The organism is Gordonia sp. SGD-V-85 (assembly GCF_001456905.1).
Classification (GTDB): domain Bacteria; phylum Actinomycetota; class Actinomycetes; order Mycobacteriales; family Mycobacteriaceae; genus Gordonia; species Gordonia hongkongensis.
Genome location: NZ_LNQO01000003.1, coordinates 173,014 through 230,684, shown reverse-complemented (window position 1 = coordinate 230,684; position 57,671 = coordinate 173,014). Strand labels below are relative to the sequence as shown.

At 68.4% G+C, this 57,671-nt stretch carries 51 protein-coding genes and 1 pseudogene (2 of these 52 only partly in view); 23 read left to right on the top strand and 29 right to left on the bottom strand.

Features of this window, described 5'->3' with window-relative positions; genetic code table 11:
* Positions 1 to 482, bottom strand: partial view of a ZIP family metal transporter gene (locus tag AS181_RS04950; protein WP_058250476.1) — the 5' portion only. The gene continues 205 nt to the left of window position 1, outside the view; 482 of the gene's 687 nt are visible here — the first part of the coding sequence; the start codon lies at positions 480 to 482; the stop codon falls past the left edge of the window.
* Positions 483 to 1,032: 550 nt separating this feature from the next.
* On the opposite strand from AS181_RS04950, the gene AS181_RS04945 reads away from it, so the two are divergent.
* The 13 genes from AS181_RS04945 (at position 1,033) to AS181_RS04885 (ending at position 12,405) form a co-directional block, all read left to right on the top strand.
* On the top strand, positions 1,033 to 1,557 hold the full coding sequence (locus tag AS181_RS04945) for an MSMEG_0572/Sll0783 family nitrogen starvation response protein (RefSeq protein WP_004019804.1): 525 nt from the start codon (positions 1,033 to 1,035) through the stop codon (positions 1,555 to 1,557).
* 38 nt (positions 1,558 to 1,595) lie between these two features.
* Positions 1,596 to 2,507 carry a carbon-nitrogen hydrolase family protein gene (locus AS181_RS04940; protein WP_058250475.1) on the top strand — a complete coding sequence of 304 codons (912 nt, stop codon included), beginning with the start codon at positions 1,596 to 1,598 and terminating at the stop codon, positions 2,505 to 2,507.
* Positions 2,500 to 2,925: an MSMEG_0570 family nitrogen starvation response protein gene (locus AS181_RS04935; RefSeq protein ID WP_058250474.1), complete on the top strand. Its 426-nt coding sequence runs from the start codon at positions 2,500 to 2,502 to the stop codon at positions 2,923 to 2,925. The genes AS181_RS04940 and AS181_RS04935 overlap by 8 nt, the downstream gene beginning before the upstream one ends.
* Entirely contained in the window at positions 2,922 to 4,193 is a 1,272-nt protein-coding gene (locus tag AS181_RS04930) for an MSMEG_0569 family flavin-dependent oxidoreductase (RefSeq protein WP_058250473.1), read from the top strand. The genes AS181_RS04935 and AS181_RS04930 overlap by 4 nt, the downstream gene beginning before the upstream one ends.
* Positions 4,194 to 4,367: 174 nt before the next feature.
* Positions 4,368 to 5,423, top strand: a complete 1,056-nt coding sequence (locus tag AS181_RS04925) for an MSMEG_0568 family radical SAM protein (protein WP_058250472.1) — start codon at positions 4,368 to 4,370, stop codon at positions 5,421 to 5,423.
* A gap of 1 nt (position 5,424) precedes the next feature.
* A complete protein-coding gene (locus AS181_RS04920) occupies positions 5,425 to 6,855 on the top strand; it encodes an MSMEG_0567/sll0787 family protein (protein ID WP_175404273.1) in 1,431 nt (476 codons plus the stop codon).
* A 49-nt stretch (positions 6,856 to 6,904) separates the two neighbouring features.
* Complete coding sequence (locus AS181_RS04915) at positions 6,905 to 7,753, top strand: carbon-nitrogen hydrolase family protein (RefSeq protein WP_058250470.1); 849 nt, start codon at positions 6,905 to 6,907, stop codon at positions 7,751 to 7,753.
* On the top strand, positions 7,750 to 8,886 hold the full coding sequence (locus AS181_RS04910; protein ID WP_058250469.1) for an MSMEG_0565 family glycosyltransferase: 1,137 nt from the start codon (positions 7,750 to 7,752) through the stop codon (positions 8,884 to 8,886). Before AS181_RS04915 ends, AS181_RS04910 begins: the two co-directional genes overlap by 4 nt.
* Positions 8,883 to 9,884 (top strand): DMT family transporter, encoded by a 1,002-nt coding sequence (locus AS181_RS04905; RefSeq protein WP_058250468.1) that lies wholly within the window; start codon positions 8,883 to 8,885, stop codon positions 9,882 to 9,884. The genes AS181_RS04910 and AS181_RS04905 overlap by 4 nt, the downstream gene beginning before the upstream one ends.
* Complete coding sequence (locus tag AS181_RS04900; RefSeq protein WP_058250467.1) at positions 9,850 to 10,272, top strand: nuclear transport factor 2 family protein; 423 nt, start codon at positions 9,850 to 9,852, stop codon at positions 10,270 to 10,272. Before AS181_RS04905 ends, AS181_RS04900 begins: the two co-directional genes overlap by 35 nt.
* Positions 10,269 to 11,303 carry an LLM class F420-dependent oxidoreductase gene (locus tag AS181_RS04895; protein ID WP_058250466.1) on the top strand — a complete coding sequence of 345 codons (1,035 nt, stop codon included), beginning with the start codon at positions 10,269 to 10,271 and terminating at the stop codon, positions 11,301 to 11,303. Before AS181_RS04900 ends, AS181_RS04895 begins: the two co-directional genes overlap by 4 nt.
* On the top strand, positions 11,303 to 11,767 hold the full coding sequence (locus AS181_RS04890; RefSeq protein ID WP_058250465.1) for an SRPBCC family protein: 465 nt from the start codon (positions 11,303 to 11,305) through the stop codon (positions 11,765 to 11,767). The genes AS181_RS04895 and AS181_RS04890 overlap by 1 nt, the downstream gene beginning before the upstream one ends.
* 29 nt (positions 11,768 to 11,796) lie before the next feature.
* Complete coding sequence (locus tag AS181_RS04885; protein ID WP_058250464.1) at positions 11,797 to 12,405, top strand: FKBP-type peptidyl-prolyl cis-trans isomerase; 609 nt, start codon at positions 11,797 to 11,799, stop codon at positions 12,403 to 12,405.
* A gap of 557 nt (positions 12,406 to 12,962) precedes the next feature.
* On the opposite strand, the gene AS181_RS04880 is transcribed toward AS181_RS04885, so the two are convergent.
* The 4 genes from AS181_RS04880 to AS181_RS04865 form a co-directional block, all read right to left on the bottom strand.
* Positions 12,963 to 14,378, bottom strand: coding sequence for a cytochrome P450 (locus AS181_RS04880; protein WP_175404272.1), 1,416 nt, complete (start codon positions 14,376 to 14,378; stop codon positions 12,963 to 12,965).
* A 100-nt stretch (positions 14,379 to 14,478) separates the two neighbouring features.
* Positions 14,479 to 15,753 (bottom strand): glycosyltransferase 87 family protein, encoded by a 1,275-nt coding sequence (locus AS181_RS04875; protein WP_058250463.1) that lies wholly within the window; start codon positions 15,751 to 15,753, stop codon positions 14,479 to 14,481.
* Positions 15,754 to 15,962: 209 nt separating this feature from the next.
* Entirely contained in the window at positions 15,963 to 16,412 is a 450-nt protein-coding gene (locus AS181_RS04870) for a globin domain-containing protein (RefSeq protein ID WP_058250592.1), read from the bottom strand.
* Positions 16,413 to 16,546: 134 nt separating this feature from the next.
* Entirely contained in the window at positions 16,547 to 17,818 is a 1,272-nt protein-coding gene (locus tag AS181_RS04865; protein WP_058250462.1) for a reverse transcriptase family protein, read from the bottom strand.
* Between the two features lie 324 nt (positions 17,819 to 18,142).
* Between AS181_RS04865 and AS181_RS04860 the strand changes: the two genes are divergently transcribed.
* Positions 18,143 to 18,634, top strand: coding sequence for a GNAT family N-acetyltransferase (locus AS181_RS04860; RefSeq protein WP_231742266.1), 492 nt, complete (start codon positions 18,143 to 18,145; stop codon positions 18,632 to 18,634).
* A 427-nt stretch (positions 18,635 to 19,061) separates the two neighbouring features.
* Here the strand turns inward: AS181_RS04860 and AS181_RS04855 are convergent, their stop codons facing one another.
* The 5 genes from AS181_RS04855 to AS181_RS04830 form a co-directional block, all read right to left on the bottom strand.
* The gene (locus AS181_RS04855; protein ID WP_058250460.1) at positions 19,062 to 21,470 is read right to left on the bottom strand and encodes an ATP-binding cassette domain-containing protein; all 2,409 of its coding nucleotides are present in this window, start codon (positions 21,468 to 21,470) and stop codon (positions 19,062 to 19,064) included.
* A gap of 206 nt (positions 21,471 to 21,676) precedes the next feature.
* Positions 21,677 to 22,087 carry a VOC family protein gene (locus AS181_RS04845; RefSeq protein ID WP_058250458.1) on the bottom strand — a complete coding sequence of 137 codons (411 nt, stop codon included), beginning with the start codon at positions 22,085 to 22,087 and terminating at the stop codon, positions 21,677 to 21,679.
* A gap of 19 nt (positions 22,088 to 22,106) precedes the next feature.
* Positions 22,107 to 22,538, bottom strand: coding sequence for a helix-turn-helix transcriptional regulator (locus AS181_RS04840; RefSeq protein WP_058250457.1), 432 nt, complete (start codon positions 22,536 to 22,538; stop codon positions 22,107 to 22,109).
* A gap of 18 nt (positions 22,539 to 22,556) precedes the next feature.
* A complete protein-coding gene (locus AS181_RS04835) occupies positions 22,557 to 24,236 on the bottom strand; it encodes a phospho-sugar mutase (RefSeq protein ID WP_058250456.1) in 1,680 nt (559 codons plus the stop codon).
* Positions 24,233 to 25,462 carry a glucose-1-phosphate adenylyltransferase family protein gene (locus AS181_RS04830; RefSeq protein WP_058250455.1) on the bottom strand — a complete coding sequence of 410 codons (1,230 nt, stop codon included), beginning with the start codon at positions 25,460 to 25,462 and terminating at the stop codon, positions 24,233 to 24,235. The genes AS181_RS04835 and AS181_RS04830 overlap by 4 nt, the downstream gene beginning before the upstream one ends.
* A 28-nt stretch (positions 25,463 to 25,490) precedes the next feature.
* On the opposite strand from AS181_RS04830, the gene AS181_RS04825 reads away from it, so the two are divergent.
* On the top strand, positions 25,491 to 26,723 hold the full coding sequence (locus AS181_RS04825; protein ID WP_082652864.1) for an NAD(P)/FAD-dependent oxidoreductase: 1,233 nt from the start codon (positions 25,491 to 25,493) through the stop codon (positions 26,721 to 26,723).
* A 19-nt stretch (positions 26,724 to 26,742) separates the two neighbouring features.
* On the opposite strand, the gene AS181_RS04820 is transcribed toward AS181_RS04825, so the two are convergent.
* From AS181_RS04820 to AS181_RS04795, 6 genes are all read right to left on the bottom strand, one after another.
* A complete protein-coding gene (locus AS181_RS04820; protein ID WP_058250453.1) occupies positions 26,743 to 27,750 on the bottom strand; it encodes an oxygenase MpaB family protein in 1,008 nt (335 codons plus the stop codon).
* 99 nt (positions 27,751 to 27,849) lie between these two features.
* Positions 27,850 to 28,596, bottom strand: coding sequence for a VOC family protein (locus AS181_RS04815; protein ID WP_058250452.1), 747 nt, complete (start codon positions 28,594 to 28,596; stop codon positions 27,850 to 27,852).
* Entirely contained in the window at positions 28,593 to 28,916 is a 324-nt protein-coding gene (locus AS181_RS04810; RefSeq protein ID WP_058250451.1) for a hypothetical protein, read from the bottom strand. The genes AS181_RS04815 and AS181_RS04810 overlap by 4 nt, the downstream gene beginning before the upstream one ends.
* 36 nt (positions 28,917 to 28,952) lie before the next feature.
* Entirely contained in the window at positions 28,953 to 29,174 is a 222-nt protein-coding gene (locus tag AS181_RS04805; RefSeq protein ID WP_058250591.1) for a DUF3263 domain-containing protein, read from the bottom strand.
* 200 nt (positions 29,175 to 29,374) lie between these two features.
* Entirely contained in the window at positions 29,375 to 30,511 is a 1,137-nt protein-coding gene (locus AS181_RS04800; RefSeq protein WP_058250450.1) for a DUF475 domain-containing protein, read from the bottom strand.
* On the bottom strand, positions 30,508 to 30,789 hold the full coding sequence (locus tag AS181_RS04795) for a hypothetical protein (RefSeq protein ID WP_058250449.1): 282 nt from the start codon (positions 30,787 to 30,789) through the stop codon (positions 30,508 to 30,510). The genes AS181_RS04800 and AS181_RS04795 overlap by 4 nt, the downstream gene beginning before the upstream one ends.
* A gap of 391 nt (positions 30,790 to 31,180) precedes the next feature.
* Between AS181_RS04795 and AS181_RS04790 the strand changes: the two genes are divergently transcribed.
* Positions 31,181 to 31,525, top strand: coding sequence for an RNA polymerase-binding protein RbpA (locus tag AS181_RS04790; protein ID WP_058250448.1), 345 nt, complete (start codon positions 31,181 to 31,183; stop codon positions 31,523 to 31,525).
* Between the two features lie 78 nt (positions 31,526 to 31,603).
* Here AS181_RS04790 and AS181_RS04785 read toward each other — a convergent pair whose 3' ends face one another.
* From AS181_RS04785 to cobN, 5 genes are all read right to left on the bottom strand, one after another.
* The gene (locus AS181_RS04785) at positions 31,604 to 32,422 is read right to left on the bottom strand and encodes a polyprenol monophosphomannose synthase (RefSeq protein WP_058250447.1); all 819 of its coding nucleotides are present in this window, start codon (positions 32,420 to 32,422) and stop codon (positions 31,604 to 31,606) included.
* The gene (gene lnt, locus AS181_RS04780; RefSeq protein ID WP_442902775.1) at positions 32,406 to 34,016 is read right to left on the bottom strand and encodes an apolipoprotein N-acyltransferase; all 1,611 of its coding nucleotides are present in this window, start codon (positions 34,014 to 34,016) and stop codon (positions 32,406 to 32,408) included. Before lnt ends, AS181_RS04785 begins: the two co-directional genes overlap by 17 nt.
* A gap of 80 nt (positions 34,017 to 34,096) precedes the next feature.
* The gene (locus AS181_RS04775) at positions 34,097 to 35,731 is read right to left on the bottom strand and encodes an amidohydrolase (protein ID WP_058250445.1); all 1,635 of its coding nucleotides are present in this window, start codon (positions 35,729 to 35,731) and stop codon (positions 34,097 to 34,099) included.
* A 108-nt stretch (positions 35,732 to 35,839) separates the two neighbouring features.
* Positions 35,840 to 36,349 carry an FxsA family protein gene (locus AS181_RS04770; RefSeq protein WP_058250590.1) on the bottom strand — a complete coding sequence of 170 codons (510 nt, stop codon included), beginning with the start codon at positions 36,347 to 36,349 and terminating at the stop codon, positions 35,840 to 35,842.
* Positions 36,350 to 36,550: 201 nt separating this feature from the next.
* On the bottom strand, positions 36,551 to 40,288 hold the full coding sequence (gene cobN / locus AS181_RS04765) for a cobaltochelatase subunit CobN (protein ID WP_058250444.1): 3,738 nt from the start codon (positions 40,286 to 40,288) through the stop codon (positions 36,551 to 36,553).
* A 209-nt stretch (positions 40,289 to 40,497) separates the two neighbouring features.
* On the opposite strand from cobN, the gene cobG reads away from it, so the two are divergent.
* The 3 genes from cobG to AS181_RS04750 are packed head-to-tail and all read left to right on the top strand — an operon-like array spanning position 40,498 to position 43,905.
* A complete protein-coding gene (gene cobG, locus AS181_RS04760) occupies positions 40,498 to 41,658 on the top strand; it encodes a precorrin-3B synthase (RefSeq protein WP_058250443.1) in 1,161 nt (386 codons plus the stop codon).
* Between the two features lie 13 nt (positions 41,659 to 41,671).
* Positions 41,672 to 42,295: a precorrin-8X methylmutase gene (locus tag AS181_RS04755; RefSeq protein ID WP_058250442.1), complete on the top strand. Its 624-nt coding sequence runs from the start codon at positions 41,672 to 41,674 to the stop codon at positions 42,293 to 42,295.
* Between the two features lie 11 nt (positions 42,296 to 42,306).
* Positions 42,307 to 43,905, top strand: coding sequence for a precorrin-2 C(20)-methyltransferase (locus AS181_RS04750; RefSeq protein ID WP_058250441.1), 1,599 nt, complete (start codon positions 42,307 to 42,309; stop codon positions 43,903 to 43,905).
* On the opposite strand, the gene AS181_RS04745 is transcribed toward AS181_RS04750, so the two are convergent.
* The 4 genes from AS181_RS04745 to AS181_RS04730 are packed head-to-tail and all read right to left on the bottom strand — an operon-like array spanning position 43,858 to position 47,472.
* A complete protein-coding gene (locus tag AS181_RS04745) occupies positions 43,858 to 44,622 on the bottom strand; it encodes a cobalt-precorrin-6A reductase (RefSeq protein WP_058250440.1) in 765 nt (254 codons plus the stop codon). The genes AS181_RS04750 and AS181_RS04745 overlap by 48 nt on opposite strands.
* The gene (gene cobM, locus AS181_RS04740; RefSeq protein ID WP_058250589.1) at positions 44,619 to 45,395 is read right to left on the bottom strand and encodes a precorrin-4 C(11)-methyltransferase; all 777 of its coding nucleotides are present in this window, start codon (positions 45,393 to 45,395) and stop codon (positions 44,619 to 44,621) included. The genes AS181_RS04745 and cobM overlap by 4 nt, the downstream gene beginning before the upstream one ends.
* The gene (locus AS181_RS04735; protein WP_058250588.1) at positions 45,392 to 46,678 is read right to left on the bottom strand and encodes a bifunctional cobalt-precorrin-7 (C(5))-methyltransferase/cobalt-precorrin-6B (C(15))-methyltransferase; all 1,287 of its coding nucleotides are present in this window, start codon (positions 46,676 to 46,678) and stop codon (positions 45,392 to 45,394) included. The genes cobM and AS181_RS04735 overlap by 4 nt, the downstream gene beginning before the upstream one ends.
* Positions 46,675 to 47,472, bottom strand: a complete 798-nt coding sequence (locus tag AS181_RS04730) for an SDR family NAD(P)-dependent oxidoreductase (RefSeq protein ID WP_082652863.1) — start codon at positions 47,470 to 47,472, stop codon at positions 46,675 to 46,677. The genes AS181_RS04735 and AS181_RS04730 overlap by 4 nt, the downstream gene beginning before the upstream one ends.
* A gap of 63 nt (positions 47,473 to 47,535) precedes the next feature.
* On the opposite strand from AS181_RS04730, the gene AS181_RS04725 reads away from it, so the two are divergent.
* The 3 genes and pseudogenes from AS181_RS04725 (at position 47,536) to AS181_RS04720 (ending at position 50,488) form a co-directional block, all read left to right on the top strand.
* Complete coding sequence (locus AS181_RS04725) at positions 47,536 to 47,937, top strand: PPOX class F420-dependent oxidoreductase (RefSeq protein ID WP_058250439.1); 402 nt, start codon at positions 47,536 to 47,538, stop codon at positions 47,935 to 47,937.
* Between the two features lie 289 nt (positions 47,938 to 48,226).
* Positions 48,227 to 48,732 (top strand): annotated as a pseudogene (locus AS181_RS25745) (hypothetical protein); the annotation flags it as partial.
* A 148-nt stretch (positions 48,733 to 48,880) separates the two neighbouring features.
* On the top strand, positions 48,881 to 50,488 hold the full coding sequence (locus AS181_RS04720; protein WP_058250586.1) for an HNH endonuclease signature motif containing protein: 1,608 nt from the start codon (positions 48,881 to 48,883) through the stop codon (positions 50,486 to 50,488).
* Between the two features lie 178 nt (positions 50,489 to 50,666).
* Here the strand turns inward: AS181_RS04720 and AS181_RS04715 are convergent, their stop codons facing one another.
* Positions 50,667 to 51,833, bottom strand: coding sequence for a M24 family metallopeptidase (locus tag AS181_RS04715; RefSeq protein ID WP_082652862.1), 1,167 nt, complete (start codon positions 51,831 to 51,833; stop codon positions 50,667 to 50,669).
* 54 nt (positions 51,834 to 51,887) lie between these two features.
* On the opposite strand from AS181_RS04715, the gene AS181_RS04710 reads away from it, so the two are divergent.
* A complete protein-coding gene (locus AS181_RS04710) occupies positions 51,888 to 52,844 on the top strand; it encodes a 5'-3' exonuclease (protein WP_058250584.1) in 957 nt (318 codons plus the stop codon).
* A gap of 93 nt (positions 52,845 to 52,937) precedes the next feature.
* Here the strand turns inward: AS181_RS04710 and AS181_RS04705 are convergent, their stop codons facing one another.
* From AS181_RS04705 to tatC, 3 genes are all read right to left on the bottom strand, one after another.
* Complete coding sequence (locus AS181_RS04705) at positions 52,938 to 53,855, bottom strand: DUF4333 domain-containing protein (protein WP_058250438.1); 918 nt, start codon at positions 53,853 to 53,855, stop codon at positions 52,938 to 52,940.
* 211 nt (positions 53,856 to 54,066) lie between these two features.
* Complete coding sequence (locus AS181_RS04700) at positions 54,067 to 56,877, bottom strand: DEAD/DEAH box helicase (protein WP_058250437.1); 2,811 nt, start codon at positions 56,875 to 56,877, stop codon at positions 54,067 to 54,069.
* Positions 56,874 to 57,671: the 3' portion of a twin-arginine translocase subunit TatC gene (tatC, locus tag AS181_RS04695; RefSeq protein ID WP_091344258.1), read on the bottom strand. It continues 120 nt past the right edge of the window; 798 of the gene's 918 nt are visible here — the last part of the coding sequence; its start codon lies off the right edge, out of view; its stop codon occupies positions 56,874 to 56,876. The genes AS181_RS04700 and tatC overlap by 4 nt, the downstream gene beginning before the upstream one ends.

The window sequence follows — 57,671 nt, the reverse complement described above, 5'->3', positions numbered from 1 at the left end:
ACGGCGGTGAACACCCACATCGCCAGCGCCGAGCCGATCGAGGCGTCGTGCTCGCGGCGCATCAACGACGCACCGCTCACCGCTTCCGGAACATTGCCGACGGCAATGGCCACCACCAGCACGAGCGAACCGCCCGCGGTCAGTGAGACGCCCAGCGCAGTGTTCTCCGGCACGCCGTCGAGGAAGACGCCGATCATCAATGCGGGACCGATCGCAGACGACCCGAGCTTGGTCTCGACAAGTCGATCGGCGACGACGTAAACCGCGGTCCCGGAGAACAGCGCGAGCGCTGCCACAGCCGTGCCGGCCTGACTGAAGGCGGGTTCGAAGAGTTCGGTTGAGACTGCCGCGATCATCGTGCCCGCGCCGAACGCCATCAGCGTCGCCAAGATCGGATTCGGCAGGTTCCAGCGCAGACCGATCGCCGCACCGACCGCGATGGGGATGGCGGTCGCGAGCCCGTACAGAACTGCAGTGAGCATGAGGACAAGGGTGCTCCGTCACGCGGGTGATCGCGAGTGTCGCGCGCAGGGGGTTCGGTGGGTGGTTGCGGGGACCCTTCGTGACGGCCCTCCGCAGGCTCTGGGCCTCCTCAGGGAGCAGTTGGTGGTTGCTCTCACAGGAGGGAGCAAGAGCAGATCAAGGATCTGCAATCCAACAGGTCACAGAATTGCGGATACCTCGATGGACCCGGTCTCGACGGCAGGGATACACTGGGTCTCGTCCGACGAACCGGTCAGACCCCCGACCCGACCGGTTCGTCGGATATTTTTGTGCCCACATCGTCGGGCGCGTGTCGGTCGACCGACCAGGGTCGTGTTACACGGATCGGCAGTTTCTTTATTCCGCCGGAAACCATTCGGTAATCGACGACGAGTGAACTGTGTGTCGTAGCAAGTAGTCGCTACTCGATGAGACCGGATCTTCGGTCGAACCACTTCAGGGCAATGATGCCCGACCCACCCTCGCACGTCGAACCGCCCCCGCGGCTCGACCACCTGCAGACACCGTCTCGCCATCCCAGGAGCTCTTGTGCCTTCTTTCGACGAAACCATCACCGAGAACATCGCCGCATCGCTGGCGGAGATCCCGCACCCCTCACTTCCCAAGGGCTCCAACATCTATGGCGGCACCAAGATCTTCCCGGACTATCAGGCGGAGAACGGTGAGTCGTACTTCACGCTCGTGCACGGCATCGCGCACGAGTCGTCGGTGTCGTTCGTCGCCGTCCTGCAGGCCACCCGCGCCCTCCGCAAGGGCTTCGAGTCGGCCATGTACTTCTACGGACCTGGCGCCATCAATTGCCTTGCCACCCGGGGCTTCCCGACGACGGGCGACTCCGGCTTTCCCGGTGAGCAGAACATCAACAACTCCCTCGAGACCTTCATCTCCGAAGGCGGCACCGTGTTCTGCTGCCGCTTCGGCCTCGCCCTGCACGGCGGACGTGAAGAGGACCTCATCGAAGGCGTCATTCCCGCGCACCCGCTCGACGTCCAAGACGCACTCATCCACTACGCACGCAAGGGCGCGATCATCAACTCGACCTACATGGTCTGACCCACAGCAGCTTCCGACAACCACCTCTTGGGAATCACATGACCACCATCGGAACCGTCGCGGCCAACTTCACCCGCGATCTCGAGCAGAACTACGCGACGATCGAACAGTATGTCGCCGAAGCACGGACGCGGGGCGTCGACTTCCTGGTGTTCCCGGAGGCGGCGATCGGCGGATACCTCTCGTCTTTGGGTAACCACGGCGACACGCAGAAGAACAGCGCCCGGTCGTTGCCGCCGGCGATCTCCCTCGACGGACCCGAGATCGCTCGGGTGCAGTCCATCGTCGGAGATCTCGTGGTGGCGATCGGGTTCTGCGAACTCGGCGAGGACGGCGAGACCCGCTACAACGCGGCCGCCGTCCTCGACGGCAACCGCATCTACGGCAGCTACCGGAAAGTGCATCAGCCGCTCGGCGAGAACATGTCGTACTCGTCGGGCACGGGGTACGACGTCTTCGACACCCCCGTCGGCCGGATCGGCCTCCAGATCTGTTACGACAAGGCCTTTCCCGAGGCCGCCCGGATCATGGCGCTCAAAGGCGCCGAGATCATCGCCAGCCTGTCCGCATGGCCGGCGGCACGCACTGCGACGGCGGAAAACCTCCAAGAAGACCGCTGGACCTACCGGTTCAACCTCTTCGACACCGCGCGTGCCCTGGAGAATCAGGTGTTCTGGGTCGCGGCCAACCAGAGCGGCACCTTCGGGTCGCTGCGCTACGTGGGCAACGCCAAGATCGTCGATCCCGGTGGGAACATCCTCGACACAACACTTCTCGGGAGCGGCCTGGCCGTTGCGGAGGTCGACATCGCCGAAAGCTTCACCGCCATGCGGGCCGGGATGTTCCACCTGCGGGATCGTCGGCCCGAGGTGTACGGGATGCTCGTCGAGGCTGATACCGACCCCGACGCGTCGGCGGCCTTCGCATGGCGGGACCTCGCCCATGCCTGAGATGACCGTCCAGGTGCGCTGGCCCGACGGCCGGCTTCGCCAGTACTACTCCCCCAGCCTCGTACTGCACGACCACCTCGCGCCGGGTACGTACCGCGTCGACGACTTCCGATCGCGGGCCACCACCGCGCTCGACGAGGCCAGCGCGCGGGTTCGTGCCAAGTACGGCTTCGCCTGCACGTCTGCAGCGGCGTCGGCGGAGGAGATCGCTCTCGATGCGGCTCGGCATGCGGATTTCGCTGAGGTCGAGGTGGTGTCGATGTACCCGCCGTTGCCGGGTGCGGACGTGGCTTCGACACGGGGCGTCGCTTCGCTCCGGCCCGGCTCAACCAGCGGGAAGGGTGCTGAGGTGGCTTCGACTCGGGGCGTCGCTTCGCTCCGGCCCGGCTCAACCAGCAGTGATGAGGAGCTGTCATGAACGCACATGTGCCGGTCGTCGTCATCGGCGGCGGACAAGCCGGTCTCTCGGTGAGTTGGTACCTCGGGCAGGCTGGCGTCGAACATCTCGTCGTCGAAGCCGACACCGCGGTTCATGCATGGGCCGATAAGCGGTGGGACAACTTCACTCTCGTCACGCCGAACTGGCACTGCAAGCTCCCTGGATACACCTACGACGGCCCACACCCGGACGGATTCATGACCCGCGACGAGGTCGTGGAGTGGCTGCACGGGTGGCTCCAGACCTTCGAACCACCTCTCGTCGAACACACGAAAGTCACTCGACTGCAACGGCTGTCCGGTGATCGATTCGAGTTGACCCTCGAAGGTCCAGACGGTATGCGGTCGCTCACCTGCGACCAGGCCGTCATCGCGACCGGCGGATATCCCCTGCCGGTGGTGCCACCGTTCGCATCGTCGTTGGATCCGGCCGTGCACCAGGTGCACTCCGAGGAGTACTTCAACCCCGAGCAACTACCCGACGGCGCTGTGCTGGTCGTCGGGTCCGGGCAGTCGGGCACGCAGATCGCAGAGGATCTGCACCTTGCCGGGAGGCAGGTGCATCTCGCGATCGGAAACGCGCCGCGGGTCGCTCGCTTCTATCGCGGCCGCGATTGCATGACGTGGCTGTCGGACATGGGTCTCTACGACACGCCGACCCAGGAGTACCCCGGCGGACGGGCCGCGCAGGAGAAGACGAACCACTACGTCACCGGCCGCGACGGTGGCCGCGACATCGACCTCCGGCGCTTTGCTACCGAGGGAATGAAGCTGTACGGCGTGCTCAGTGACGGTAAGGACTCGACGCTGAGGTTCGCGCCGACGCTCACGGCCGCGCTCGACCGGGCCGACGCGGTGTACAACTCGATCTGCGGTGACATCGACCGACACATCGAGAAACTGGGCATCGACGCGCCAGAGGCATCGCGGTACGAGCCGGTGTGGGCTCCCGAGGTCGATCCGACCGAACTCGATTTCGCGGCCGAAGGCGTCACCTCGATCATCTGGGCCATCGGCTACCGACCCGACTACCGGTGGATCGAGGCCAGCGCCTTCGACGGCGGTGGCCGGCCGATGCAGACCCGCGGGATCACCCAAGTCCCCGGGCTCAGCTTCGTCGGGTTGCCGTGGATGCACACCTGGGGGTCGGGGCGGTTCCTTGGTATCGATCGCGATGCGAGGTATGTGGCTGAGCATGTTGTTGGATCGGTTCGTGGTGGACGCGCGCAGTTGGTTGTTGCGCAGTAGGTTTGGGGTTCTGTGGGCACCGGGGTTGCGTTGTGGAGGACGGTCACCAGGTGGCTTCGACACGACGCCTCGCTTCGCTCGGAGTCGGCTCAACCAGCGGAGGAACATACGAGCCCTTCGAGGCTCGTCGCTATCGCTCCTCGCACCTCAGGGAGCAAAGGATAAGGAGTACCCATGACGGTATCCACACGAGTTGACCTGGCGTTGCTCGGTATTCGCGGGGAGCCGCCGGTGCAGCGCACCGGCGGGGCGGGGCCCAGCGACGACGGCCACCTCATGGTCGACGGGTTGCATGCCGCGATCCCGCGGAACCCGCAGAGTGCGTTCGTCTTCGACGGTGATCGCGTGCTGTACGACGGCGCCGACATCGGTGTCGAGGTCAGCGCGATCGGACGTCCCCGGTTCTACGACCTGCAGACCGCGGACGGGGTAAGCTACGAGAAGATCGCTCGCCTGCACGGTCGGAATGTTCTGGCGACAACAGTTCTGCAGACCTGTATCCGCTACGCCGAGGACCAGCGGTGCCGGTTCTGTTCGATCGAGGAGTCGCTGAAGTCCGGCTCGACGATTGCGGTGAAGAAGCCCGAGCAACTCGCCGAAGTCGCCCGTGCGGCTGTCGATCTCGACGGCGTGACCAACATGGTCATGACCACTGGCACCAGCGGTGGACGCGACCGCGGGGCGTGTCATCTCGCCCGGTGCGTCCGAGCGATCAAGGCGGCCGTGCCGGAACTACCGATCCAGGTCCAGTGCGAACCACCCGCCGATCTGACCGTCCTGACCGAACTCCGCGAGGCCGGTGCGGACGCCATCGGTATCCACGTCGAATCCCTCGACGACGACGTGCGGCGTCGCTGGATGCCCGGCAAGTCGACGGTACCGATGTCGGAGTACCGGGCGGCGTGGGCCGAGGCGGTCCGGGTGTTCGGGCGCAACCAGGTGTCGACCTACCTGCTCGTCGGTCTCGGCGAGGACACCGACGAGATGATCGCCGGCGCCAAGGAACTCGCCGACATGGGCGTGTACCCCTTCATCGTGCCGTTCCGGCGTCACGCCGGGACCCTCGCCGTCGACGTCGACAACGCCCCGGCACCCGACCCCGCGATCGTCGAGAAGATCACCCGTGAGGTGGCCGGACATCTGAGTTTCATCGGGATGTCCGGGTCGGACCAGCGAGCGGGATGCGCGGCCTGCGGTGCCTGTAGTGTCCTGCCGACGGTCGGAGGCTGACGTGCTGTCACGGGGCGAGCTGTCGATCCTGTCCGGGCTGCCGCGCACGACGCCGCGGTCGGAGTTCCTGATCACCGTCGCTAACAGCCCGCGAGAACATGCGGCGTATCGCGTGCTGCGGCACCGCGAATTCGTCGATCGGCAGGCGCTTTTCGACCGCACCGACGTCGATGACATCGACGACGACCCGCGCACCACCGTCCTGATCGCGACACTGCCCGACGGGACTATCGCGGGTGGCGTGCGAATCGCCCCCACGCCGTGGGCGGGGTCCGAGCACACCGACATCGGATGGTGGTTTGGGTCGCGGCTCGTCGTCGCCGACCCTGGCCTGGCAGCCGGGATCGGGCCGGCACTCGTGCGGGCGGCGTGCGCGCACGTCGAACAACTGGGCGCCCTGCGGTTCGACGCCACCGTCCAGGATCGGTACGTACCGATGTTCTCGAGGCTCGGCTGGCAGGACCGCGGGCCAGGCCCGGTGATCAATGAGCGGTCGCATCGGGAGATGGGCTACCCACTCAACCGAATTCAACGCACAGTCGACGGGACGAAAGCGGTTCTCGCCGAGGCACTCGCGCCGTTCGCAGACCAACCGGGCGGTCTCGGTGCTACCGGATTCCGCGGAGACGACGGCGTACCGCTGCCCGGCACCGACGTGATCGCGGCCTGTGACGCGATCATCCCGTCGATGATCGAACGCGATCCGGAGTGGGCCGGTTGGTGTTCGGTGCTCGTCAACCTCAACGACCTCAGCGCGATGGGGGCTCGGCCGCTCGGTCTCCTCGACGCCGTCGGCGCGCCCACGACATCGCATCTGACCCGCATCATCCGCGGGATAGGCTCGGCCGCGGAGGCATGGCGCACACCCGTGCTCGGCGGTCACACGCAGGTCGGGGTCCCGTCTGCGCTGTCGGTGACCGCGCTGGGCACGACGCCCAGTCCCCTGCCCGCGGGCGGTGGCCGGGTCGGCGACACCGTCACCCTGCACGCGGATCTCGGCGGCTCCTGGCGACCCGGATATCACGACCGGCAGTGGGACTCGACGAGTTCGCGCAGCAGCGACGAACTGTGCGCCATGACATCCCATCTCGCAACGGTGCGTCCCGCGTCGGCCAAGGACGTCAGCATGGCCGGGATCGCCGGCACGCTCGGCATGCTCGCCGAAGCGTCGGGAACCGGTGCAGAGGTGGACGTGACGGCAGTGCCGCGACCCGGCGACGCGTCGATGGGTGCGTGGCTCACCTGCTTCCCGGGCTACGCGATGCTGAGCACCGACCGCGCCGGCACCCGACGCACTGTGCCCACTCCCGCTCCGGTGACGACCGCCGATTGCGGCCGGCTGACCGCCTCACCGGGCGTGCGGCTGCGGTGGCCCGACGGCGAGACGACTGTCGCCGTCGCGTCGACGGTCACCGGACTAGGCGTCGCATGATTCCCCAGCGACCCGGCCGGCCGACGGATCCGACCGGTACCCTTCGCCCATGAGGACGGTCACCCTCGGCGCCCTCGCCGCGCACTTCGGACGCGACGTGGAACGCGGTGTCGCCAAAGCGGTCGGCATCGTCGAATCCGCGGCGCGCGACGGCGTCGACCTTCTCGTCTTCCCCGACGCCTCACTGGGCGGATACCTCGGCGATCTTCGACGACCCGACCCGGCCGAACTGCCCCCGGCGCTGTACCCGGACGGTCCGGAACTCGCGGCGATCGCGGCCGCCGCCGGTGACATGACCGTGTGTATCGGGTACACCGAAGCGGTCGATGATCAGCGGTTCAACACCGCCGTCTGTGTTACCGGAGACGGTGTCCTGGGCACACACCGCAAGGTCCATCAACCCGCCGGCGAGGCCCTCGCCTACGCGGCGGGCGATCAGTTCGGCTCGTTCGACACCCCGGTCGGCCGTCTGGGCATGCTGATCGACTACGACAAGACGTTCCCGGAGTCGGCGCGCACGCTCGCCCTCGACGGCGCGCGAATCATCGCGGCACTGTCCGCGTGGCCCGCCAGCGTCACCGACCGCGCCGCTCGCCTGCCCGCCGACCGCCAGTCCCGCCTGTTCGACCTCTACGACTGCGCCCGCGCCGCGGAGAACCAGGTGTTCGTCGTGTCGTCGAACCAGACCGGGGTCATGGGATCGCTGCGTTTCCTCGGTCAGGCCAAGGTCGTCGGACCCGGCGGTGACATTCTGGCGACCACTCGATCGAAAGGCGGAATGGCCACGGTGACAGTCGATGTCGACGCCGAGGTCGACCGGGCCCGTCGCGTCCTGAGTCATCTCGCCGAACTCCGGCCGGACACCTACCGGTCGACGATGTCGGCGGACCAGCGATGAGCGGCACGCCGAGTCTACGCATCGCTCTCCTGACCTATTCGACGAAACCCCGTGGCGGCGTCGTCCATACGTTGAACCTGGCCGAGGCGATGGCTCGTCTCGGCGCCGAGGTGACGGTGTGGTCGCTCGCCCGCGGTGGCGACGAGGGCTTCTTCCGCGCGGTGGATCCGGCTGTGCGGGTGCGGCTCGTCCCGTTCCCCGACCGGGAGAACGAGACGATCACCGAACGCATCGTGCGGTCCATCGACACCCTGCGGGCCGCCTTCGAGCCGGCCGACTTCGACATCGTGCACGCCCAGGACTGCATCAGCGCCAACGCCGTCGGGACGTGCATCCGCACGATCCACCATCTCGACCAGTTCACGACACCGATCCTCGTCGACTGCCACGAGAAGGCCGTCGTCAACCCCTACGCCCGCATCTGTGTGTCGCGTGCGGTGGCCGACGAAGTCGAACAGGGCTGGGACTTGCATCCGACGGTGATCCCGAATGGCGTTGCCTACGAACGCTTCGCGAGCGCGGCGTCGGACTCCCCGGAGTCTCTCGAGGCACGACGACACTGGTCGGATCAGCTGGGCGACTACGTGCTCGCCGTCGGGGGGATCGAACCGCGCAAGGGCAGCATCGACCTTCTGGAGGCGTATGCCGTACTGCGCGAACGTCACCCGGGCCTGAAGCTCGTCTTCGCGGGCGGCGAGACCCTGTTCGACTACCGCGACTACCGTGCCGACTTCGACCGTCGGCGAGCTGAACTCGACGTCGAACCGATCGTGCTCGGGAATGTGCCCGACGACGACCTGCCGGCACTGGTCGCCGCCTGCCGGGTGTTCGCGTTCCCATCGGTGAAGGAGGGCTTCGGCCTGGCCGCGATGGAAGCCCTCGCCGCGGGGCGTCCCGTCGTCGCGCGCGACCTCCCCATCCTGCGCGAGGTCTTCGGTACGACCGTCTCCTACGCCTCGACCGTCGCCGAACTGGCCGACGCCCTCGACGCCTCTCTCGTGCCCGACCCCGACCGCATCGTGTCGGGCCGAAGCCTGGCCGCATCTCTCACGTGGGACGACGCGGCACGTCGGCACCTCGAGTTCTATGCGCGGCACCCCCATCCGGCGTCGCCGGTCGGCACCCACGGATGAGCCAGGCCCGTCGGACCGAACGCATCGGGATGCTGGCAGTCGCCCTGACCGCCATCCTGTGGGGCACGTCGGGTACCGCCGCCGCGATGGCGCCCGAACTCAGTGCCGTGACTGTCGGCGCCGTGGCCATGTGTGGCGGCGGCTTGTTGCAGGCGGCGGTCAACGCCCGCGGGATTCAGGCCGCGTGGTCGTCGGTGACGGCACAGTGGCGGGTCGCTCTTCTCGGTGGGATCTGCGTGCTGATCTACCCCCTCTGCTTCTTCGGGTCCATGCGGGTCGGCGGCGTCGCGCTCGGAACCGTCGTGTCGTTGGCGTCGGCTCCGCTGGTGTCGGCGGTCATCGAGCGCGTGGCCGACGGGCGGAGGCTGACCCTGCGGTGGACCATCGCATGCGCGCTCGGCATCGTCGGCAGTGCGGCGTTGGCCGTGTCGCGGAGCGAGTCGTCGCATGCGGACGGACTCAGCGAGAGCTCGTCGTCGGCGCTCGGCGTCGGCCTCGGCCTGCTCGCGGGCATCACCTACGCCGGGTTGTCGTGGGCGATGCGTCGGCTCATGAACAGGTCGGTGCCGCGCGGCGCCGCGGCCGGGACGGTCATGGGCTTGGGCGGGGTGTTCCTGCTGCCGGTCGTCGCGGTCGGGGTACCGGCCGTGGTCGCACACCCCGAAACCCTCGGCGTTCTCGCCTACCTCGTCCTGGTTCCGCAGTTCCTCGGGTACGTGCTGTTCAGTCGTGGACTCGGTCGGATCGACAGTTCGACCGCCACCACCATCACCCTGATCGAGCCTGCTGTCGCGACCGCACTGGCCGTCGGAGTGCTCTCCGAATCCATCACCGCGATCGGGTGGGTGGGTATCGCGATGCTGGCGGCGGCGCTGGTCGTCCTGCTGGCTCCTCGCCTTCCGTCCGCAACCGGCCCGGCATCCACTAGCGTCGACGCAGGATCATCGACAGGGAGGTCGACGCATGAAGCAGTTCCGAGAGGCCGTCGAGGCGCGTGACGAGCAGGCGATGAGGGCGCTGCTCGCTGACGATGTGGTCTTCACCAGTCCGGTCGCGTTCAAGCCGTATCCGGGCAAGGCCATCACGTCGGCCATCCTGCGGGGCGTGCTGCGGGTCTTCTTCCGCTACATCCGAGAGATCAACGACGCCGGCGGACACGACTCGGCGCTCGTCTTCGAGGCCGTGGTCGGCGGCAAGAAGATCACCGGTTGCGACTTCATCCACGTCAACGACGACGGCAAGATCGACGACCTCATGGTCATGGTCCGCCCGCTGTCGGGCGCACAGGCCGTCGCCGCGGCCATGGGGGCGCAGTTCGATCAGATCGCCGCCGAGGCCGCCGCGGAGTCAGAGAACACAGCGGAGTCCGAGGGGGTCAGCCAGTGAAACTCGGTCTGCAACTGGGCTACTGGGGTGCGCAACCGCCGACCCATCACGCCGAGATCGTCGCCGCGGCCGAGGCCTCCGGCTTCGACAGCATCTTCACCGCCGAGGCCTGGGGATCCGACGCCTACACCCCGCTGGCCTGGCTCGGGTCGTCGACCGAACGTGTCCGGCTCGGGACGTCGGTGCTGCAGCTCTCGGCCCGCACACCGACCGCGTGCGCGATGGCCGCGCTGACCCTCGACCACCTGTCCGGCGGTCGGCACATCGTCGGGCTGGGTGTGTCGGGTCCGCAGGTCGTCGAAGGCTGGTACGGGCAGAAGTTCGCCAAGCCACTGGCCCGGACGCGCGAGTACATCGACATCATGCGTCAGGTGTGGGCGCGCGAGGCGCCGGTCAGCAGCGCCGGACCGCACTATCCCCTGCCGTTCGCCGGGGAGGGCGCATCGGGACTGGGCAAGACGCTCAAGCCGATAACGCACCCGCTGCGCAGCGACATCCCCGTCATGCTCGGCGCCGAGGGGCCGAAGAACGTAGCGCTCGCCGCGGAGATCGCCGACGGCTGGTTGCCGTTGTTCTACACGCCGCGTATGGCCGACACGTACAACGAGTGGCTCGACGAGGGTTTCGCCCGCCCGGGTGCACGACGCAGTCGCGAAGACTTCGAGGTGTGCGCAACCGCCCAGATCGTCGTCACCGATGACCGCGAGGGCACCTACGCCGCGATCAAACCGTTCCTGGCGCTGTACATGGGCGGGATGGGCAGTGAGGACACCAACTTCCATGCCGAGGTGTACCGCCGGATGGGGTACGCCGACGTCGTCGACGAGGTGACCGCACTCTTCCGCAGCAACCGCAAAGACGAAGCTGCGCAGATCATCCCCGACGCCGTGGTGGACGACTCGGCGATCGTCGGCGACCTGGACCACGTGCGTGAACAGATCAAGGTCTGGGAGTCGTGCGGGGTGACGATGATGCTCGTGTCGCCGGGCAGCGTCGCCGAGGTCGAACAACTCGCGGAGCTCATCCGCTGATGCTCTCCCCCGCCCGCATCACCGTCATCGACACGGTGGTCTCGTTCGACGCCCCGATCGAGGTCACCTTCGACTACCTCGCTGACCCGACGAACCGACCGGAATGGCAGTCGAGTCTGCGTCGCATCGACGACCTCCGGCCGGTCGGTGACCGGGCGGGTGACGTCGGCACCAGCTGGACCGACGTCACCGTCGTACCCGGGGTGTCGCCGCGGATGGAGGTGACCGCCTGCGAGTCTCGTCGACGGTGGCAGGAGATCGGACGGTGGCGGTCCGTTGATGCGGTGCTGACGTTGACGTTCGCCGAACGCGAGGCCCGCACCGACGTGCATGCCGAGGCGGTGCTGACGGTGCCCGCGATCGGCGGGCTGGTGCTGACCGCGACGCGGTGGCCGGCGGCGCAAGCGGTGCGGGCCGATCTCGAACGGGCTGCTCGACTGTTGGCCGGTCGAGGCTCTCGGTGAGGGGCCGCGCCTCGGGTAGCGTTCCGAGGGTGAACATCAAGAACGTGACCCTCGCCCTCGGCACCGCTCTCGTCCTGGCTGTCGCCGGTTGCAGCTCCGACTCCGATTCCGGTTCGGGCACAACCGAACCCACCGCAACCGCGGCGACCGGCGGCGCCGAGACCCCGGCGGCGGGAGCGGAGAGCTGCCCGACCGCACCCGCGAATGCGGACGCCACCCCGCAGTGGAGCGAGAAGGGTACCACCGGTGGATTGCAGATGGTCGCGTCCACCGCGACCGAAGCCCCCAACATCACCGTCGAGAACCCGTTCAGCGTCGACGAGACCCAGGTCAAGACGCTCGTCGAGGGTGACGGTGCCGTCGTGCCGGACACCGCGTCGGTGTCGGTCTGCTACGTCGGTGTGAACGGCCGCACCGGCGAGACCTTCGACAGCGCCTACGCAAACGGCTCCCCCGTGACGTTCCCGCTCGACGGCGTGATCCCCGGGTTCAGCAAGGCCATCGCGGGACGGAAGGTCGGGTCGAAGGTGGGCGTCGCCATGACGTCGGCCGACGGTTACGCCTCCGGCAACCCACAGGCCGGTATCGAGGTCGGCGACACGCTCGTCTTCGAGATCAGCATTCTCGGGGCGTCGTAGAGGGTTGTAGCGCGCTAATCACTCTGGCGATTTCGGGTCACCAGGTGGCTTCGACACGGCGCCTCGCTTCGCTCGGTGCCGGCTCAACCAGCGGGGGTGGGCGCCTCGCTTCGCTCGGTGCCGGCTCAACCAGCGGGGAGGGGCTCTGCTGAGGTCGTCGCCGTCGCTCTTCACCCGTTGGGGTCTGAGGTTGCGCACAGTTGGACCACTGGCGTGCCAAAACCCGTCCCTCTCAGCGTGATCGAAGGGCATATTTCCCTTCGATCGTGCTCAGGGGGACGAGATTTTCACACCCTGTCTACCCCTGGCCTCCAGTTGCGAAAGCAGCGAACCACGAAGGGCACGAACCGTGAGATCGGTTCGTGCCCTTCGTGGCTCGTCGCTATCGCTACTCGCACCTCAGGGAGCGGTGGGTTGGTGCTTGCGCTACTCGCACCTCAGGGAGCAGTGGGTTGATGCTTGCGCTACTCGCACCTCAGGGAGCAGTGGGCTGGTACTTGCGCTACTCGCACCCCCGGGAGCGGTGGAGCGGCTCGCTCCTCGGGTGTGAGGAACCGTCAGATCTTGCGGTGCCGCAGGTTGATCGGGAGGCCGTCGGCCGGGGTCGGGCCGGTACCGTAGGTCAGCTCCGGCCGGTAACCGGCCGGGACGTCCCACTCGAAACGCAGCAGCATCTGGTGCAGGATCGACTTCACTTCCATGCCACCGAAATACAGGCCGATGCACTTGTGTGCGCCGCCGCCGAAGGGTGCCCACGCGAAGCGGTGGACCTTGTCCTCGCGGCGTTCGGCGGAGAAGCGCTCGGGATCGAAGTGGGTCGGGTTGGGCCACCATTCCTTGCGGAGCATCGTCGCCCACGGATGGATGGCGAGCAGCGTGCCCTTCGGGATGTAGTGGCCACAGACCTCGGTGTCCTCGATCGCCATGCGGAAGAGCATCCCGACCGGGGCGTTGAGGCGCAGCGTCTCCTTGAAGGCCAGCTCCATGCTGGGGAGCTTGTCGACGTCGTCGTAGTCGATCGTCGGCTTGTCGAGGGCCAGGGACTCCTCGCGCAGACGCTGCTGCCACTCGGGGTGCTTGCCGAGGAAGTAGGTCATCATCGACAGCGCGATGGTGCTGGTGTCGTGCGCGGCCATCATCACGAAGATCATGTGGTTGACGATGTCCTCGTCGGAGAACGTCTCACCCTCGTCGCTCTCGGCATTACAGAGAACGCTGAAGAGATCGTCGGCGTCGTTGCCGCGACGCAGCGGGATCTCGGAGCGGAAGTACTCCTGCAGCGCCTCGCGGCCGCGGAGTCCCTGCGCCCAGGTCCAGTTGCCGACGTCCTTGCGCACGATCGCCTGGCCGCCACGCACGGCTGCCTCGAAGGCGTGCTCGAGGCGGTGCGCCTCGGACTCGCTGACGTGAGCGCCCATGAACACCTCGGTCGCCAGCGACAGCGTGAGGTCCTTGGTGCGGGAGTACATCTTGAAGCCGTTGCCGACCTCCCAGTTGGCGAGGGTCTTCTCGATGTGCGGGGTCATGATGTCGAGGTAGCCGGTCAGGCGCGGCCGGCTGAACGCCTGCTGCATGATCCGGCGGTGCTGCATGTGCTCGTCGAAATCCATCAGCATGACGCCCCGGCGGAAGAACGGGCCGATCATCGGTTCCCAGCCGAGCTCGCTGGAGAACGCCTTCTTTCGGTTCATCCAGACGGCTTCGATTGCATCCGGACCGACGAGTGTGACCATGTTCATGCCCAGCGCGCCCGACCACGAGACCTGGCCGTAGCGCTCGAAGCGCTCCATCGCCGTCTTCAGCGGGTCGACCAGTGCTTCGAGAGTGTTGCCGAGGTACGGAATCCCCGGATCGCCCATCACCGGCTTGAGGTCCGACCCGGCGGGTGGCTCGGCCAGCGGGCGTTCCGAGCTCGGGTACATGCTGCTCGCCTTCGCCAGCACGCTCTGGATCTGCTTTTTCCGACTCGTCATGAACCTGCCACTCCCCGTTGTTCCGATGTGCGTTACATCACTATGCACCATTGGAACGGATTTTAGCGTCTGTTTCAAGGGGAGTGTGCAGACGGGGTGTTCATGCGAGTTGTGCGAGCGTGTCGGCCGACCGTCGGGAGGTCAGCACCCGGGGCCCCGAGACCCCCAGCGCGACCAGCACCGCCAGACCCCAGAGCAGGTACGACGACCCGACGAGATGCTGCCACCAGACCCAGGACAACTCGGCGTCGTACCGCTGCGGGATTCGCTGATGCGGCGCGACGGCGAAGATGACGAGCCCGGAACCGACGAGCCACCACCAGATCGCCGACGCCGCGGGCGTGGTCGCGAGGAAGGTCAGCAGGATCAGCAGCGGGACCACCCAGACCCAACTGTGGTCCCACGCGACCGGCGAGCAGTACAGCGCGGCGAACGCGACTGTCATCAGTGCCGCGACATCGTGCGGACTGGACGGCTGTGGACCTGCCGGTCCAACCGACAGCAGACGCCACGCGACCCAGGCGATGAACAGGCCGACGATCAGCGAGACGAGGAACCACGCGACGTCGGACTCGATGCCGAGCCTGCCGAGCTCACCCTTGATCGACTGGTTGTTCGCGAAGTGCGGACTCCCGATGCGGTCGGTGTCGAAGAGGGTCGATGTCCAGTAGGTGCGCGAGTCGTTCGGTGTCAGGAGATGGCCGAGACCGGCGTAGGCGACCGCTGACGCCGCGGCCATGCCGAGCGCGCGCCAGTCACGGCGGACGAAGAAGAACAGCAGGAACACCGCGGGGGTGAGCTTGATCGAGATGGCGAGTCCGACGAGCAGCCCGTTCCACCACTTGCCGCGGCCCAGCAGTACGTCGACGACGACGAGCGTCATCAGCACGATGTTGATCTGTCCGAAGTTGAGGGTGTCGCGGACGGGTTCGAGCCAGAGGCCGACCGTCGCGGCGGCCGTTGCGAGCCACCACAACTGGTGAGCAGGCCGCTCGACGAGGCAGGACAGGACGATGCGGCACACCACCAGCAGGCAGCCGATGGAGATCGCGGTGAACAGGGCCTGACCGAGGCCGAGTGGGACGACCGTGAAGATCGAGAACAGCGCTGCGGCAAGCGGTGGATACGTGAACGGGAGGTACGAGCCTTCCGCGAGTCGGGGCAGGATGCCGTACAGGTCGCCGCCGTCGAGCAGGACCTGTCCGCCCATGCGGTAGACGTCGAAATCGATGCGATACGGGGCCGGCGGTTGGTTCGGCAGCACGACGATGGCGACCGCCGAACTGATGAGGAAGACGGCGAGTGTCGCCCACCGGGCCCGGGCTGATCCCAGGTATCGATCCAGCGCACGTCGCGGGTTTACAACAGCAGTCACGAGCCCTCACTTCCGAGCGGGATCGTATCGCGGAGGGCGTGCGATTCAGGGTGGCCGGGCCGTGGCCGTGTAGTCGGGCGGTGCGGGTCGCACGTGGATTCGTCGGTCGTCGACAGTCGAAGGGTGGTCGAGCATTCTCCGGTGGGGTCGGTCGATGGGACCGTGGCGAGTCGAAGTGCGGGCGTCGCCGGGATCGGGTGAAGGGCGGGTCAGGCAGCTCCGGGTTTGCGTCGATCTGCCGGCATGATGTCGACCACGCCGTCGTCCGGATAGCCGTCGAGCATGATCGTCGCGACCGCGCCGAGTGCGCGGTCCCAGGCCAGCGTCATGGCCGGGGTCCAGGACTCGCCGCCGATCTCGCTCATCGCGGCGATCATGCATTCCGCGACCGCGGTGTACATCGGTCGGGTGACGCCGAGACCGGCGTGTCGCCGCCCCAACGCGTGCAGAGTCGTCGTCAGCCACTCGGCGTCGTCGAGATGCTCCACGACCGAGGCGACGGCGCTGCGCAACATCTCGGCCTGGGCCCTGGTGTCGCGGCCGAACATGGCGCGAACGGTCGGATAGCGGTCGAACAGGATCTCGTAGAAGCGAACGGTGAGGCCCGAGTCGGGAAGGTCGACGAGTGCCAGGCTGCGTTCGAGCAGTTGTTTGTCCATGCACGGACCTTGGTCCACCGGCATTGCGACTGGGCACGCTGCGGGGAAGGCCGAGGTAACAGTGGTCTCACAGCGAACCGCAGCCGGTGTGAGGTTCGGGATTGTTCGGGCGTTTGGTCCGTCTTCAGAGGTTCTCAGCTGTCCCAGTCGACCGTGCGGGCCATGTTCAGCAACCGGCGTCGACGCGTCTCCCCCGTCGCACCCACCCACGCGATGAGACCGTAGACGTGTGCGCGGAAGTCCGGGTGTTCGTCGTGATTCTGCGACGACGCCCCGTGCCGGCTCGCATTCTGGAGCAGGGCCCGAAGATTGTCGTAGTCGGATCTGGCAACCTGCGGACGGTCGTTGACGACGAGACCGGCGAGCTGTTGGCGCTGATGGCTGTGCATGATCCGGACCTTCTCCGGGTGGACGGTGAATCGCTCGTCTTCGACGATGCGGAGCACGGTCCACAGCGCGCGGTCGGCGTTCATCGCGTCGCCCGAGATCGCGAGGTCGTCGCCGTAACGGGTGTAGCGGAGGCCGTGACGGCGGGCGTACCCGTCGAGCCGCCGATCGAGCCGCCGCATCACGAGGTTCGCCAGATGCGGCGAGGTCGGCGCACCTTGCGGCAGATGCCGTTCCCGGAGAAGGGCTGCGTGCGTGTGATCGATACCGCGGAGTTCGTCCACAGGCGTTGCCGTGGTACACAATTCGGCGAGCAGGCGGGCTATGTGCGGCGGGTAGCCGGCTTGCCGGAACACTGCTCGGACGCGCGGTACGGTGATCGTCTCGAAGCAATGACGGAGGTCGACGCGCAGCACCACGGGACGGTCCGTGTGCGGCCACGCGAAAGCAGCCGGTGACGACCCGGGTACGAAACCGCGCGCCGCGGGATGGGCCGGAATGCGCTCAATCAACCGTCGCAGCAGGCGCCGTTGCGTCTCGCGCATACGGGGTTTCGGAGCTTCGATGACCCGGACACCGTCCCGCTTCTCACGCCGCCAGATTCGGTAGTGACGCAACGGCGGGCGCGCCGTTCGTAGCCATTGGCCGCGGTCGGCGAACCATTCGAGCTCGGGCACGGTGAAGTCGAGCCAGTGCGCGAACTGCTCGACATCGTAGAGATCGGGCAGAGCGTCGGACACCGTTCCCGCAGAACGTGGTTCGTGCACGATGACGGGTTGAGCGGCGACGTGTGCCGGGTGGGTCCACGGCGCGAGGGCCTGGATCATCACGGTCGCGGGATGTCGCGGTTCGTGAGGCGAGAGTTCGATGATGCGGGCGGCGACTTCGGAGGTGACCTCAGCGGGCAGGACCGCTCTCACTGCCGCCAGGATCTCCGGCCACGTCCAGGCGGTATACGTGCGCGAGAAGGCCGCAGCGACTTCCGCTGCCTCATGCGGTTGCAGGAACGGTTCGGTCACGGCGCCGTGTCGCGTCGTGGGCTGTCGTGGTGATGAACGACGGATGGGGTGACCAGAACTGTGCAGCGGCGCCGTGTGGCACGTGCAGCGTGCGCGCCGGCGTCGGACGCGGGGACCAGCTGTGAAGTGCACCCAGGGGTTACCCCTGAGACGGATCGCGACGATCCACTCTCACCTTGCCCGTCGTTCATCAACCGACATGGTGCCACGGCGGTGAGACAGCCGAGGCGAGGACGCAGATCTGCGCGGGTTCACCGACGTCGCTCGCACTGAGGTCGAGGTCTGGTAGACCCGGTGTCTGTGGGTAGCTATGAGATTCGGCCGGTGGTTGCAGGCGACATCGATCAGATCTCGAGCCTGCACACCGCCATCTGGAAGGCCACGTATGCGGGAATGGTGGCTCAGGACCGGCTCGATGCGCTCACTCCTGCGGAGTCGGCCTCACGCTGGCGACAGACTGTCGGAGACCTCGCAGGCCATGCTGGGCGCGGCATCCGCATCCGGTGCGCGACCTCACTCGACACGCAGGAGATGGTCGGTTTTGCAGCAAGCGGCCCGGCTCGCGACCACGACGCTCCCGCACCGACCGAATTGTGGTCTCTGAATGTCGTTCTCCGCTATCACGGCACCGGTGTGGCGATGGACTTGATGACCTCAGTGCTCGGCGGAACGGATATCCCGGCCTACCTCTGGGTTGCACGCGACAACGCGCGGGCAGTGGCCTTCTATCGCAAACACGGATTCGAACTCGACGGGGCCACACGTCACGACTCCGGCTGGGATTGTCACGAAGTACGCATGAACAACGCACAGTGATGACCGCCCGACCAACAGCCACCTACTGGCGCACCTGAACCCCGGTACTGCTCGCGCGATCCTGCTCGCTTGTTGACCGACAGACTGCAACTCGACCGGTAGACCTCGATCGAAGTCCATAGGTCGAGTTGAAGTCTGTCGGTCGCGGGGGCTGGTTGCTGGACCCTTCGAGGCTCGTCGACCTCGACGCGCTCCTTCGTCGCTTGCTCGGCCCGGCGGCTTGCGCTCCTCGCACCTCAGGGAGCGGAAGAAGGCTCGTCACTTAGGGTTTGGGAGCCTCGGTCGCTGGACCCTTCGTGGCTCGTCGCTATCGCTCCTCGCACCTCAGGGAGCGGCGGGGCGCTCCTTCGGATAGGGAGCGGTGGGGGCGCTCCTTCGGATAGGGAGCGGGAGCGAAGCTCTCGCTCGCGCCGGCTGCGCCCTCGGGTCAGGCACCGACGTACTCGGCGAGGTGCTCGCCGGTGAGCGTGGACCGGTCGGCGACGATGTCGGCGGGCGTGCCCTCGAAGACGATCCGGCCGCCGTCGTGGCCGGCGCCCGGGCCGAGGTCGATGATCCAGTCGGCGTGGGCCATCACGGCCTGATGGTGCTCGATGACGATCACCGACTTTCCGGAGTCGACGAGACGGTCGAGCAGCCCGAGGAGCTGTTCCACGTCGGCGAGGTGGAGGCCCGTGGTGGGCTCGTCGAGGATGTAGACGTCGCCCTTCTCCCCCATGTGACTGGCCAACTTCAGGCGCTGGCGTTCGCCGCCGGACAGGGTGGTCAGCGGCTGACCGACCTTGATGTAACCGAGCCCGACGTCGACCATCCGGTGCAGGATCTTGTGCGCTGCCGGGAGTTTCGCGTCGCCGTCGGCGAAGAAGGCCTCCGCCTGGGCGACCGACATCTCGAGGACTTCGCTGATATTTCTGCCGCCGAAGGTGTAGTCGAGCACCTCGGCCTGGAATCGCTTGCCCTCGCACACCTCGCAGGGCGCGGCGACGCCGGCCATCATCGCGAGGTCGGAGTAGACGACACCCGCACCGTTGCAGTTGGGGCAGGCACCCTCCGAGTTCGCGCTGAACAAGGCGGGTTTCACGCCGTTGGCCTTCGCGAACGCCTTGCGGATCGGCTCGAGCAGACCGGTGTATGTCGCCGGATTGGAACGCCGCGACCCCTTGATGGCGCTCTGGTCGATGGAGACGACCCCATCCTCCTTGGCGACCGTCGAGTTGATCAACGAACTCTTGCCCGAGCCCGCAACGCCGGTGAGCACGACCAGCACACCGAGCGGGATGTCGACGTCGACATCGCGCAGATTGTTGGCGTCGGCCCCGCGGACCTCGAGATGGCCACTGGGCGTGCGGACCTCGTCCTTGACGGCGGCGCGGTCCTCTAGATGGCGCCCGGTGAGCGTGTCCGCGGCCCGCAGTTCGTCGACGGTGCCTTCGAACACGATCGTGCCGCCGTCGGTGCCCGCTCCCGGGCCGATGTCGACGACGCGGTCGGCGATCGCGATCACCTCCGGCTTGTGCTCGACCACCAGCACCGTGTTGCCCTTGTCCCGCAATGCGCGCAGCAGATCGTTCATCCGGGTGATGTCGTGCGGGTGCAGACCGATCGACGGCTCGTCGAACACATAGGTCACGTCGGTCAGCGACGAACCGAGGTGACGGATCAGCTTGGTGCGCTGCGCCTCTCCGCCGGACAGGGTGCCGGCCGGGCGTTCCAGGGACAGGTAGCCGAGACCGATGTCGACGAACGCGTTGAGGTGGTCTCGCAGCGCGGTGATCAGCGGGGCCGCGGACGGATCGTCGAGCTCCGCGACCCACTGGGCGAGATCGCTGATCTGCATCGCGCATGCGTCGGCGATGCTGATGCCCTTGATCTTCGACGAGCGGGTCTCGGCGGTGAGGCGGGTGCCCTCGCAGTCCGGGCACTTCGCGAAGGTGATGGCGCGGTCGACGAAGGCACGGATGTGCGGCTGCATCGCCTCACGATCCTTGCTCAACATCGACTTCTGGATCTTCGGGATCAGACCCTCGAAGGTGATGTTGATGCCCTCGACCTTGATCTTGGTGGGCTCTTTGTAGAGCAGGTCGTTGAGTTGCTTCTTGGTGTACTTGGCAATCGGCTTGTCGGGGTCGAAAAAGCCGCAACCGCGGTAGATCCGGCCGTACCAGCCGTCCATCGAGTAGCCGGGGATCGTCAGCGCGCCCTCGTTGAGCGACTTCGACGAGTCGTAGAGTGCGGTGAGGTCGAAGTCGGAGACGTCGCCACGTCCCTCGCATCGCGGGCACATGCCGCCGGTGATGGAGAAGCTCCGACGCTCCTTGACCTTCTGCCCGCCCTTCTCGATGGTCACCGCACCCGCCCCGCTGATCGAGGCGACGTTGAACGAAAACGCCTGCGGCGATCCGATGTGCGGAGTTCCCAAGCGACTGAACAGGATACGCAGCATCGCGTTGGCGTCGGTGGCCGTGCCGACGGTCGACCGGACGTTGGCACCCATCCGCTCCTGGTCGACGATGATCGCCGTCGTCAGACCCTCCAGGATGTCGACGTCCGGACGAGCCATTGACGGCATGAAGCCCTGGACGAACGCGCTGTACGTCTCGTTGATGAGCCGCTGGGATTCCGCGGCGATGGTGCTGAAGACCAGTGAGCTCTTCCCGGAACCCGACACCCCGGTGAAGACCGTCAGCCGACGCTTCGGCAGATCGACGCTGACGTCCTTGAGGTTGTTCTCCCGGGCGCCGTGGACGCGGATGATGTCGTGCGTGTCGGCGGGGTGGATGCCGTCGGCCCGCACGGCGTCGACCTTCGGTGCGGGACGGGTGGCGGTTCGGCTCATCGTCTCTCCATCAATGTGGCGACCGCGGGCGGGCGGTCGTCGGCGTTCGGGGTGCTCGTGTCATTCCGGAGGTCCGTTGCCGCGAGGTCGGTGCGCGGACTCCCGGTCGATCTAACCAGGGTGGAGGGCGTCGGCGCGGGGTGTTGTCGGTCGACGACCGCGCCGAGTGCTTCCGGGGGCGGGTATCGACCGGGTCCGCACATCTCTCAGCCGGCCTGGTCGATACGGATGAGGTTGCCCGCCGGGTCACGAACGGCGGCGTCGCGAACGCCGTACGGCTGATCCATCGGCTCCTGCACGATGTCGACGCCGCTTGACTGCAACTTGTCGAACAGCCCGTCGAGGTCGTCGGTCGCCAGCGTCAGCGCGCCGTAACTCCCCTTGGCGATCAGCTCGAGGATCGTCTGTCGTTCCTCCTCGGAGATACCCGGATCGGCAGCCGGCGGATGCAGCACGATCGACGTGCCCGGTTGTCCGGGCGGGCCGACGGTCAGCCACCGCATGCCCTCGTAGCCGACATCCTTGCGGAGTTCGAAACCGAGGAGGTCGCGGTAGAAGCCCAGGGCGGCGTCGCCATCGGTGTGTGGGAGGAAGGTGTACTGGATCGTGATGTTCATGGGATCAGGCTAGGCAGTCTCACCCGCGCTGTGCTTCTCGATTCCTGATCGGTCTCGTGATGTTCTTCGCCAGGCACGCCGGTATCCCGTCCGTCGCGTCGGCCGACTGTTCGCGATAGACCGTCGGCGGGACCCCGACGAGTTCGGTGAACCGGGTGCTGAAGGTGCCCAGTGACGAGCAACCCACCTCGAAGCAGACCTCGGTGACGGTCAGGTCGCCGCGCCGCAGCAGCGTCATCGCCCGTTCGATGCGGCGAGTCATCAAGTACGAGTAGGGCGATTCGCCGTAGGTCTGGCGAAACTTCCGGCTCAGGTGACCGGCCGACATGTTCACCCCGCGCGCGAGCGCCTCGACGTCGAGCGGCTGCGCGTACTCGCGGTCGATCCGGTCGCGGACCTGACGCAGCAGGGTCAGGTCGCGCAGGCGCTGATCGGAATCGGTTCGCGGCACGAGTCGATCGTAGTGTGCTCAGACCCCGAGCACCGCCGAGATGTCCGCACCGAGGGCGTCGAGACGGCGTGCGGCCTCGTCCCGCGGTACGGCGCCGTCCGGGCAGTCGAGGACGACTTCGAGATAGCACTTCAGTTTCGGCTCGGTGCCGGAGGGACGCACGACGACGCGGTCGTCGGCGGCGGTCCGCACCAGGACGCCATCGGTCGGCGGGAGATCAGCGGATCCATCTGCCAGGTCGCGGTTCTCCACCACCGGCGAGCCGGCCAGTCGTTCGATCGGCGACGAACGCAGGCGCTGCATCATCTCGGCGATCAGCGCGGTGTCCTCGACGCGGATCGTCAACGGTGCGGTGGCATGCAGGCCGTGGCGACGGGCGAGCCGGTCGAGTTCGTCGGTCAGCGTGCGGCCATCCTGCCCGAGTTCCTCGACGAGGGAGATGACCCGGATCATCGCACCGATGCCGTCCTTGTCGCGGACGGTGTCGGGGTCGGTGCAGTAGCCGATCGCCTCCTCGTAACCGAAACGCAGGCCGGGAGTCCGGGCGATCCACTTGAATCCGGTGAGCGTCGCCGCGAAACGTAGCCCGTGGTCCGCGGCGATCCGGCCGAGCAGCCGGCTCGACACGATCGAACACGCCAGGGTGTCACCGGGGCGCGTCGCATCCCGTGCCGCCTGCTCCCCCAGCAGCGCGCCGATCTCGTCGCCGGTGAGCTGCCGCCACTGTCCATCGGGACCGACCGTCGCCACCGAGCAGCGGTCGGCGTCGGGGTCGAGGGCGATCACGACGTCCGCGTCGACGTCGCGTGCGAGGTCGAGCGCGAGGTCGAGGGCACCGGGCTCCTCCGGGTTCGGGAACGGCACCGTCGGGAAGTCCGGATCGGGAGCGGACTGCGCCGCCACCACGTGGACGTCGCCGATTCCCGCGGCCCGCAGCACATCTCGGGCGACCGTACCCCCGACCCCGTGCATCGGCGTCAGTACGACGCGCACCGGCGACGGACTGCCGCCGGGTCGAAGCCGCGCGGTGCGCTCGACATAGGTCCGCACGGTCTCGTCGTCGAGGTGGACGACCGCCGCGGGGTCGCGGGACACCTCGTCAGCGGGCGGCGCCTGCGCGATCCGGGCCGCGATGTCGGCGTCGGCCGGCGAGATCATCTGCACTCCCCTGCCCGCATCGTCGGTGGCACGGCCGCCGAGATACACCTTGTAACCGTTGTCGGCCGGTGGGTTGTGCGAGGCGGTGATCATCACCCCGGCGTCGCAGTCGAGCGCACGCGTCGCATGAGCGGTGACCGGCGTCGGCAACCGAGGAGGTAGCGTGAACACCGTGAGCCCTTGCGCCGCAAGCACTTCGGTTGCCGCGTCGAAGAACTCGGCCGATCCGTGCCGGGCGTCGCACCCGACCACGACACGCGCGTCGGGACCGACCGTGTCGAGCAGATACCGCGCGACACCGGCCGTGGCGCGGGTGACCACGGCGACGTTCATCCGTGACTCGCCCGCACCGACCTCCCCGCGCAGGCCGGCGGTGCCGAAGGTCAGCGGTCCGCGGAAGCGGGACGCGAGATCGTCGGCAGCGGCGACGTCACCGGTCACCGCCGCGTCGATCAGATCGGTCAGCACGGCTCGGGTCGACGGATCCGGATCGTGGTCCCGCCAGCGCCGCGCGGCCGCGAACAGCTCGGCCCGGGTCACCGGATGCGGCGACCCGGCTCGACGCGGTCACCCAGTGCCACCCGGGCGCCACGCAGGATCTGCGTGTCCATCCCCACCAACGTGATCTTCTCGGTCGGGACCGGGCGTGTCCGCGGGTGCCCGCCGATCACCGCATTCGGGCCGACGCGCACCCGTTCGTCGAGGACAGACCATGCGACCGACGCGCCGGCGCCGATGACAACGTCACCGAAGATCACCGAATCGGCCACGACCGCACCTTTTTCGACGACCACCCCCGGTCCGAGAACGCTGCGTCGGACCGTTCCGTGCACGTGGGCGCCGCTGCTGACGAGACTATCCTCGACGACCGCCCCGGTCTCGATACGCGCGGCCGGGCGCTGCGGCTGGTTGGTGAGGATCGGCCGGTCGGCGCGGAAGACGTCGAGGGACCCGTCGATGAGGTCGCGGTGCGCCTGCAGGTAGGTCTCGGGACGGCCGGCGTCGATCCAATAGCCAGGCATCGCGTGGGCGACCGTCTTGCCGCGGTCGACGAACCAGGGCACCAGGTGTTCGCCGAAGTCCCCCAGGCCGGTGTCGTCCTTCGGGGATCCCTCGGTCGTCCGGCTCTCCAGGTACTCGAGGCCCTCGATGAGCACGGCCGGGTCGTAGACGAAGATCTCGGTGGCGATCGTGCGCGTGGTGGCGCGTTCGGGTTTGTAGCGGAACTCGCGGACTATCCCGTCTCGACGGGCCTTCACGGTGGCGTGCTGGGTGGCCTCGTCCAGCGGACACGTCGTGGTGACAACAGTGCATTCGGCGCCATGGCGGCGATGGGTCTCGATGGCGTCGCGGAAGTCGAAGTCGTAGACGTGGTCGGCGCTCATGACGATGACCTCGGCCGGTGCGTGGGCGGCGATGCGGCCGCGGATGCGATACAGCAGGTCGGCGTTGCCGGTCGCGAAGCCGTCTTCGGTTTCCGGGGCGTCGGTCTGCTCCGGCATCACCACGCGCAACCCGCCGCTCGTGCGGTCCAGATCCCAGGGACGGCCACCCGCCACGATCTGGGTGATGGTCTCGGCCTCGTACTGCACGCACAACCACACGTCGTCGATGTGACTGTGGTGCAGGTTGGAGAGCGGGAAGTCGATGAGCTGATAGTTGCCCGCGAACGGCAACGCGGGTTTCGCCCGCCGATCGGTCAGCACCTCCATCCGCGAACCACGTCCACCGGCCTGCACGATCGCAAGAACCTCCGAATACCGCATCACCCCAGTCTGCCCCACGCCGCCGGGTTTGCCCGGATACCGTGGCCGACGGAACTCGACGACAAGCGACGAGGAGGTACGAGCAGTGACGCACATCCACCGGGCCGAGCACGCGACGACGGAGCGTGTGGAGGTCGACTGCCTCGTGATCGGCGGCGGCATCGTCGGGCTGGCGGTGGCGCGGGCATTCGCCCGGCGAGGACGCGACGTCGTCGTTCTCGAGGCCACCGATTCGGTTGGCGCGCAGACGACCTCGCGGAGCTCGGAGGTGATCCACGCCGGCATCTACTACCCCGAGGGCAGCCTGAAGGCGGAACTGTGCGTCCGCGGTCGCGAGCAGTTGACCCGATTCTGCGACGAGCACGGCGTCTCGTGGGCGCGGCCGGGCAAACTCATCGTCGCCACCGACGGCACTCAGAGCGAACGCCTCGACGTCTTGCTCCGACACGGTCTGGCCAACGGCGTTTCCGACCTTCGACGGATCGGAGTGGACGAACTGCGCGACCGGGAACCGGCGGTCGAAGGCGTCGCGGCACTGTTCTCACCGTCGACCGGGATCGTCGACGTCGACGGTGTGGTGCGTGCACTGGTGCGTGACCTGGAGGCACACGGTGGCGCGATCGCGTTGCGCAGCAGAGTGATCGGCGGACAGATCAACGCACACGGCGTCACCGTGCAGACATCGGACGGCGAATCGGCCTCCGCCCGGACGCTCGTCAACTGTGCCGGGATCGGCGCGTGGGAGGTGGCCCGGGCGCTGGCCGGCTTCGGCGGCCGGATCCCGCCGCGCTTCCTCGCCAAGGGGAATTACTTCGGGTTGTCCGGCGTCCGGGCGCCGTTCCGTCACCTCGTCTACCCGATCCCCGCCGACGGCGGATTGGGCGTGCACTTCACGATGGATCTCGCCGGCGAGGCCCGATTCGGCCCCGACGTCGAATGGCTGAACTCGTCCCCCGACGAGACGATTGCCGGAGAGGTACTCGACTACGCCGTCGACGAGGCGCGCGCCGACGCATTCGAACGAGCCATCCGCACGTACTGGCCGCACTTGCCGGCCAACGCCCTGGTGCCCGCCTACGCCGGGATCCGGCCCAAGGTCGCCGGGCCGGGTGCCGGTGCCGGTGACTTCGTGATCCAGGGGCCGCGGTCACACGGCATCGCGGGCCTGGTCAACCTCTTCGGTATCGAGTCGCCGGGCATCACGTCATCGTTGGCGATTGCCGACCATGTCGTCGGTCTGGTCACGCCCCCGACGACGTGACCAGACCGACCGGGAGCGCTCAGCCCTGGTGCGCCGCACCCTCTTTGGGGTGGTACTGGTAGGCAGCGCTTGCCTTCTCGCGAACCTTCATGGCCTGGATCGCGTCGTGATGACGCCGGGCGTGATAGGCCAGCGGGAAGTACGTCAGCCGCTCCGGCAGGGTGCGGTAGGCGAATCGTAGATTGCGATGAATCCGCTCGAGGTGACGCTGCTCGGCGTCGGACCAGCTCAGGCCCAGGATCTCCCGCACGCGCGGATCCATGACGCCGACGGTGGTCAGGTAGTTGAAGTTCTGGAACGGCACCGACGCGGTGGCAGCGGCCTTCTTCACGGCGGGGCGCAACGCCTTGGGCACCGACTTCGGGACGACGGGCGCGGCGCGCATCTGACCGATCAGTTCCAGCGCGACCGGGTGCCGGACGAGCTTGTTCTCGATGAAATCGTCGAAGTACTCGTCGAACTCCTCGAGGGTCTCGGGGTAGTTCTTCATCGGTACCTGGACGATCTTGGCGATGCGGCGGTTGTCCCGCAGGAGTTCTTTGCGCTCCTCGAGGGTGAAGTGCCGGCCCAGCACCAGCGGCGCGGCGGTCTCGATCGTGGGTAGCGCGGTGGCGATCACCCAGGCGTACGCCTCCGGGTTGAGTGCACTGATGTGCTTGCCCTCCGAGTTGCGCATCTGCAGCGGCTGGTGCAGCTTGCGGAGACGCTTGCCCTCCTCGAGAGCCTCCTGACCGCCGTAGGTCCAGCGCAGCACCGAGTCGGCGGAGCGGATCGCACGTCCCACGGGATCGGTGCGGAAGACTGAATACTTGTCGACGACATCGCCGATGACGGGGTGCATCACCTGCATCACGAACGCCGCCCCGTTGATCGGGAGGAACGTGTACATGCCGGTGAGCTTGGCGGTCAGCGAGTCCGGCGGGATCAGTTCGATCTCGTCGTCGCGGTGGTTGAGCAGCGGCTCGCCCGCCACGAAGTCACTCGCTGCGGGTTCGGACGCTGTCCGTTCTTCGTGTACCGCGGTCATGGTGCCCCCAACATCGGTCTCGGATACTACTAATTCGACAACATTCGTAGTCAGATTAGCGCAGGCGTTCCCGAAAACCCACCTTTTGTCGGATTTCGGCTACTGAAGCGAGTCGGCTCCGGCGTCGGGGCCGATGACCACGGTCCGCGTGGCGAGTTCGCGGTGGCGAACCGTGAAGATCCGCGTGCCCTTCTTGCGTCCGCTGCGGACCTCGCTGAGATCGAGTCCGTCGGCCGTCAGACGCGCGTGGGTCGTGTCCACATCGGTCGACCGCCATGCCACACCCCAGAGCAAGACCGGCGACGACGGCACCGGGTCGGCCGGCGGGCGGGGCGCGGCGACGACCTCGACGATCAGGTCGTCGCGCCGGAAGAACAGCTGACGGGCGTCCTGCCCGATCGGCTGGTCGAGACGGAAATCGAGGCCGAAGGTGCCGGCGAACAGCGCGACGGCGACATCGCGGTTGTCGCAGGTGAAGACCAGATGGTCGAGGCCGGTCAGATCGCCGTCAACGGCCGCCCCGGATTCGGGTCGTTCGGCGATCCCGACCGGACTGGTCTCACCCAGCGCTCCGAGGACGGTGTCCGCGAGCGGATACCCGCGCCGGCCGAGTAGACGCCGGGACGCCGTGATGTCGTCGACCGTGAAGTACACGTCGTGGGTGTCGGGCTCGCCGGCCGACAGCCGCATCGAGAGGGCGACGTTGCCGAGGTTCACCACTCGCCGGCCGTCGGCGCCCGTACCGACCTCGTGTCCGAGCAACCGCTGGTAGGTCTCGGCGGTCGTCGACGGGTCGTCGCTCGCGAGATCGACGAGTGCGTGCGGGCCGGCGGGCGGAATCGTCACCGCTTCTTCTTACCCTTCCGACGACGAGCCGGCGCCGGCGGCACCCGTCGATGGATCAGTTGCGCCGAGCTGGTGATATGCCAAGCGCGACAGGAGCACTCGTAGTAGCGCAGCTCCGGGGCGGTACCAACGAGGTGGCGACGGAGTCGATCGATGCCCTCACGAGCGTCGGCCGGTGAGGCGAACGGCAGTTTGTCAGGCGTCGGGCAGGCCGGATAGTCGATGCCGGCGCGGCGCCGGCGTCGAGGTTGCTCGCGGAACGCCGTGCGTGCCTCGACATCGCGATAGAACGCTTCGAGATCGTCATCGGAGAAGGGCACCCGTCGATTATCCCCCGAGCCGCGTGCGGGCTGGGATCAGCGGGCCATCCACAGCCGACGGCGGATGACCTGGCGCATGCGGCGCAGCTCCGCAGCGGTCAATCCCGACGGCGGGTCGGAGTCGACGAGGCGGTCGACCTGGGAGAAGAAGTCCCGATCGGTGAGGCCGAACTCCTCGACGATCTGCCGGGAGGAGCCCCCGCCCAGGGAGTACCAGTCCGTCTCGAACTGGATCATCTGCTGCTGTTTGCTGTCCATGAAGACCACCGAATCTGCGTTTTCGACCTGAAACCCGGACTTGTGCCGCGGAGCCACTCGGCTTCGGCTCCTGCGTGACACACGTCACCGACGTCGTCATTTCTACACCTGTCGACCGACAGAAGACAGCAGGCGGCCCATGCTGATTCCAAAGGTCCCGCAGATGTTCATCGCACGTTCGAAGACGGCCGCGGAGAAGCTCAGACCGCCAGTCGATCGCCGGTCCCGGCACGCGCTTCGCGCCGGTTCGCGCGGATGCTGCTGGCGAGCGACGCGCCGATGAACGCCACGCCGACGAGCCCCGTGATCACCTCGTTGATCTCGATCTCGACGCTGATCAACAGGATTGCGGCCAGCGCGCCGATGGCCCAGTGCGCACCGTATTCGAGGTAGCGGTACTCCCCCAGCGTGCCCTTGCGGACAAGGTAGATCGTGATGGACCGCACGAACATCGCGCCGATGAATCCGAGCCCCAACGCGATGATGATCGGGTCGGAGGTGATGGCGAAGGCGCCGATCACCCCGTCGAAGGAGAACGACGCGTCCAGGAGCTCGAGATAGAGGAACAGGAAGAACCCGGCCTTGCCGGTGGCGACGGTGACCGGGTGCGGACCGGAGCCGTCCGATCCGGACCTGTGTGAGTCGGGCCCGTCTGATTCCGGCCCGTCCGATCCCGGCTCGGCCATGAACAGCGAGCTGAGCCCGTCGACGGTGATGTAGGTGACCATGCCCAGGATCCCGGCGATCAGGACGGTCGCGCGGCTCTCGTCCGGCGCCAGGAACTCGGCGGTGAGAACCAGCGCGAGGGCGGCCAGTACGACCGCGAGCTGGTCGAGCTTGCCGAGCGTGGCGAGCGGCTTCTCGAGCCACGTGAGCCAGGTCTGCGGGCGCTCGGCCAGCACGAAGTTGAGGAACAGGAGCAGGAGGAACATCCCGCCGAACGCCGCGATCTGCGGGTGGGCCTCGGTGAGGATCGTCTCGTAGCTGGGCTGGCCGTCGGCGAAATGCGTCTGCCCCTCGGGCGGCGGGTTCATCGCCAGGTCGAGCGCCTCGACGGGGTTGAGACCTCCGGTGATCCACACGATGACCAGCGGGAACAGGAGACGCATGCCGAACACGGCGATGAGCACGCCGACGGTGAGGAACATCTTCTGCCAGAACGCGCTCATCCGTTCGAGGATCGTCGCGTTGATGACCGCGTTGTCGAACGACAGGGACACCTCGAGCACGCCGAGGATGGCGCACAGGGCGAGGCCGGTCCAGCCGAGGTAGAGGTAGGCGACGACCAGCGCCACGAGCGTGACGACGAGCGAGGGCGCGAAGATGCGCGCGGTCACCGCAGCTTCTCGGCTTCCCGCGCGAGTTCGAGCAGCGTGTCGGTGAGGTCGGCCAGCACGTCGTGTCCGGCACCTTCGGCCACCGCGGTGCCGAGGTCCTCCGCGGCGCACCGCAGCGCGAACATCCGGTCGCCGAAGTCGGCGGCCTCGGCCGAGGAGAGGATCACCGCGTCGTCGGGAATGGACGTGCCCTCCAGCAGCGTTCTCTGCTCGTAAGCACGCTGCCTGCACGATCGCTTGCAGTACTTCCGCCGACGCCCCATCTCGGAGTCCACCATCGTGCGGCCGCACCAGGCGCAGGCGTACGGCCGACGCCGACGCGATGCGCCCGTTTGTACGCCGTGCGTAGTGCCTGGTTCCACACCGAGACCGTACCGCTGTCACGACCGGCCCCGCTCGCTGCGCTCCCGGCGGCGGCACACACTCGCCCCGCTCGCTGCGCTCCCGGCGGCGGCACACACTCGCCCCGCTCGCTGCGCTCCCGGCGGCGGCCCCGCGGACCGCGGTGGACAACACGGGTCGTCGCCGGTGGCGAACCCACGCAGGAATGCGCGTAGAATGTTCCTGTTGACGACCCGAAAGTCGCGCGCAGCGTTGCGCGCGAACCTGGAATGCAACAGAGATCTCCCGGCAGACCGGGAGATCCGACGAAGTTGAGAGGAACCCTTCATGGCAGATCGAGTACTTCGGGGTAGCCGCCTCGGCGCGGTGAGCTACGAGACCGATCGTGACCACGACCTCGCGCCACGACGCATCGTCCAGTACCGCACCGACAACGGCGAGATCTTCGACGTGCCGTTCGCCGACGACGCGGAGGTCCCGTCGAAGTGGCCGTGCAAGAACGGCATGGAAGGCACCATCCTCGAGGGCGCCGAGCCCGAGGAGAAGAAGACCAAGCCGCCGCGTACGCACTGGGACATGCTGCTCGAGCGTCGCAGCGAGGAAGAGCTCGAAGTGCTGCTCAACGAGCGCCTCGACCTGCTCAAGCAGCGGCGCAAGGGCATCACCAACTGACACCCGCGGGCGCCCGACGCCCGGAACCGAACAGACCCGGCAGGACATCCTGCCGGGTCTGTCCGTCTGCTCAGCGGATCATCGCGTCCGGACGAGTCCCCAGCGCTCGAGGCGGCTCTGGACTCCCCAGCGGGCGACCATCGTGAACGCCTCGGACATCACGCCGCCGCTCATCTTGGACACCCCGATCTCACGTTCGGTGAAGGTGATCGGAACCTCGCGGACGTCGAAGCCGGCACGCACCGTGCGCCACGCCAGGTCGATCTGGAAGCAGTAACCCGCGGACTCGACGGTGTCGAGCTGGATCTTCTCCAGCACGATGCGGCGATAGGCGCGGAACCCGGCGGTGATGTCGTGGACGCCCGCACCGAGAGCCAGACGGGCATAGGTGTTGGCACCGCGGGAGAGGAACTCCCGGCGCTTCGGCCAGTTCACCAGCTTGCCGCCCGGGACATAGCGGGACCCGATCACGAGATCCGCGCCGTCGTTGACGGCGTCGAACAGGCGGTGCAGCTGCTCAGGCGCGTGGCTACCGTCCGCGTCCATCTCGACGATGACGGCGTAGTCGCGGTCGAGTCCCCACGCGAAGCCGGCGAGGTACGCCTTGCCCAGGCCGTCCTTGTCGACGCGGTGCATGACATGGACCCGGGTCGCCGCGTCGGCGCGAGCAAGGTCGTCGGCGACATCGCCCGTGCCGTCCGGGCTCGAGTCGTCGACCACGAGGACATGCGCCCCTGGCAGCACGTCCTGTAGACGTCCGATGATGAGCGGCAGGTTGTCGCGCTCGTTGAACGTCGGCACGACGACGAGTGCGCCCGTGCCGTCGGCGCCGACCACGCGTTGCGGCGCGTCGTCGGGCCGCCGCTGCCCTGCCGTGGCGTCAATCCCCGATGCCATCGAGCTCCTTCGTGTCACCGGTCGCCCGTGCGGCGACCCTGCGTGGCCTGAGTGAGAACCTAGTACGCGAGCGCAGCGCAAACAAAAGCCCGGCCACCGCGGCGATGATCGCGACCACCTCCGGCCAGGGGCCCAGGCGGGTCGCGAGAGTCATGTCCTCATGGAGTGGCAGACGCCCGGTCAGCACGTCCGCGGTGAATATGCCGGACTGCTGGCTGATGGATCCGTCCGGCTCGATGACGGCGCTCACCCCACTGGTGGCCGCGACGACCACGGACCGCCCGTGTTCGACGGCCCGGACCTGTGACATGGCCAACTGCTGGTAGGTCATCTCGGTCCGGCCGAAGGTCGCGTTGTTGGTGGGCACGAACAGCATCTGCGCGCCGTCCCGGACGGATTGCCGAGCGGCCCGGTCGAAGGCGACCTCCCAGCAGGTCGCGACACCGACGGTCACCGTCCCCGAGCGACCGGGCACGTCGACCACCGTGGGTCCGGTGCCGGGGCGGAAGTCTCCGGCCATGTCTGCATACGACGAGAAGAGGCGGAAGAACGGCCGCCACGGGAGGTACTCGCCGAACGGCTGGACGATGTGCTTGTCGTAGCGGTCGACCGGGCCCTGCGCGCCGTCCCAGACCAGGACCGAATTGGTGGGTCGGCCATCGGGGTTGCGGATGAGCGTGCCGACCAGGATCGGCGCGTCGACGGCCGCGGAGGCCGCGGTGATCCCGGCGGCCGCGTCTGCGTTGTCCAGCGGCGAGATGTCCGAGGCGTTCTCCGGCCACAGGACGAAGTCGGGCTGCTCTGTCTGCCCGGTGTCGATCGCCCGGCCGTAGGACATCGTGGTGCGGACATGATTGTCGAGGACAGCGCGCCGCTGGGCGTTGAAATCCAGACCCAGTCGCGGGACATTGCCCTGGATGGCACCGATCCGGGCCGAGGACGTCGCGATGTTGCGGTCGAGGCTGGCGGGGGTCGCCGCGATGGCCGCGATCGGTGCGAGCAGCGCGATGGCCACCGCGGCGGTCGCGATGCGCACCACGCCCGAGGAACGTTCGGTGGACGGCCCCGGGCCGTCGGCGTGCTCGGGGTCGGAGACGGTCGTCGTGCGCCGGTACGCCCGGGTGAGGATCACGAGCAGCCAGGCGACCGCGGAGCCGAACAGCGCGACACCTGCTGACAACCCCGGCGCGCCGAGCACCGAGGCCAGCGGCAGCAGCGGTCCGTCGACCTGACTGAATGCGGTTCTCCCCCAAGGAAACCCGCCGAACGGAAAGGCGGAACGGAGCGCTTCGACGAGCACCCACGACAGCGTGAACCACACCGGAGGCACCGGAAGCCGCATCGTCAGGGTGGCGATCGCGCCGAACAGCGCGAGATAGACGGCGAGCACCGCGGCCAGGGCGAGCCACGGGAGTGGACCGACGTACACGCCGATCCACGGCAACAGCGGCACGAAAAACGCCAGCCCGAAGATGAAGCCGATCCACGCGCCGGTGCGCACCCGGGGCGACCCGACGAAGAGTGCGGCGAACAACAGGCCGAGGGCGAGGACCGCGAGGAACCACCAGTTGCGGGGTGGGAACGCGGCCCACATCGCGACACCCGCGGCGGCGGCGGTCCCGGTACGTGCGAGCCAGGACCGTGAGATCCGGGATCGGGAGACCCGCGGGGGACTCACCCGGCGTCCCGGTCGTACAGGGTCCGGCCCCGGTGCACGGTGCGTACGCAGCGCGGCAGCGCGGCCCCCGGTGAGACGTCCGGCAGCGCGGGCACCCGCGACCGCGGATCGGTCGACCAGCGCTGGACCTTCTCGTGGGATCCGGCGACGACGAGCTCGTCGACCTCCCACACCGCGTAACTCGCCGGGGCGCCGGGCGTCAGGGTCCCGGTGACACCGTCGTTGACTCCCCCGGCCCGCCAGCCGCCGCGGGTCGTCGCGGCGAACGCGCCGCGCGCCGAGATCGCGTTGGTCGGCTGATGATGGTGCACAGCGGCCCGGATGGTCGACCACGGGTCGATGGCCGTCACCGGCGCGTCTGACGAGAACGCCAGGGCGACACCGGTTTTGGCCAGCATCGCGAAGTCGTTGAGGGTGGCCGCGCGGCTCGCCCCGAGACGGGCGTCGTACAGGTCGCCGGGACCGCCCCATTCGGCGTCGAACAACGGTTGCATGCTGGCGATGACGCCGCAGCGGGCGAGGACCTCGGCGTCGGCGGCGGTGACCATCTCGGCGTGTTCGAGCCGGTGCGCACAGCGGGCGAGCGCGGGCGTGCCGAGTTCGTCGGCGAGTTCGGCGAGTGCGCCGACGACCACACCGGTCGCGGCGTCGCCGATGACGTGGAAGCCCGCCTGGATGCCTGCGATCGTGCAGGCGCGCAGGTGATCGCGGATCGCCTCGGCGTCGAGGTAGCTGATACCGCTGGTGTGCGGATCGTCGGTGTAGGGCTCCGAGAGCCACGCGGTGTGGGAGCCGATGGCACCGTCGATGAACAGGTCACCGCCCAGGGCATCGGCCCGGGTGATCGACATCAGTTCGCGGGCGTGGTCGGCGTCGGTGACGGCCTGGCCCCAGTAGCGCCGGATCTCGACGGGATGGTCGAGTTCGGCGAGCGCGAGGAAGTCGTCCATGCCGCTGATGTCCGGTCCGCCGTTCTCGTGCACGGCCACCACCCCGTGGGCGGCGGCCCCGTCGAGCGCGCGGCGTTGTGCACGCTCACGATGCGCCGCGGTGACCAGAAGACGGGCCGCGCCCCGGACGAGATGGTGGGCCTCGGCGACCAGCGGCTCCTCCGGGTGATACCCGACGGCGTCGGCCAGGTCCGGGATCAGGCGTCGTAGCGCGGTGGATGCCACCGCGGAGTGCTCGTCGATCCGGGCGAGGTAGACCGGCCTGGTCCCGACGACGGCGTCGAGCTCGGTGGTCGTCGGGAAGCGACCGTCGTCGGGTTCGGCGCCCGCCCAGGTCGAGTCGTCCCAGCCGAGACCCCAGATGAGGTCGCCTCCGTCATGGGCGGATTCGGCGGCCACGGCCTTCTCCACCAGCCGCAGGCAGTGCGTGCGGCTCGACGCCTCGTTCAGGGTGAGGCCGTCGAGTCCGAGCCCGGTGGACGTCAGGTGGACGTGGGAGTCGACGAACCCGGGACTGACGAAGTGTCCGGCGAGGTCGATGACCTCGGCGTCGGGATGGAGTGCGCGGCCGACGTCGTCGGTCCCGACCCAGACGACGATTCCGTCGGTCACGGCCATCGCGGTCGCGTCGGGGGCCGCCGGCGAGTACACGGCGCCGCCGAGAAGCAGTTGGGTTGCCACGATCGTTCAGTGTGCCTTGCCGTCGGAGGAGGGTGGCGAGGGGTCCGGGTGCGTGTGTTCCGGGACCGCGGTGGGTTGTGCTGCGCTCGGGCGCAGATCAGGACCTGTTCAGTGGCCCTGCGGCAGACCTCGGGTCCCGTACGGGGACGACGAAGATCCCGGCTCGGGCGTGTCGGACTCCACGACCGTGCCCTCGACGACGGTTCCGCCACGTCCTGCGCCGTAGACACCGGTGGCGTACATCCCGGCCCGGTCCATCGCGGTCGCCACACGGCGGGCACCCACCGCGGCGACGGCCGGACGCATCACCCGACGGGTGGGCGGGAACAGCAGTAGGGTCCCGGCCACGGTCGACACGACGCCCGGAACGACCAAAAGGATGGTCGACACGGCGACGAGCGCGGTGTCGGCCAGCGGGGCGCGGGCGTCGACCTCGTTTCTCGACGCGCGGCGCAGCTCGTCGAAGACCTTGCCGCCCTGCCAGCGCAGGACGACGAATCCGAGGACCACGGCGGCGAGGCTGATCAACACCGCCCAGCCGAATCCGAGGGTCATGACCATCGCGACGAATGCGGCGATCTCCAGCACGGCATAGGCCGCGAACCAGCGGAGAGCCATCATGCTTCACCTGTCCTTCGGTGCCCTTCGGCACCCGTTGACGTCAGGGTCTGCGTGGACAACGAACGACGACGCGGTTTTGTCCCGGGGGGTGGTTTCGACAAGCTCAACCAGCGCTGGGCGGCTGAGCCGGCGGTGGGCGGCTCAGCCGGCGGTGGGCGGCTCAGCCGGCGGTGGGCGGCTCAGCCGGCGGTGGGCGGCTCAGCCGGCAGAGGCGTCCTCGCCGCGGCCCTCGATGTCGCCCTCGGTCTGGAGGTAGACGGTGCGCAGGGCGTCGAGGAGCTCGGCCGGCGGTTCGCGCCACATGTCGCGCTCGACGGCCTCGAGGAGACGTTCGGCGATGCCGTGCAGTGCCCAGGGGTTGGACTGCTGCATGAACTGCTGGTTCGTCTCGTCGAGGACGTAGGACTCGGTGAGTTTCTCGTACATCCAGTCGGCGACGACGTCGGTGGTCGCGTCGTACCCGAAGAGGTAATCGACCGTGGCGGCCATCTCGAACGCACCCTTGTATCCGTGGCGCTGCATCGCCGAGATCCAGCGTGGGTTGACGACGCGGGCGCGGAACACCCGGCTGGTCTCCTCCGACAGCGTGCGGGTGCGGACGGAGTCGGGGCGGGTGCTGTCGCCGATGTAGGCCTCGGGCGAGGAACCGGTCAGTGCGCGAACGGTCGCGACCATGCCGCCGTGGTACTGGAAGTAGTCGTCGGAGTCGGCGATGTCGTGTTCGCGGGTGTCGGTGTTCTTGGCCGCCACGGCGATCCGCTTGTACGCGGCGCGCATGTCGTCGACCGCGGGTACACCGTCGAGGTCGCGTCCGTAGGCGTAACCCCCCCACTCGGTGTAGACACGCGCCAGGTCCTCGTCGCTGCGCCAGTCCCGTGAGTCGATGAGTTGCAGGATGCCGGCGCCGTAGGTGCCGGGCTTGGAACCGAAGACACGTGTCACGGCCCGACGCCGGTCGCCGTGCTCGGACATCGCGGCGCGCACGTGTGCCGCAACGAAGTTCTGCTCGTCGGACTCGTCGTCAGCGGCCGCGGCGAGCGCGACCGCGTCGTCGAGCATCGTGACGACGTGCGGGAAGGCATCCCGGAAGAAGCCGGAGATGCGGACGGTGACATCGATGCGGGGACGTCCGAGTTCCTCGAGGCCGATGAGCTCGAGCGAGGAGACCCGCCGCGACATCTCGTCCCACACCGGCATGACCCCGAGCAGCGCGAGCACCTCGGCGACGTCGTCACCCGAGGTGCGCATGGCGCTGGTCCCCCACACCGACAGCCCCACCGACGCCGGGTATTCGCCGTGGTCGGTCAGGTAGCGCTCGAGCAGAGAGTCGGCCATCGCGCGGCCGGTCTCCCACGCCAGCCGCGAGGGCACGGCCTTCGGGTCGACCGAGTAGAAGTTGCGTCCGGTCGGCAGCACGTTGATCAGCCCGCGCAGCGGTGACCCGCTCGGTCCGGCCGGGATGAACCCGCCGTCCAAGGCGTGCAGCACCCGCGGGACCTCGCCGGTCGTCTGACGCAGGCGCGGGACGACCTCGGTCGCCGCGAAGGTGAGCACATCCCCGACCGCGCTGGGCAGTCCCGCGGTGGCCGCGGCAACCGCTTCGGTCGACCAGTCGTCCTTCGCGCAGGCGGCGACGAGTTCGCGGGCCTGCGCCTCGACGGCGTCGACGGAACCGCGCTCGGCCGAGCCGTCTTCGACGAGTCCGAGGGCCTCGCGCAGGCCGGGCAGGGCCGACGTGCCGCCCCAGAGCTGGCGCGCACGCAGCATGGCGAGGACCAGGTCGACCTCGGCGTCGTCGCGCGGGGGCTCGCCGAGCACGTGCAGCCCGTCACGGATCTGCACGTCCTTGATCTCGCACAGCCACCCGTCGACGTGCAGCAGCATGTCGTCGAAGACCTCTTCGTCGGGCCGTTCGGTGAGCCCGAGATCGGAGTCCATCTTCGCCGCGGTCAGCAGTGTCCAGATCTGCTGGCGGATCGCGGGCAGCTTCGCCGGGTCGAGGGCGGAGATGTTGGCGTGCTCGTCGAGAAGCTGTTCCAGCCGGGCGATGTCGCCGTAGGACTCGGCGCGTGCCATCGGCGGGATCAGATGGTCGACGAGAACCGCATGAGCGCGGCGCTTGGCCTGCGTCCCCTCGCCCGGGTCGTTCACCAGGAACGGGTAGACGAGCGGGAGGTCGCCGAGGGCGGCGTCGGTCCCGCAGTCCGCCGACATGCCGAGGTTCTTACCGGGCAGCCACTCCAGGTTGCCGTGTTTGCCGACATGCACGATGGCGTCGGCGCCGAAGCCGTTGTCGTGCGCCGCGATCCACCGGTACGAGGCCAGATAGTGGTGCGACGGCGGCAGATCCGGATCGTGGTAGATCGCGACCGGGTTCTCGCCGAACCCGCGCGGCGGCTGCACCATGATCGCGATGTTGCCGAAGGTCAATGCCGCGATGACGATGTCGCCGTCGGGATTGTGCGTGCGGTCGACGAACAGGTCGCCCGGAGCGGGTCCCCAGTGCTCGGTGACCGCCGCGCGCAGTCCTTCGGGCAGGGTGTCGAACCACGACCGGTAGTCGCGCGCGGACAGGCGGATCGGGTTGGCGGCGAGGGTCTCCTCGGTCAGCCAGTCGGCATCCTGACCACCGGTGGCGATGATCTGGTGGATCAGCGCATCTGAATCATCGTCGGCGAGACCGGGGATCGCGTCCGGGCCGGCCTCCGGGCCGATGTCGTAGCCGGCATCGCGCATCGCGGCGAGAAGGCGCAGCAGGCTGCGCGGGGTGTCGAGACCGACGGCGTTGCCGATCCGCGCGTGCTTGGTCGGGTAGGCCGACAGCATGACCGCGATCCGCTTGTCGGCGGCCGGGGTCCGACGCAACCGGGCGTGCGCGGTGGCGATCCCCGCCACCCGTGCGCAGCGCTCGAGATCCGGCTGGTACCAGGGCAATCCGTCGTCGTCGAACTCCTTGAAGGAGAACGGCACGGTGATGATGCGGCCGTCGAACTCGGGCACCGCCACCTGGGTGGCGACGTCGAGTGGCGACAGGCCGTCATCGCTGTCCTCCCAGTCCGCGCGGGACCCGGTGAGGCAGAGACCCTGCAGGATCGGGATGTCGAGGGCGGCGAGACGTTCGATGTTCCACGCCTCGTCGTCGCCGCCGGCCGAAGCGGTGGCCGGGGTGGCGCCACCGGCGGCCAGCACCGTGACCACGAGGGCGTCGGCGGTACCGAGCAGTTCGAGGAGGTCGTCGGGCGCAGTCCGCAGCGAGGCGCAGAAGATCGGCAGCGCACGGGCCCCGCGGTCCTCGATCGCATCGCACAGCGCGGCGATGTACCGCGTGTTGCCCGCCAGGTGCTGGGCGCGGTAGTAGAGGACCGCGATGGTCGGGGCGTCGGGCCCTTCGTGGCTCGTCGCTTGCGCTCCTCGCACCTCAGGGAGCAAAGAAGGGTCGGCTTCCGCTCCTCGCGCCTCAGGGAGCGGAGAGGAGGCGGCCGGAGAACGTTCGAGCACGCCCCACGCGGGCGTCTGCTGCGGGAGTTCGAAACCGTTGCCGGTGAGCAGGATGGTGTCGGACAGGAAGTGGTGCAGATTCACGAGGTTGGCGACGCCGCCCGCGGCGAGATAGTCGTGGGCCTGGGCGGCGACGCCGGAGGGCACCGTGGAGTGCGCCATCAGATCGGGGTCGGGCTGCTGCTCACCGGAGCAGACGACGAGCGGCTTGCCGGTCGCCTCGACCGCAGCCAGCCCGTCCTCCCAGGCGCGTACACCGCCCAGGATGCGCACGACGATGAGGTCGGCGTCGGCGGCGAGACGCGGGATGTCCTCGATCAGGATGCGAGAGGGATTCGCGCCGCGGTAGGACACCGACGCGTCGGGCGACGCGTTGCCCTCGTCGGCCGCCGAGGCCGTGAGCAGGTCGGTGTCCGAGGTCGAGAGCAGCAGGATCATCGTGTCTCCTCGCCGGGTTGTCGCGCCCGGTGCGTGTCGGTGCCGTGGGTGGCGGGTGCAGTGCGAGGGACTGGTCTGACTTCCGGATGTCCGGCCGATGCCGACCCCCGGTCACAGTGGCGCGACCGCGCCGGAATCGCACCGGCTTCAGCCCGCTCGCGGTGCGTTCAGCCTACGGCCACCGCGCCCGCCGGTCGTAGGCTGGTGGGATGAACCAGCCAGCCCGGGCCGCCACCGACCGTTGCCCAGGCGTCTTCGACACGCACCCGGCGGCCGACGGCGCGTTGGCCCGTGTCCGGCTGCCGGGCGGACGGATCCGTCCGGACCAGCTGGAGATGCTCGCCCGGGCCGCCGCCGACCACGCCGACGGGCACCTGGAGCTGACGGTGCGCGGCAACCTCCAGCTGCGCGGGATCACCGACGTCGAAGCCGTCGCGCAGGCCGTCGTCGCCGCCGGGCTCGCGCCGAGCAGCAGCCACGACAAGGTGCGCAACATCGAGCTCAGCCCCCTGACCGGCCGCATCGGCGGCGTCGCCGATGCGCGTGCGCTCGCCGCGGCCCTCGACGACGCCCTGCGGGCCGACCCGGCCGCCGCCAACCTGTCCGGCCGCTTCCTGTTCGGCATCGACGACGGGCGCGGTGACATCGCCGGACGACGACCCGATGCGTGCGCGGTGATCCGGGGCGGCACTCCCCTGGCCGCGGATGTGCTCATCGGCGGGACGGCCGTCGGATCGGCCACCGGTACGGAGGCGATCGTGCGCGCGCTCATCGCGGTGGCCGCGGGTCTGGGCGAGGTCTCGCCCGGCGCCTGGCGGGTCCGCGACCTCGACGACGTCTCCCGGCGCCGGCTCACGGAACTCATCGCCTCGACGCTGGATCCCGTCATCGGGGCCGACCCGGACGCGGCACCGGTCGCTGCGGGGGAACCGATCGTCGGTTGGTTCGACCAGGACGACGGCGCGGTGCTGCTCGGCGCGGTCGTCGAACTCGGACGCTTGCCGGCCCGACTGGCGGAATTCATCGCGGGTGTGCAGGCGCCGGTCGTGATCACCCCCGACCGCGAGATCCTCCTGTGCGACCTCGGCGAAGGCGTGGCCGAAACCGTTGTCCGCGTGCTCGCACCGATGGGTCTGATCTTCGACGCCGCTTCGCCATGGGCGCAGGTCAGCTGCTGCGTGGGAGCCCCGGGTTGCTCGTCCGCGCACGCGCCGGTCCGGGACGACCTGATGGCCCGGGTGCAGGACGGCGACCCCGTCGAGGAGCGTGAACACTGGGTGGGCTGCGCCCGTGGCTGCGGGTCGCCGGCGGAATCGCACCTGTCGGTGCAGGCCACGCCCGACGGCGGATACGAACGGCGGCGCCGTTAGGCTCGTTCCCACCATGACCGAGTACCTGCGTGACGGCGCCGCGATCTACCGCCAGTCCTTCGCCACGATCCGCGCCGAGTCCGATCTCTCCGCGTTCGCACCCGACGTCGCGACCGTTGTCGTCCGCATGATCCACGCGTGCGGCCAGACCGACCTGACGCGCGACGTGGTCGCGACGCCCGGTGTCGTGGCCGCCGCGCGCGGGGCCCTCGAAGCCGGCGGCCCGATCCTCTGCGACGCGAACATGGTGGCGTCCGGGATCACGCGTAAGCGTCTCCCCGCGGACAACGAGGTGCTCTGCCACCTGTCGGAACCCACTCTTCCGGCTCTTGCCGAGAAGATGGGAACCACGAGGACCGCTGCGGCACTGGAGTTCTGGCGGCCGCGCCTGGAAGGTGCGGTGGTCGCGATCGGCAACGCGCCGACCGCACTGTTCGCGCTCCTGGACATGATCGACGACGGCGCACCGCGTCCCGCCGCCATCGTCGGGGCACCCGTCGGTTTCGTCGGCGCGGTCGAATCCTGCGCGGCACTGGCCGAACGCGACGACCTCGAATTCATCACGGTCACGGGCCGGCGCGGCGGGTCGGCGATCACCGCGGCCGCGGTCAACGCGCTCGCGACCCCGCAGGAATGATGGTGGACCTTATGAACTCTGACAGCACCGCAGCCGGACAGAAGTCAGGTCCGGGCACGCTCTACGGCATCGGACTCGGCCCGGGTGACAGCGAGCTGATGACCGTCAAGGCCGCCCGCCTGATCAGCACCGCGGACGTGATCGCGTATCACTCTGCGCGACACGGCAACAGCATCGCGCGATCGGTGGCCGCACCCTACCTGCGTGACGGCCAGACCGAGGAACGTCTCATGTACCCGGTCACCACCGAGACGACCGACCACCCCGGCGGGTATCAGGGCGCGCTCGACGACTTCTACGCCGAGAGCGCCGAACGTCTCGCGGTGCACCTGCGCGCGGGTCGCGATGTCGTCCTGCTCGCCGAGGGCGATCCACTTTTCTATAGCTCTTATATGCACATGCACAAACGCCTGGCACCGCATTTCGACGCCGAGATCGTGCCCGGCGTCACCTCGGTGAGCGCGGCGTCCGCGGCGTCCGGGGTCCCGCTCGTCGAGGGCGAGGAGACGCTGACCGTCGTGCCCGGCACCGCGTCGACCTCGGAGCTGCTCTTCCGTTTCCGGTCCGCGGACGCGATCGTGGTCATGAAACTCGGTCGGACCTTCGAGCGGGTGCGCGACGCACTCCGCGAGGCCGGGCGTCTCGACGAGGCCTTCTACGTCGAGCGCGCCTCGACGACCGTCGAGCGGGTGCTGCCGGCCGCCGACGTGAATCCCGCGGAGGTGCCGTACTTCTCGATCCTCGTCGTCCCGGGACGTCGCAACAATCCGAGGTTCGAGCCGGAGCCCGTCCCCGGTGAGCTCGTCGTCGTGGGGCTCGGACCGGGTCACGACAGCTGGACCACCCCGGAGGTCCGCGCGGAGCTGGCCACGGCCACCGACCTCGTCGGTTACACCACCTATCTCAAGCGCGTCACCCCGCGGCCGGGGCAGCGAGTACACGCCAGCGACAACCGGGTCGAGGCCGAGCGGGCCGAGTTCGCGCTCGACCTCGCTCGACGCGGCGCTCGCGTCGTCGTCGTCTCGTCCGGTGATCCCGGCGTGTTCGCGATGGCCGCCGCGGTCGCCGAGGTCGCCGCACAGCCCCGGTGGCACGAGGTGCCCGTCCGTGTGGTGCCCGGCGTCACGGCGGCGACCGCGGTCGCCGCTGCCGTGGGAGCGCCCCTCGGGCATGACTTCGCGATCATCTCGCTCTCCGACCGGTTGAAGCCGTGGTCGGTCATCGAACGGCGCATCCGAGCCGCACTCGGCGCCGACCTGGTGATCGCCATCTACAACCCGGGCTCGGCGAGCCGCACCTGGCAGGTCGGGGCCCTCAAACACACTCTCTCGCAGACGGTGTCGCCCGATCGCGTCGTCATCCTCGGACGGGACGTCGGTGGTCCGGAGCAGCAACTCATCACGACCACTGTCGCGGACTTCGATCCCGCGGTCGTCGACATGCGCACGATGATCATCATCGGGTCGTCGGCCACAAAGGTCGTGCCGCGCGCGGCCGGAACGTTGGTGTTCACGCCGCGCAGTCACCACCCGGTCGACAGCGACGATCACACCGCCGACCACTCAGCCGGACAGCTCCTCGAGCCAGTTCCGGGCGGCACCGACATCTGAAACGACCGGCGTGTCGGGTTCGGCGGGCCGGTCGACCATGATGACCGCGATGCCGAGTTCGGCCGCGGCCGCCAGCTTGGCGGAGGTCAGCGTTCCGCCGCTGTTCTTCGTGACCAGCAAATCGATGTCGTTGTCACGCAGCAGCTCTCGCTCCGACCGGTGATCATAGGGCCCCCGCGAGCGCAACACCTCGTGATGCGGCGGAAGCGCTCCGGTCGGGGCGTCGACGACCCGGATCAGGAACCACGCCGAATCGATCCCCGCGAAGACACCGACGTCCTGGCGCCCGGTGGTCAGGAAGACGCGGCGGCCCCGGGCGGCCACCTCCCGCGCGGCAGCGGGCAGGTCGGGCACACGGATCCACGTGTCGGTGTCGCCGGGCACCCACGGATCCCGGCGCAGCCGCAACAGCGGGACACCCGCATCGGCGGTGGCTCGCGCCGCGTTGCGGGTGATGGTCGCGGCAAACGGATGGGTCGCGTCGACCACTGCCTGAATGCGGTTGCTCTGCAACCACTCCCGGAGTCCGTCGGATCCGCCGAACCCGCCGATGCGCACCGGACCGACCGGTAGACGGGGGTGTTTCACCCGGCCGGCGAGGGAACTGATGAACGCGATGTCGGTGTCAGCGAGGGTCGAGGCGAGCGCACGCGCCTCCCCGGTCCCGCCCAGGATCAGGACGTGCGGAACAGGATCCGGCGGGCTCTGGTCGGTCACGACGTCGAGTGGCGATCAGCGCGGAGTTTGGTCATCCGCGCATGCGAGTACAGATAGCTGTCGGTGACGTCCGACCGGCGCGGACCGAGCACGTGACCGACGAAGATGACCGCGGTCCTCCGGATGTCGGCGGCGTCGAGGGCCTCGGGCAATCGGTTCAGCGGACACCGCACGATCTGCTCGTTCTCCCGACTGGCGAAAGCGACTGTGGCGGTGGGGCAGTCATCGCCGTAGTGCGGGGTGAGCGCCGCCACGATCTCCTCGGCCCGATGGGCTGCGAGATGCAGCGCGAGTGTCACCCCCGTCCGGGCCAGGGTCGCGAGATCCTCCCCCGGCGGCATGTCCGTCGACAGGGTGGAGACCCTCGTGATCAGTAGGCTCTGGCCGACACCGGGGATGGTGAGTTCGGTGTCGAGTGCCGCCGCGGCAGCCGCGAACGCCGGGACACCGGGCACGATTTCATGATCGATTCCACGCGCGATCAGTTCCCGCTGCTGCTCGGACATCGCCGAGTACACCGAGAGGTCACCCGAGTGCAGACGGGCCACGTCGTGCCCCTTATCGACGGCCGCCGCGATGACATCGATGATGTCCGACAACGGCATCCGGGCCGTGTCGACCAGTTCGGCGCCGTCGGGACACAGGTCGAGCAGTTCCGAGGGCACCAGTGACCCGGCATAGACACAGGTCTGACACTCCCCCAGCAGCCGCGCTCCGCGCACCGTGATGAGATCGGGCGAACCCGGGCCGGCCCCGATGAAGTAGACGGTCAACGGAGCGCCTCCAGCGAATCCGCGGCGGCAGCGTGGGGTGCCGTCTTCGCGACGGCCCACTGCACGATCGGCAGCGCGGGGCGCCAGGTGTGCATCGTGCCGAGCGGTGCGACGGTTTCGACCGACAGGCGTCGTAGGTCACCGCCGTGTCGGGCGTGCCAACGCGTGACGAGCGTCTGGTTCTCCACGGTCACCGCGTTCACGACGAGCCGCCCCGAGTCCGGCAGCCTGGCCCAGACGAGCGAGAGGATCGCCTCGTCCAGTCCGCCACCGATGAAGACGGCATCCGGCTGCGGCGCGTCGGACAGGTCGTCGGGAGCCGGGCCCCGCACCGACAGCCGATGCGCCACCCCGTGCCGGGTGGCGTTGCGCCGCAACCGATCAGCGCGATCGGGATCGCGTTCGAAAGCAACCGCCACTCCCCGGTCGTCCGCGCGCAACCACTCGATCGTCACACTGCCCGACCCGGCCCCGATGTCCCAGAGGATCTGCGCGCCGCCCGGTTCCAGCGCACACACGGAAAGGGCACGGATCGTCGACTTGGTGATCTGTCCGTCGTGTTCGTAGGTGTCGTCCGGCCGCCCCGGGAGCCGGGACCGGCGGGGTCCGACGCAGTCGAGGGCGACGATGTTGAGCGGGTCGCCGGCCCGACGGCGCCAGGTCTCGGCGGTACCGGCGGCGATCTGTTCGGCCGGCCCACCGAGCTGCTCGAGGACGGTCATCGTGGACGTACCGAAACCGGCGTCGACCAGGATGCCGGCGAGTGCGGCGGGTGTGGTCTCGTCGCGGCTCAAGACCAGTACGCGAGCCCCGTCGGTGACCTCGCCGAGCACGACTCCCGGCTCGGCGCGCACCGCACTGACGATCCGGGTCGTGGCGAGGTCCCAGCCCAGACGCGCACAGGCGAGGCTCGCGCTCGACACGGCCGGATACACCCGTACCCGGTCGGCACCGACGCGCGCGATGATGCTCGCACCGACGCCGTGGAACATCGGGTCGCCGCTCGCCAGGATGTGGATCGTGTCCGGGTGAACGGCGTCCGCGGCCTCGCTCTCGACCACTTCTGCGAGGTGTTCAGACATCGGCGACCGCCACGGTCGCAGTTCGGCGTCCAGTTCGGGCACCGCGCCGTCGAGGAGCGCCAGTTGCCGCGCAGCGCCGTAGATCACGCGGGCGCGGCGAAGTTCGTTGCGGACGGTCTCGCCCAGACCGGACCAACCGTCGGCGCCGATACCCACCACGACGAATGCGGACATCACCGCAGCGGATTCCGCGGAGGTCATCGGGGCAGTCTCCGCCACACGGCACGCGGCAGTAGTCGCATCCCGAAGAACAACGGACGCAACGTCCCCGGGATCCAGACCTCGCCGCGGCCCTTGCGATAGGCATGAGCCACCGCGTCGGCGACCTGCTCGGCATCCCGCGACAGCGGGGCCGGCTTCACCCCGGACGCCATCAGGTCGCGGGTCATCGCGCCGATCACGAAGCCCGGGCGGGCCAGCAGCAGGCGAGCGCCGGTGCCGTGCAGCGCATCCGCGAGTCCGCTCGCAAATCCGTCGAGGCCCGCCTTCGTCGACCCGTAGACGTAGTTGGCGCGGCGCACCCGGACACCGGCGACCGAGGAGAAGACGATGATGGTTCCGGAGCCCTGCGTGCGCAGTACCGAAGCGAGCGGGGTGAGCACGCTGATGTGGGCGTAGTAGTCGGTGTGGGCGATCTGAAGTGCATGCGGCACATCGGTTTCGGCGCGAGCCTGGTCGCCGAGGATCCCGAACGCGATGATCGCGATCCCGATCGGACCGTGTCGCTGCGCCAACGACTCGACGAGCGTTGGGTGGCTGTCGGTGTCGTTCGCGTCGAAGGCGACGGTGTGTACCTCGGTTGCACCGGCTTCGAGCAGTCGTGCGGACTCGGCCGCGAGGTCGTCGGGACGGCGGGCCGCCAGGACGACGGTCCGCCCGGATGCGAGGCGCGCCGCGGTGGCGACGCCGATCTCGCTGCGGCCGCCGAACAGCACGAGGGCACCGGACGGGTCGGTGTCCGGACGCGCTGATGCCCATCTGCTGCGTGACGCCATGGCTGCCAGTATCGCATCGGCCCCGCGACCGACCGTGTGCGGCGTCGCGGCTAGTTTGGTGTCATGCCTCGTAACGCCGCTGATCTCGGGCCCGATGCGCTCGCCTTCCTCGTCGAACGCCACCTCGGGACCCTCACCACGCTGCGCGCCGACGGCACCCCCCATGCCGTGGCCGTCGGGTTCACCTGGGATCCCGACGCCGGCCTGGCGAGGGTCATCACCTCGGACGGCAATCAGAAGGTCCGCAACACCGAGCGGGGTGGCTACGCGGCCGTCACCAACGTCGACGGCCCGCGATGGCTGACCCTGGAGGGTCCCGCCACGGTGCGTCGTGAGCCCGAGCGCGTGCGCGAGGCCGAGCAGCGCTACGCCCAGCGATACCGGGAGCCCAGGCCGAACCCGCGCCGCGTCGTGATCGAGATAAGCGTGAGTCGCGTACTGGGTTCGGCGTCGCTGTTCAGCTAGTGCCCACGTGTGAAGTCGGACGCTGCTTGACGTGGGCGCTGGCGTCGTCAGCAGGTTCGGTCCGGTTCATTCGCATAGTCATCAAGGCCGGCCGGAACTTCCCGAACGGTGACGCACTCCGCACGCTGGTGTGACCGGCGATCTGCGACATCGAGGACAACCGGCTCGGGGTCCGAGGGTGACCTGACCCCAGATCTCGGACACGTTGAATCCGGCAACGAGCTGGAGGAAGCGAGTCGATCGATCTACGGCTCGACGACACGAGTGAGAGCGGTTTCGTCAGGACGCGGTGGACTTGTACGAGTCGACCCCCGAGGCCACGGTGCGTAATATCGCCGCCGATCTCGGCGACGAGCGCGGCACGCTGCGTCACTGGCTCGACCGCTACGGCACTGACCCGCAAGACCGTTGGCGGTCGAGTATTTCGTCGGGGAGACGAACTTGTGAGCCGTTCGGCGTTTGTCGCCGAAGCGGCTCGACACCTACCCGGTGAGGTGGCAATGCGAGCTTTTCACGATCGCGTGCTCATCGTTCACGGGTGGCGGAAGGCAGCCCTCGCGCGGGCAGCGCGGACGGAAGCTGATCATGCTATGCGTGGTCGGACTTGCTGAGCCGCGACTTCGCCGCTTGCGCCCCGAATCGGGCGTGTGTCGGAGACATCGCGTATCTGCCGATCGCTGACGGCACCAACCTGTATGAGCCACGATGACCGACTGCTACTCCCGACGGCCGGCCGGGTGGGCGGTGGCCCATCACATGCGCATCGACCTCGTCGGGTCAACGCTCGGCATCGCCGGCATCGGGGTTTCCCTCTATCACGAGGTACCGACAACTCGCTCTCGCCGAATAGCGTTGAATGACATAGCTTTTGAGATTGACGCGCGTCCATTTTGATGTACACTCGAACGTACATTCGCAGCAACGGTTCTCGGGGGAGGTGACCATGTCTGATGAATCCGCGACGCCGCAACCGCGTGCCGTCGAACTGGTGGCCGACCTCCACCGCATCCTCGACGAACTGCAGACCGTGGACCTGGCGCCGTGTACCGATACCGAGTTGGCGGATGTGGCGGCCGACACCGAGAAAGCGATCGCACGGTTGACCGTGGCCGGTGACCGGCAGATCGATCAGGTCGAGGCCCGCGACCTGCCCCGCAAAGCAGGCTGTCGGACACTCATGCAGTACATGACCCACCGGCTGCGGGTCTCCAACCCGATGCGGCGTCGTAAGCAGATGGATGCCACCGCCACCCGCACCAGCCTCGGCGGCGAGGTCCTACCACCTGAACATCCGTGCCTCGCTGAAGCGTTCGCCGCGGGTGCGGTCGGCTCCGCGCACGTGCAGGCCGCCTTGGACGTCCTCGACCGCATCCCGGTGGCCATCGACCACGACATCAAGGTCGCCGCCGAACGACAGATGGCCGAGATCGCCGCCGACCACATCCCTGCCGACATCACCCAACTCGGTGCCCGCCTGCTCGCTCACCTCGACCCCGACGGCACCCTGACCGACGACACCGACCAGAAACGACGCCGCGGCCTGTGGATCGGACGGCAACGCGCTGACGGCACCGCCAAGATCTCGGGCACCCTGACCCCCGCACTCGCCGCCCGACTCACGATGATGTTCGCTGTCTGGGGAAAACCCGGCCTCAACAACCCCGACGACCCGCAGTCTCCGTCCGGGCCCGCCGGCACCGCCGACCCCGACGCCCTGACAGCCGCCGCCGACCGCGACGGCCGCACCCCCGCCCAGACCAATCACGACGCCCTCGATGCCGCGCTGGCCGCCGGATTCGCCGACGGGACTCTCGGCACCTCGCATCGTGGGCTGCCGGTGCAGCTGATCATCAAAGCCGACCTCGGTGATCTGATTCGTGAAGCCGGCCTCGCGACCACTGCTACCGGCACCCTGCTGCCCATCCCGGACCTGATCGAGATGGCCGCCGACATCCAACCGTGGTTGGCGATCTTCAAAGACCACACCACCGTGCCGCTGCACTTCGGTAGGGGCAAACGTCTCGCCACGCGCGAACAACGCCTCGCGTCGTTTGCCCGCCCCGACGGTGAAGTGTGCTCGGCACCCGGGTGTGACCAGCCCGCCACCCACGTCGAACTCCACCACGCCCAGAAGGACTGGGCCAAGGGTGGTCTCACTAACATCGACGACCTCGCCCCGGCGTGCCCACGCCACAACCGCATGGTCGGCGACAAGCCCGGTCAATACACCACCCGCATCGCTCGGTCCGGACCCGACGAAGGTCGCTGCGTGTGGCGGTTGAACGCCGAACCCGGCGCGCCACCCAACCCCGACCGCCTCAACCGTCGACCCGACATACCCCGACGGTTCGCACACCACCTGAACACCGTGCGCGACGAGATCCACGGACCACCACCCCGGCCCGGCGATCACCCACGCCCAGACGGCCACACCCACATCGACGCACGCCGCTCATGGGCGACGATCAGCCACGTCATCGACGTCCGACCACCCCGACCCAAGTCCTCCGTCGTCGAAGCGTTCCTCGCCGAGCTTCTCGCCACCCACTAGTTCGCGTCCATAGATCAAACTCGCGATCAGCGAACTTCGACTCGCCCGACGGACCTCGATCGAATTCCAGCAGCCGAAATGACGTTCAACGGTCGGACAGGCGTGCCCGCCTCCCGGCGTCAGAGCGATGTCGTTGTCGTACGAGATGAACCGACGACGCGCGGCAGCAGTGTGAGTCCTACAGCCGGACGAGGTCGTGCGGGCGGTTGTTGAGCGACTCGCAGCCGTCATCGGTCACGACGACGATGTCCTCGATGCGGGCACCCCAGTGACCGGGCACGTAGACCCCCGGCTCGACGCTGAACGCCATGCCCGGGCGCAACGGAATGTCGTTGCCGCCGACGATGTACGGCTCCTCGTGCACCGACAGCCCGATCCCGTGGCCCGTCCGATGGATGAATCGATCGGCCAGGCCACGCTCCGCCAGGAGATCACGCGCCGCCGCGTCGATCGAGGACGCGCTCACCCCCGGCCGGACGGCGGCCACCGCCGCGCGTTGGGCCTCGAGCAGAGCGGCGTAGGCGTCGGCGATCTCGGCGGGCGGATCGTCGAAGCAGTAGGTGCGCGTGGAATCGGAGTTGTAGCCCGGCTCTACCGGACCGCCGATGTCGATCACGACGATGTCGGACCGCTCGATGACCCGGTCGGAGAACTCGTGATGGGGATCGGCTCCATTCGGTCCCGACCCGACGATGATGAAGGCCGCCTCAGTGTGTCCCTCCTCGAGGATCGCGGCGGCGATGTCGGCGGCCACCTCGCGTTCGGTGCGGCCGGGGATCAGCCAGTCCCCCATCCGCGCGTGCACCCGGTCGATCGCGGCACCCGCGCGGCGGAGCGCGTCGATCTCCGCGGCGTCCTTGATCATTCGTAGTTCGCGGAGCACGTCGGTCGCCAATTGCGGTGTGGCGCCGGTGTGTCGGGCCAGCGGGATGACGTGGAGGGCGGGCATGGAGTCGGAGACCGCGATCCGCGGCTTCGATGGCAATCCGGCCAGCGCCAGCGCGTGGGCGTCGTCGCCGTCGACCCAGTCGGCCACCTCGATGTCGAGATCACCGACCGCGGAGGACGACAGCGATGGGACCTCGAGCCGCGCGATCACCAGTCGGGGATCACCGGTAGCGGGGATCACCAGCGCCGTGAGCCGTTCGAAGGTCTCCGCCCGGGAACCGATCAGGTAACGCAGGTCCGGCCCGGGGGCGACGACCAGCGCGTCCAACTCCGCGGCGCGGGTGAGTTCGGCGGCGCGGCGGACCCGGTCGCGATACACCTGCGCCTCGAAGAGCGGCCCGGCTCCGATCCCCTCGCCCGCCGTCGCGACCCGTGTTGCCCCGCTCCCAGATGCCATGCGACGAACACTACCGCCGACTCATGACAGAGTGTGGGGGTGACGGATTCGTTGATGCTGCTCGACGGCGCCAGCCTGTGGTTCCGATCGTTCTTCGCGCTGCCGGAGAAGATGACCAGCCCGGATGGGCGCCCGGTCAACGCGGTACGCGGTTTCGTCGACACGATCGCCAATCTCGTGGTGCGCGAACGCCCCACACGCTTGGTGGTGTGCCTCGATCTCGACTGGCGCCCCGAGTTCCGCACCGACCTGATCCCCACCTACAAGGCCCATCGCGTCGCGGTCCCCGACGGCGGGACCGACGTCGAGGGCCGGGACATCGACGTCGAAGAGGTACCCGACACGCTCACCCCGCAGGTCGACATGATCATGGCTGTTCTGTCGGCGGCGGGCATCGCCACCTCGGGCGCCGTCGGTTGTGAGGCCGACGACGTGATCGGCACGCTCGCCTACGACGAGGCGAACGATCCGGTGATCGTGGTCAGCGGTGACCGGGACCTGCTGCAGGTGGTCGCCGACGATCCCGTCCCGGTGCGCGTCCTGTACGTCGGCCGCGGTCTGGCGAAGGCCGAGATGATGGGCCCGGTGGAGGTCGCCGAGAAATACGGCGTGCCGGTCGAGCGCGCGGGTATCGGCTACGCGGAGATGTCGATGTTGCGCGGAGATCCCTCGGACGGTCTGCCGGGCGTGGCCGGTATCGGCGAGAAGACCGCGGCGAAACTGATCACCGAGTACGGCAGCCTCGACGCCCTGGAGGCGGCTGCCGCCGACCCGTCGTCATCGGTTCCGACGCGGAGCCGCAAGGCACTGCTCGCCTCGGTCGAGTACCTGCAGGCGGCGCGGACCGTCGTCTCCGTGCGCACCGACGCCGAGACGATCGACAGCGGTTCGGACATCCTCCCGGCCGAGCCCGCCGACCCCGCGGCCCTCGCGGAGCTCGTCGAGGAGCTGGGTATCGGAGCGTCGGTGGGGAGGCTGGCCAAGGCTCTCGGCTGGCCCCAGGCCGGCTGAGGCCGCATGTAGCAGCCGGCTGAGGCCGCATGTAGCAGCCGGCTGAGGCCGGACGTGACAGCCTGCCGAGCCTGGAGCTCACAGCCGGTCGAGTCAGCTGGGGCGCGAGACCTCGTAGCGGCCGTCGTCGTCGATGAATGTGACGGTGACCTGCTGCTGCTGCCCGCCGACGGTGACCGAGCACGTGAACGATGCTCCGGTCTCCACCCGCTGCCCCGACGGGCACTGGACGTCGGAGACGTCGCTGGCCTGGTAGTCCTCGGTGAGGATCTTCTGCACGCCGTCCTGCGCCGCCTGCTGATCGAGGTTCTTCGGTGCCCATCCGGGGAAGAGGAATGCGGTGATCAGCACGATCGCGGCGATGAGGAGCAGCGCGCCGCCGCCGACGAACATCAGCGTCCGGGCGGTCTTGTTCGACTTCCCGGTCGCCATTCCGCTGAACTGGTCGCCGCCCCCGTATTGGTTCTGCCCGTATTGGTTCTGCCCGTATTGGTTCTGCCCGTATTGGTTCTGGGCGTACGGGTCCTGGCCGGCGGGCTGCTGGCCGTACTGTCCGGGTGCCCCGTACTGACCCGCCCCGTACTGACCCGGTCCCCCGTACTGACCGGCTCCGTATTGCTCGGCGCCATACTGACCGCCGGGCTGCCCGTAGGGCTGACCGGCCGGTTGTCCGTACTGCCCCGGTTGTCCGCCGGGATGACCGACCTGAGTCGGCTGGGACTGAGACGGGGCCGACTGGGGCGGCTGGCCCGTCGGCCCACCCGGCTGCTGGTACGGGTTTTGCTGGTAGGGATTCTGTTGGTACGGATTCTGTTGCGGCTGACCATAACCCGGGTTCTGTGACCCGGGGTTGGCGGAGCCCGGGTTGGGGGCCATGGTGGTCGGGTCGGCCTGCGGGGCGCCCGCCGGAGTGGCGCCGGGGAGGTTCACGATCTCGGTCTTGCCGTCGGGACCGGACTGCTCACCGGAGGGATTCGGCTGGGACGGGTTGGGGTTGTACGGGTCGGTCATGAGTCCCTCCCACTCGGCCGTTCACCCGGACGGGTGCCGGCGAACTGTGACGTCGCGGCAGTATCGGGGCAGGACACGCCGACACCGAATGCGGGATGAACGTTACCTCAGCGGCCTGGCACTATCAGCGAACATCGCGCGTGGCCCGGCGTCGCGTCGTCCGGTGAACCGACACCGGCCCACACTCGTCGGCGGAGGTCGACGGCGCGGTTCAGCCGAGCTCGGCGGCGACCACGCCGCGGCGGATGGCCTTGACCGCTGCCCGCGCCGTCCCACCGAGGCGCGTGTCGGAGCCCACCCCGAGTCGGATCTGTTCGAGCAGGTCCACGACCTGCCGGTTCCACCGCACGAAGTCGCCCGGAGAGAGCAGCTGTCCGCGTTCGCCCGCCAGCAACAGGGCCTCGCCGAGCGAACGACCCGACGCCCACGTGGCCACGGCGACCGAGAAACCGGTGTCGGGTTCGCGTGTCGGACTGACCCGATGACGCTGCTCGACCGCGGTGACCCGCGACCAGATCTCGACGGTCGCGGCCATCGCCGCACGCATCGAGCTGCTGCCGGGCAGGGCGTCGACCCCGCTGTAACTGTCGCGCCGGCTCTCGTAGACGAGTGCGGCGACGACCGCGGCGAGGTCGGGGGGTGACAACTCGTCCCAGACCCCGGCTCGGATGCACTCGGTCACGACCAGGTCGCTCTCGCTGTAGATACGGCCGAGCAGCTTGCCCGAATCGGTCACCATCATCGTGTGCCCGGTGGACTCGGTCGACTCGGCGACGCGCTCGAGATATCCCAGCTCGCTGAGGACGCCGACGATGTGATCGAAGGTGACCCCGAGGGTGGACGTCCGCTCCCCGATGCTGCGCTCGGCGTTGACGATGTCGCGCACCAGCCGGTTACGGCGTTCGGCGAGCCGGAACAGCTCGTCACCGTTGGACAGCTGATGTGCCGGGTGCGCGCGCAGGGTTCGCCGAAGGTTCGCGAGTTCGGTGTCGTCGGCGGCGTCGGCGCGCTTCTTCTGACGTCCGCGCGGCATCTCGATGCCGGTCGATCGCAACGCCGACGCCAGGTCGCGGCGACCGCGCCCGGTGCGTCGGTCGGCGTTCTTCGGCATCCGCATGTTGCCCAGCACCTCGGGCGGGTTGACGAAGTCGCGGGTACCGACGCGTCCGCACCAGGCGTCCTCGGTCAGTACGAGCGGCTTCGGATCCTGCGCCTGCGTGGCCGGTTCGATGATGACAGCCAGACCGCGGTGCCGGCCGACGGGTACGCCGATGACATGACCGCGTTTGAGTGCGGCCAGGTCGGCGGTGATGGCGTCGTGTGTATTGACCCGCTTGCGGTACTTCAGATCTCGTTCACGGCGGCGGATGTCCTCGCGCAAAGTGATGTAACCCAGGAAGCCCGCGTACGGACCGTCGTCCGAATCCGATTCGGCGCCACCGGGTTCCAACCCCCGAGCTTGCGCGGCGCGGGCCAGCTCGCCGTCGAGCTTGCGCAGTGCCCGTTGCGCCTCGTCCAGCTTTCGCGCCTGACCGACGACCGATCGATCGGCCTGGAACTGGGCGAACGACCGATGGAGCAGCTCACGCGCGCCGTCCAGGCCCAATCGACCGAGCAGGTTGACCGCCATGTTGTATTCCGGGGAGAACGAACTCCGCAGCGGGAACGTCCGCGCGCCGGCGAGGCCGGCGACCTCCTCCGGAACCACCTCGGGTGTCCACACCACGACGGCGTGACCCTCGACGTCGATCCCGCGACGGCCGGCGCGACCGGTCAGCTGCGTGAACTCGCCGGGCGTCAGGTCGACGTGCGATTCGCCGTTGTACTTCACGAGACGCTCGAGAACCACCGAGCGAGCGGGCATGTTGATGCCGAGCGCGAGCGTCTCGGTGGCGAACACCATCCGGACCAGGCCGCGCACGAACAGTTCCTCGACCGTGTGCCGGAAGGTCGGGAGCATCCCCGCATGGTGCGAGGCCAGTCCGCGTCGCAGCCCCTCACGCCACTCATGCACCCCGAGCACGTCGAGGTCGGCCGGCGCCAGTTCGGTGAGGTGGCGGTCGACGATCGCGTCGACCTCGCCGATCTCTGCGGGAGTCAGAAGCGAGATCCCGGATCGCAGACACTGCGCCAGGGCGGCGTCGCAACCGACACGGGAGAAGATGAACCCGATCGCGGGGAGCAGCCCCTCGCGGTCGAGTCGCGTGACGAGGTTCGGCCGGGAGAGCGCGGGTCCCCGTCCGTCGCGTCGACGGGGCGCGCCGCCACGTCCTCGGCCACGGCCGCGCGACGACTCCCGCTCGTCGTCGGCCATCAGGATCCGGTGCCGGATCTGGCGTTTGAGCTCCGGATTGACGCGCGGTCGCGTTCCGGCCTTGCGGGCCGGACCGGTGTCGGCCGGATCGAACAGGTCGAACAGTCGCTGCCCGACGAGCATGTGCTGGGACAGCGGCACCGGACGGTGTTCGTCGACGATCACCGAGGTGTCGCCGCGCACCGTCTGGATCCAGTCGCCGAACTCCTCGGCGTTGCTCACCGTCGCCGACAGGCTGACGACGCGCACCGACGGTTCGAGATGCAGGATCACCTCTTCCCACACCGCCCCGCGGAACCGGTCCGCCAGGAAGTGGACCTCGTCCATGACGACGTGGGACAGACCGTCCAGTGCCCGTGATTCGGCGTAGATCATGTTGCGCACGACCTCGGTCGTCATGACGACGACCGGGGCATCGGGATTGATCGAACTGTCGCCGGTCAGCAGCCCGACCGACTCGTGCCCATGGACGGCAACGAGATCGTTGTACTTCTGGTTGCTGAGCGCCTTGATCGGCGTGGTGTAGAAGCACTTCGAGCCACCGGCCAGGGCCAGATGGACGGCGAACTCGCCGACGATGGTCTTACCCGCGCCGGTCGGTGCGCACACCAGCACGCCGTGGCCGCCCTCGAGCGCCTCACACGCGCGGCGCTGGAAGTCGTCGAGTCGGAAAGCGAGTCTCGACGTGAACGAATCGAGTTGGGTCACAGGACGTCGTCGAAGGTCTCGCGCGCCCGCGTCGACGTACGGGTGGCGTTGGCGACCGCGTTCGCCGGCGCCGGGATCGGCGATGCCGGGGCGATCGGTTTCGTCGGCGGCAGTGGGCTGGCCTCGTCATCGGAGAGGCCCGCCCATGCGGGCGCCTTCTTCGCCTTGCGCCGGTCGAAGATCCGCGCGAACTGGATCGCGAACTCGAGCAGCACGGTGAGCGCGAGGGCCAGTGCGAGCATCGTGAACGGATCCTGGCCCGGTGTCGCGATGGCGGCGAAGACGAAGACCGCGAAGATGAGCCCGCGGCGCCAGCTCTTCAACCGGGCGTAGGTCAGCACGCCGACGACGTTCAGCGCGATGATCAGGAGCGGGAGTTCGAAGCTGACGCCGAAGATCACCAGGACATTGAGCATGAAGCCGAAGTACTGGTCACCGGCGAGCGCCGTGACCTGGACCTCGTTGCCGACCGTCAGCAGGAAGTCGAAGGCCTTGGCCACCACCAGATAGGCGAGCACCGCGCCGCTGACGAACAGGGTCGTCGCCATCGCGACGAACATGATGCCGTAGCGACGTTCGTGGGCGTGCAGACCCGGAGTGATGAACTGCCAGATCTGGTAGATCCACACCGGGCAGGCGAGGACCACACCCGCGGTCAGCGCGACCTTCAACCGGAGCATGAACTGGTCGAACGGACCGGTCGCCAGGAGGCGACACGAATCATCCGGTGTCAGCGTCGCGCGTGACGACGCAGGCAGATCGCAGTACGGCCCGCGCAGCACGTCGCCGAGCGA

What these genes read in the sequence shown, in the direction of transcription:
- AS181_RS04940 (WP_058250475.1), top strand. Translation starts at nt 1,596, where the DNA reads ATGACCACCATCGGAACCGTCGCGGCCAACTTCACCCGCGATCTCGAG.
- AS181_RS04935 (WP_058250474.1), top strand. Translation starts at nt 2,500, where the DNA reads ATGCCTGAGATGACCGTCCAGGTGCGCTGGCCCGACGGCCGGCTTCGC.
- AS181_RS04930 (WP_058250473.1), top strand. Translation starts at nt 2,922, where the DNA reads ATGAACGCACATGTGCCGGTCGTCGTCATCGGCGGCGGACAAGCCGGT.
- AS181_RS04925 (WP_058250472.1), top strand. Translation starts at nt 4,368, where the DNA reads ATGACGGTATCCACACGAGTTGACCTGGCGTTGCTCGGTATTCGCGGG.
- AS181_RS04915 (WP_058250470.1), top strand. Translation starts at nt 6,905, where the DNA reads ATGAGGACGGTCACCCTCGGCGCCCTCGCCGCGCACTTCGGACGCGAC.
- AS181_RS04910 (WP_058250469.1), top strand. Translation starts at nt 7,750, where the DNA reads ATGAGCGGCACGCCGAGTCTACGCATCGCTCTCCTGACCTATTCGACG.
- AS181_RS04905 (WP_058250468.1), top strand. Translation starts at nt 8,883, where the DNA reads ATGAGCCAGGCCCGTCGGACCGAACGCATCGGGATGCTGGCAGTCGCC.
- AS181_RS04900 (WP_058250467.1), top strand. Translation starts at nt 9,850, where the DNA reads ATGAAGCAGTTCCGAGAGGCCGTCGAGGCGCGTGACGAGCAGGCGATG.
- AS181_RS04890 (WP_058250465.1), top strand. Translation starts at nt 11,303, where the DNA reads ATGCTCTCCCCCGCCCGCATCACCGTCATCGACACGGTGGTCTCGTTC.
- AS181_RS04880 (WP_175404272.1), bottom strand. Translation starts at nt 14,378, where the DNA reads ATGACGAGTCGGAAAAAGCAGATCCAGAGCGTGCTGGCGAAGGCGAGC.
- AS181_RS04870 (WP_058250592.1), bottom strand. Translation starts at nt 16,412, where the DNA reads ATGGACAAACAACTGCTCGAACGCAGCCTGGCACTCGTCGACCTTCCC.
- AS181_RS04855 (WP_058250460.1), bottom strand. Translation starts at nt 21,470, where the DNA reads ATGAGCCGAACCGCCACCCGTCCCGCACCGAAGGTCGACGCCGTGCGG.
- AS181_RS04845 (WP_058250458.1), bottom strand. Translation starts at nt 22,087, where the DNA reads ATGAACATCACGATCCAGTACACCTTCCTCCCACACACCGATGGCGAC.
- AS181_RS04830 (WP_058250455.1), bottom strand. Translation starts at nt 25,462, where the DNA reads ATGCGGTATTCGGAGGTTCTTGCGATCGTGCAGGCCGGTGGACGTGGT.
- AS181_RS04820 (WP_058250453.1), bottom strand. Translation starts at nt 27,750, where the DNA reads ATGACCGCGGTACACGAAGAACGGACAGCGTCCGAACCCGCAGCGAGT.
- AS181_RS04805 (WP_058250591.1), bottom strand. Translation starts at nt 29,174, where the DNA reads ATGGACAGCAAACAGCAGCAGATGATCCAGTTCGAGACGGACTGGTAC.
- AS181_RS04795 (WP_058250449.1), bottom strand. Translation starts at nt 30,789, where the DNA reads ATGGTGGACTCCGAGATGGGGCGTCGGCGGAAGTACTGCAAGCGATCG.
- AS181_RS04790 (WP_058250448.1), top strand. Translation starts at nt 31,181, where the DNA reads ATGGCAGATCGAGTACTTCGGGGTAGCCGCCTCGGCGCGGTGAGCTAC.
- AS181_RS04785 (WP_058250447.1), bottom strand. Translation starts at nt 32,422, where the DNA reads ATGGCATCGGGGATTGACGCCACGGCAGGGCAGCGGCGGCCCGACGAC.
- lnt (WP_442902775.1), bottom strand. Translation starts at nt 34,016, where the DNA reads ATGTGGGCCGCGTTCCCACCCCGCAACTGGTGGTTCCTCGCGGTCCTC.
- AS181_RS04770 (WP_058250590.1), bottom strand. Translation starts at nt 36,349, where the DNA reads ATGGCTCTCCGCTGGTTCGCGGCCTATGCCGTGCTGGAGATCGCCGCA.
- cobN (WP_058250444.1), bottom strand. Translation starts at nt 40,288, where the DNA reads ATGATCCTGCTGCTCTCGACCTCGGACACCGACCTGCTCACGGCCTCG.
- cobG (WP_058250443.1), top strand. Translation starts at nt 40,498, where the DNA reads ATGAACCAGCCAGCCCGGGCCGCCACCGACCGTTGCCCAGGCGTCTTC.
- AS181_RS04755 (WP_058250442.1), top strand. Translation starts at nt 41,672, where the DNA reads ATGACCGAGTACCTGCGTGACGGCGCCGCGATCTACCGCCAGTCCTTC.
- AS181_RS04750 (WP_058250441.1), top strand. Translation starts at nt 42,307, where the DNA reads ATGAACTCTGACAGCACCGCAGCCGGACAGAAGTCAGGTCCGGGCACG.
- AS181_RS04735 (WP_058250588.1), bottom strand. Translation starts at nt 46,678, where the DNA reads ATGACCTCCGCGGAATCCGCTGCGGTGATGTCCGCATTCGTCGTGGTG.
- AS181_RS04730 (WP_082652863.1), bottom strand. Translation starts at nt 47,472, where the DNA reads ATGGCGTCACGCAGCAGATGGGCATCAGCGCGTCCGGACACCGACCCG.
- AS181_RS04725 (WP_058250439.1), top strand. Translation starts at nt 47,536, where the DNA reads ATGCCTCGTAACGCCGCTGATCTCGGGCCCGATGCGCTCGCCTTCCTC.
- AS181_RS04720 (WP_058250586.1), top strand. Translation starts at nt 48,881, where the DNA reads ATGTCTGATGAATCCGCGACGCCGCAACCGCGTGCCGTCGAACTGGTG.
- AS181_RS04715 (WP_082652862.1), bottom strand. Translation starts at nt 51,833, where the DNA reads ATGGCATCTGGGAGCGGGGCAACACGGGTCGCGACGGCGGGCGAGGGG.
- AS181_RS04710 (WP_058250584.1), top strand. Translation starts at nt 51,888, where the DNA reads ATGCTGCTCGACGGCGCCAGCCTGTGGTTCCGATCGTTCTTCGCGCTG.
- AS181_RS04705 (WP_058250438.1), bottom strand. Translation starts at nt 53,855, where the DNA reads ATGACCGACCCGTACAACCCCAACCCGTCCCAGCCGAATCCCTCCGGT.